The organism is Ruegeria sp. CE8 (assembly GCF_056537465.1).
In genome coordinates this window covers 1-56,595 of sequence record NZ_JBQFRP010000020.1, presented here as the reverse complement: position 1 = coordinate 56,595, position 56,595 = coordinate 1, and the positions used below count along the sequence as shown (strand labels likewise).

Here is a 56,595-nt window from a genome sequence, read left to right as displayed (position 1 = left end):
TCAAGGATTGGCGCCGCGTGGCAACCCGGTACGACAGGTACCCGAAGGTCTTCCTCTCAGCAATCGCCCTCGCAGCTCTCGTCATCTATTGGCTATGAGTCCTGACCCTAGTCTATTTTTCCAATCAAGGAATGCGGATCCAGTAAAGCGATTTACCGCTTCAAACCAAACAAAATGCAACAAGCCAGTTGCGCTCAACTTGGTCCAGGTCATTTCTTTGCCATTGCTTTTCATTTCAGCAGTGCCCTACGGCCAAATATAAACACCAGCACCAAGATTATAGGAACCAAGACGGCACCCATCAGTAAAACATGATGCAGGGCATCGGGTAGTAGCGAGACGCGATTTCCGAACTGGTATGCAATAGTCGTCCAGAACACCACCCACAACACCGAGCCCGCAACATTTGCCAAAAAGAACTTTACCCACGGCATATTCGCTGACCCGGCGGCCAAACCGTTTAACTGCCGCAGCAATACAAAAAAGCGCGCGCACACCACTAAAGAGGCACCATATTTGTTTGTCGCGCGCTCCACGGTCTCGTACTTCGTCTCGGTAATGCCAAAACGCGATCCATACGCCAGGATGATAGCGCGGCCGTACCTGCGCCCAATCAGGTAAGCAACATTGTCGCCAGCTATGGCCGCAAGACTGGCAACCGCTGCAACCGCAAAAATGTTCAGAGTTCCTTTTGCTGCAAGCACCGATGCAGCCACTAAGGCGCTTTCTCCCGGAAGAGGCAGCCCAAAGGTCTCAAAGAAGATCGTGGGGAAAAGTACGAATAGCCCGTAGTTCTCAATAAGACTTTCAAAGTTGTCTGCGATGTTATGCATCTGAAAACCCGGCCCTACCGAAACGATCCCAAAGCGGTGTGTTCGATGTACTTTTCTTAATGATTTGGAAGAGAACTACCAACTTAAAGGCACCAGTTAAAAGTCTTGGATTCACTGCAGACCGCGTGAGGAACGACAATGGCTTTTACAGACAAAGAAAGTCGCAAAAACTTTTGGGGCGCCCTTTTCGCCTTGCCAGAAAAAAGGTTCGCGAGACGTAAAAGAAAAGAACTGGCGCGCAAAAAGCAAAGAGAGACCGATGCTCAGGTCGCAAAAGACCTTCGAGAAACCGGCCAAAACACTGACTACATGCAAGACCCCTTTTTCTACCGCCACTACTACTTTTGACATATGGGCCTGGTACGGACGCTCGCTAAGCCGTGAAACGCGCTTAATGTTCTTTGGGCGCTTATTCCGTAGCAGTTGTTGCTTCCGTTGCTGAGGGTGGGGCGGTTTCTTCACTTCCCACGCCCTCCTCAACTGATGTCATCATTGTAAGGCCCAAGAGTAAAACAACCAGAACCGCAACGATTACTATGAAGTTTCTATTCATTTCCGTTCTCCCAACGCGGTAAGCAGCCTCCGGGGAGGCGTAACGCCGAAGAGTCAAATATTTGTCAGGCTCTCAGGCGCTACATTTGATAGCTGCTCGTATTGATCGACCGCCGACAGGTATTCTTCCAATTTCCGACCCTCTTCCGTGTTCGGCTCTGATCCCCATAGGTACTCAATCTCACGGAGCGCAGCACGGTACTCGGTCAGGGTACGGACAATGGTCATGGCAATACCTCAAAAGAAATCAATATGAGACTTCATACCTGAAAACCTGCGATTCTGGTAGTCGGTTCCGAGCAGGCACGCCCTTAGCTTCTCGGTCTTTAGAAGTTCTGTTAGGTATAGTTCATGCCCGAGTTTCGCCCTTTCTCCCAAGATACCCTCCGGCCCCTGGCTGGACTAAGGGTGCGCGACAGCCAAACCACGTTCGTTGCTTCAAACCTAATGACCATGGCACAGTCCATTTTTGAACCCGGGTCGGAAATCTATGGTGTTTGGGAGCAAACTACTCCGGTCGGGCTGCTGGCGGTTATCGATATGTCCCACCCGGATGCGGATCTTGACGAAGGCGATGACCCGGACGGGATTTATATCTGGCGCTTAATGGTTGACCAGGCCCATCAGGGTCGGGGACATGGTAGAGCAGCTTTGGATTTCGCGAAGTCGTTAGCGCGCGAAAGGGGACGTTCTAACCTAATAATCAGCGTTGTTGATGAGCCGGGTGGCGCTATGCCGTTCTACAAGGAGTTTGGCTTTCACCCAACGGGTAGAATCGTTGATGGGGAAGTGGAACTGGCCTTGCGGTTGGTCTGAGCCACAGAATATTAGCGAGAAACATCAGCTCTCTCGATTACATCATATGACCGATATCAGCGCGCTTGCCGCTTCCGCAAACCCGGCTACGGCCACAGCGCCTGCCAGAACTATGCAAAAGATTTCCAATACACTCAGTTTCATTTTGACCCCCATCAAAACGTTGTGCGGGGCTTAGTGTAATTTTGTAACCTCGTATAGTGAGTGGAAGTTTACGTCGCGGAAACCCGCTGCGTAGGTGGCGTGTATTTGCTCAGGCTCACCGCAAAGGTGGTACGATAGGCCTTTGTGAAAGCACTCGAAGCTTGACTTGTAGCTGTTTCGCATCGCCCAACGCGCTATTTCCGCGTGCAGACTCAGTAAGAAGCGATCGATACGCGCCTTTGCTAGTAGGTGCATCTCAACTTGGCATACCGCTGGTTCTGTCGGCTTGGGTTGGATGACAATGTTCCCGACCACTCATCGTTCTCGCGTTACCGCCATGGCAAGTTCCGTGAAAGCGACATGCTGCGGCGCATCTTCGAGACGACCGTCGTACGTTGTCTGAAGGAGGGTCTTGTATCTGGCGAAGGCTTCGCCGTTGACGCCAGTCTAATACCGGCAGACGCCAATAAAGTCCGTTCCGGCAGCCCAGTGGACCCGAGCTGAGGAAAGTCGTCCCTATTTTGCTTACGCCACGAGCTACCTGATCGGCACCAAAGGCTCAGTCATCACGGTCGTTGAGGCGACGCGGGCGATCCGACAGGCCGAGGCGGGCGCTTCGCAAACAACGCTGGATCGCACTGAAAAGCGCTTCGGTATCAGGCCGGATTGGCTTGTCGCAGACACGGCCTATGGCTCCAGCGACAACTTGGGCTGGCTGGTCAAGAAGCGTGGGTTCTTCCCGTTCATCCCAGTGATCAATCACTCGAACCGCAAAGACGGTGCATGGACAAGGTTCGAGTTTGAATATGATGAGGCCAACGATCTGTACACTTGCCCGGAAGGCTTCGCGCTGAAGCAATTCCGTCGAAACTACTCCGATCCCAACCGCGGCAAGAACATCAGTGGCAGCCGAAAGTACCGCGCACTGAAATCTGACTGTCAGAGTTGTCCATCGAAAGAGAAATGCTGCCCCAACGAAATCTGTAGATCAATCCGTCGGGAAGCACATGAGCACGCTCGGGATTTCGCGCGATCCAGCAGGAATACGCAAGCCTATAAGGTCAGCCGTGACAAACGGAAGAAAGTTGAAATGCTGTTTGCGCATCTGAACCGCATTTTGAATCTGACCAGGTTGAGATTGTGCGGACCCAATGGGGCTAAGGATGAGTTCCTGCTGGTCGTTATCGCACAGAACCTTAGAAAGGTCGCCAAGCTAAGGCCCAAGACCGTCCAACCGGAGGCGATGGCATGATCTTAGGCGTCAAGTCAGCCCACTTGCGCGTCGATTGGATCCGCGTCCAAGGCAATCACCTCGTGCCAAACCTTCGGTGACAATGTCGCCATCACTTGCCCCGAGTTTTTCAACAGAATCAGCCCTAACCCAGGCATTCGCCGCATTGCAAAGAACAGCTACTGGAAGTTTGTTACTGTGTTTTTTTAGGAAAGGCTTTTTTGCCTATAGGTACTTTTCGAATAGTTGAGTTTCTTTCGATCAATTTTGCCTCCAGCTTTTCAGCCTTCGGTCTCTCCTGAATGGAAATCCACCGCGCCAATGCAGCGGCTGCCCTTTCGCCCATGCGGGAAACCGGAAGGTGTACTGTTGTTAATGACGGCACCGCAACGGCAGAGCTTGGTAGATCATCCAAGCCCATTAATGATATTTCTTCTGGGACACTTAGCCTTTTCGACTGCAGGCCGAACAAGACCCCTAACGCCACAACGTCGGATAGACACAGTATGGCGTCAGGCTTGGCTGCGTCGCCTACGATGCGCGCAGCTGCTTCCGCTCCGCCGCGAAGACTGATGTCAGTCTCTACAGTCGTAAGTTGACCCTCCCAATGCAGTGAGCGCAGCCCGGAAAGCCGAGCCAGAGTCCGGTCATTATTGTCAACTGGTCCGTGTACGACAGTGATTTGCCGATGCCCAAGTTCAATGAGGTGCTGCAACGCCAATTGCGCCGCGGCTTTATTGTCGTACCCAATCGTTGGCAAAGGGTTAGAGCCGTCAAAGTAGGATGTGATGATCGTGGGGATCATCGTACGTTCGATAAGTTCGTGGAACTCATCGGAATGTGTTGCACCGGTAATGATCAAGCCCTCTGCCCCGATATCGACAAGCCCTTTCGCCTTTTTGGCTTCAATCTCCAGGTCAGACTCAGTTGTGGCCACAATCAATGAAAGCCCATCTTCGGAAAGCTTCCGTTCCAGCGCCGCAAGAAACCGAGCGAAAATGGCGTTGTCCAAGGTCGGAACCAGCGCGCCTACGAAACGCGTGCGGCCCGAGTTGATAGCTCGGGCAGCTGCACTGGGGACGAATCGAAGGTCCGCAATTGCTTTCTGAACTTTCTCCAGAGTGTCCTTTTTCACGACACCGGGCTCGTTCAGGACACGGGACACCGTAGCGACTGACACGCCTGCAGCTTTTGCGACATCTCTGAGATTTGCGCGCTTTTTCAACGCCGGGTCTTTTTGTGTCACGTGATTTTGCATCCATTTTACCGGCTTTCAACGAAAGTGTTGACATATGTAACTAGTTTCATCAACCTCTGTAACTAGTTTCATAGCTGAGAATCCAACAGCGATATGCAAGGTTCGGCCGTATTACACGAGTTCACGAATTCCGGGTTCGATAGCCCGGGACGCAGATTTCCGGGGTTTCCGAAAGCTTCGGGTGTTCGAAAATATGTCTTGGGATCGCGCGAAGCGATCCGCGTGGAGATGGGCGCAGGTGACCTGCTGTCTTTGGAAGCAACATCACAGTCTCATCCGCTGGATGTTGTTGAATTTCTCGACGGAAAGCCGACGCTTGCTCATCTAGGCCTAGAGGCAAACGGTACGGTTGATTGCAACGAGTTCAACAGCGAACCAATCACCGGTTGGATTGGAGCGAATGGTGGGAATCCAGCACAGGAAATTCCTCGCTCCAGGTTAATCACTTCAACAGAGCCGCTGGTCTTGAGCACCGACAAGCGGATTACAGTTTGGCTGATCCGCCCAACTTCTATTCTTGGATTGATTGAAGGAACCGGAGCTGGCTGTGTCGCGGTTTCTCATAAGATTGCAGCTTCGAATGAACCTTTGCTGCCGCCGCTTTTGGGCGACACGCGGGACGAATTCACTGTGCCGCGCGGTACGGGGATCGCATACGAGCTGAAAGCCGGTGAATTCGTTCAAATCATCGACGTAGAAGGGCAGCAGTGCTCTGACTTCATGGCGCTTCGTTCCGATGGGTTGTTCCGCGGTGCCGAGTGGTTGATCGACTCCACAGCCACCCGGTCGATGGTGCGTCGCGCATTTCCTGGTCCGGGTTTGCTGGACAAGTTTTACGATCGAGAGATGCGGCCACTTCTCAATGTGGTGCAGGATACCTGTGGGCGGCATGACACGTTCGGTCTGGCCTGCACCGCCCGAGGTTATGAAGAGCGTGGCTTTCCAGGGCACGTGAACTGTTCCGACAACATGTCGAATGCGCTGGCCCCGTACGGCGTTGCGCGTCGGGCGGCTTGGCCGGCGATCAATTTCTTCTGGAACACGTGGATCGATCCTGGGACGCATCACATCCTGACCGAAGAGTCGTATTCGCGCCCCGGCGACTATGTCGCGATGCGCGCGATGGAGGATTTGGTGTGCGTCTCGACCGCGTGCCCGGACGATATTGACCCAATCAATGGCTGGAATCCGACGGATGTGCATGTCCGCATCTACCGCCCGGAAACGCCGATCCGGCGAGCGGTCGCCTATCGTGAAAAGGAAGATGCCCCGATGTCGATCAGTCAGGAATCCGCATTTCATGACCGGCTTGCCCCTTTGACTCAACAATTCGCGCCTGCACGTGATCTGTGGGCACCGGTTAGCTTTCCCGCGCACGGCACGTTGGGTGAGTACTGGGCATGTCGCGAAGCCTTGACGGTGCAGGACATGAGCGGGCTGCGCAAATTCGATATTGTTGGCCCAGACGCCGAGAAACTGCTGCAGCAGGCAACAACGCGAAACGTCGCCAAATTGCCGGTCTGGCGCGGATCTTACACATTGATGTGCGATGAAAGCGGGTCGGTCATTGATGACGGCACGCTTTTCCGGCTTGCCCCCGAGATTTTCCGCTGGTGCTGCGGCTTCGAGGAAAGCGGTCGCATGCTGCAAGCATTGGCAACGGATCTGGACCTGCAGGTTCGGGTCCACGCAATGCAGAACGCTATGCCGAACCTAGCCATTCAGGGGCCAAAATCGCGCGATCTGCTACGCAAGATCGCCTTTACTCAACCACACGTACCTTCGCTGGATGACCTGAAGTGGTTCGGGGTGACGATTGCGCGGCTTAATGATCGAGATGGCGCACCGTTCATGCTCTCGCGCTCCGGTTACACCGGAGAATTAGGCTACGAAATCTTCTGTTCGAAGTCTGACGCGATCGCGATTTGGGATGCGGTTATGGAAGCGGGTCAAGAATTTGGAGTTACACCCATGGGCTCGGCTGCGCTGGAAATCATCCGGATCGAAGCCGGGTTGGCTGCGGCAAATGCCGAATTTGCTCCGGGCGTCGACGCGTTCGAGGCCGGGCTGGGCTTTGCGGTCGATCTGAAAAAAACCAGTTTCTCGGGCAAAGCCGCACTTGAAAGAAACGCGCGAGAGCCGCGTCGCGTGCTTAAAGGCTTGTTGATCGGCTGTGATGATGTGCCTGCCCACGGCGCCCCTGTTTTTGCAGGCGAACGGCAGGTGGGCGTGGTCACTTCGGCCACCCGATCACCGATGTTGGAACACGCGATCGCCATGGCGCGGTTGTCGGTCGAACAAGCCGAGAACGGGACCCGACTGGAAATTGGCCAACTCGACGGGCGGATGAAACGCCTGGGGGCAACGGTATCGGACATTCCATTCATAGACCCGCAACGCAAGCGGGCACGCGCCTGATGGCGCAAACGACACAATGCAACGGGAGAATATGACATGAAAAGACTGACAACACTGACGGCAACACTGGCGCTCACCCTGGGGGCCACTTCAGCGTTGGCACAAGACAAGGTCATGGTGGGCGAACCCAGCTGGCCCGGTGCCAAAATCATGAGCCGCGTCATCGGGCAGGTCATCGAAACGCGTTTGGGTGGAGAAGTCGGTTACGCGCCGGGCGCCAACGCGGTGATTTTTGCCGCCATGGACGGCGGGCGAGGTGACATCGATGTACACCCCGATGTCTGGTTACCGAACCAGTCGTCGTTCACTGACGAATATGTCGATCAGAAAGGCACCGTGGCGCTGTCTTCCGGCAACTACGAGGGCCGCGCAGGGATCTGTGTTCCGAACTACATGGTCGAAGATCACAGCATTAAATCGATCTACGACCTGGCCACGCCAATGGCGCAGGAGTTGTTCGACTCGGACGGCGACGGCATGGGCGAAGTATGGGTCGGCGCGTCGGGTTGGGCCTCGACCAACACCTTCAAGGTTCGCGTGCGCGACTATGGTATCGAAACTTTCCTGACGCCCACCACCGAGGATGAGACCGTATTCTATTCGCGTCTCAAGGATCAGATTGACCAGAAGAAGGGCGCTGCTTTCTACTGCTACGCACCGCATTACGTGCACGCGCTGTACGACGTGACGATCCTTGAAGAACCTGAGCACGATGCGGCCACATACAAAATGGTTCAGCCAGATCAGGACGCGGATTGGTACAACAAATCGCATGTCAGCACGGGCGAGCCCGTGAAAACCGTGACTGTTGCCCATTCGAAGTCGCTGGAAGAGCGCAATCCGGCTGCGGCGTCTTTCCTGAGCAACATCAACATGGATGCTGATCAACTCAGCGGCCTGACCTACGAGGTCGTGGTCAAGGGGCGCGACACGGATGAGGTCGTCGCCGAATGGATAGCCGCGAATGGTGACACGGTCGACGGCTGGCTTGGCCTGAAAACCAACTGATACGAAATGGCCCTCGGCCCGTTCGCCGAGGGCACAATCTGCAAGCTAGACCAAAGTGGGGCCAGTATGACGGCAGATATTGCAATCGATGCACGTGGCGTTTGGAAGGTGTTTGGAGCACGAGCGCAGGACGCGCTGAAAGCCATTCACAGTGAAGGACTGAGCAAGGCCGAAGTGCTGGAACAGTTCAACTGCGTTGTCGGAGTTGCTGACGCCAGCTTCGAGATCGAACGCGGTGAGTTGTTTTGCGTCATGGGCCTGTCAGGGTCGGGCAAATCGACCCTGGTGCGCCACGTAAACCGCCTGCTGGAACCCACGGACGGCCATATCTACCTGGACGGCGATGATGTGATGGGCCTGAACGACGATGGGCTTCGCGACCTGCGCAACCGCCGCGTTGCCATGGTGTTCCAGAATTTTGGCCTGATGCCCCACCGGACGGTGCGCGATAACGTAGCGATGCCTCTGGAAATTCGCGGCACCGGCAAGGCGCGTCGCTGGGAAGAGGCGGACCGCGTTCTGGAACTGGTGGAGCTCAACGGTTGGGAAGACAAATACGCGCATGAGCTGTCCGGCGGTATGCAGCAGCGTGTCGGACTTGCCCGCGCCATCGCTGCGGACCCGGAAATCCTGCTTATGGACGAGCCGTTTTCGGCCCTCGACCCACTGATCCGCAAGCAGTTGCAGGACCAGTTCATGGAACTGAGCCACAAGCTCAACAAAACCACGATGTTCATCACCCATGATCTCGATGAGGCGATCCGCATTGGCCACCGCATTGCGATCATGAAGGACGGGCGCATTGTTCAGATCGGCACGCCGGAAGAGATCATCCTGAACCCGGCCGATGATTATGTCGCCGATTTCGTCGCCGGGATCTCCAAGCTCAACATGATCTTCGCCCATTCGGTGATGAAGCCCGTCGACGAATTCGAGGCACGGCATGGCGAGGTTCCTGACGACGCCAAAGAGGCGCATCCGGATATGGATTTATCCGACCTGATGAACCTTTGCGTTGAAGGACACGGTGTGGTGGCCGTCACGCAAGATGGCGAAACCGTAGGTGTGATCAACCGTGCGGGGCTCATTCGCGCCATCCAAGACAGTCAGGCTTAAGGGGAAGACGATGAAACACGTTGACGCACAGCAGGTCAAACCCGAAACCGCCGACCGTTTGGAAGGTTTGATCGGCGATTTTGTCGGACAGAGCCAAGCCTACTATCAGAAGACCTTTGCCTACATGATGCAGGCGCCGGGCTATCGGTTCACCCTGAACAAAGCTGCGGCCATTCTCGGCCCGATCTGGTTCGGGGCGCGTGGCCTCTGGTCGTGGTTCCTGGGCTTTCTGGTGCTTGAAACGCTCGCCTACATTCAAATCGGCTTGGGCTTGTTCGGCGATCTCGGGCGGGAGTTCCGCGAACGCGCTGATCAGATCGAGCAAACATTAGCGCTGCGTAGGCAGCAGATCGAGGCGGCGGAGCAATCCGGTGCTGCTTCCTTAGACTCCCTCAAACGCGCAGCAGAGTCGCTGGAGGGTGCCTTGGCCGGCGCGCAGGAAGCTGCCCAGAGCGCAGACTCCACTGGTATCACTTATCTCGCGGTTGGGATTGTCCTGCTGTTGGCGGTCAAGTTTCTTGCGGCATCGTTGGCCAACTGGACGCTGGAAGGTCAGTTCGCGCGTTGGCGGTCGGATACCAGCGTGGCGCATGGATGGTCGGTGACCCGGATGGTCGTTGCGTCCGCACTGACTCTGGTAGTTGTCGTATTGTCAGCCATCAAATTCGCCCAACCAGATGCGCTGGCTGTTCTGAAAACCTTCCCGACAAACCGCGATTGGCGGCTGAATGTCGGCGACGGCGTGCAAGCCGTGTTTGAATGGACCAAGACTGCAGGCCGCGGCTTTTTTGACGGGCTGACCTATGGAATGCGTACGCTGCTGGACTGGATTGAGGTGGTTCTGGTCGATACGCCGTGGCCGGTGGTGGCGCTGGTGATCATCATGCTGGCCTACCTTTCCGCCGGACCGCGCGTCGCGATCTTCACCGGTGCCGCGCTGGCCTATCTCGGGCTGCTGGATTTCTGGGAAAAGGCGATGACAACCATAGCGCTGCTCGGAGCGGCTGCGTTGATCTCGATTACACTGGGCATACCACTCGGCATCTATTGTGCACGCCGTCCACGTGCTTTTGCGATCGTGCGACCAATTCTGGACTTCATGCAATCGATGCCTTCATTTGTCTACCTTATCCCGGTTGTTGCCTTCATTGGGTCTGGCAAACCGGCTGGTGTTGTGGCGACCATGATTTTTGGCAGCCCACCGGTGATCCGCTTTACCGTCCTCGGTTTGCAACAAGTACCCGAAACAGTGCGCGAGGCTGCACTCGCCTTTGGTGCCACGCCACGTTACCTGCTGTGGCGGGTTGATCTGCCCTTGGCGCACAAAACGATCATGGCTGGTGTTAACCAGACCATCCTTATGTCGCTGGCAATGGTTGTTGTGGCGTCTCTGATCGGCGCGAAAGGTTTGGGTGAAGATGTGTTGGAAGCGCTGCAATACGCTGCGGCTGGCCAAGGCATACTGGCAGGTCTGGCAATCCTGTTCTGCGCACTCATCCTTGACCGTATTGTGGCGGGAAAGAAATGAACTCTGACCTGTGGACTAAACACTTGCAAAAGTTGACTGGTTTCGACGTTCAATGAAGGGATATTCGAGCCGTGCCAATAGCGTTTCTCACGTCTTTTAAGCGGTGGCGGCCCGAGTTCATTCGCTGACCTCTCTTCTTCCATCGAAGGATGATGGAACGGCACAAATGCCAATACAGGTCTCAGGAACGAAGTATGCCTATGGTGAGCGGAGAAGTATTCAGGGCAACCCTTGGCTAGCCGCTTTTCTCCGTTGTCGAGAAAATGGGGCGCCTAAAGTCGAAGCAGTTTTTGCAGTAAAAGTTGTCCACTTAGACTATTCCCCTCTTAGATCAGATTTCTGGCCGTCCTCGGTTTGCTATAAATAAGGAAGACATAGGTACGTGTTAAACCTGAAAATCAACCCAACGATCTTTGTGCTCCGCCACGGCGAGACCGAGTGGAATTCACAAAAGCGGCGGCAAGGCCGTCGGAACTCGCCTTTGACCAAGCGAGGGGTGGCTCAGGCAGCGGCGTACGCAAAAAGGCTGCGTCACCGCATTTCCGGCCGTCCAGCACGATCCTGATCTTCTCTTCTGCGGAATACTGTTTGCGGGTCGCACGGCGAATGTCCTTTACGACCTACTCACCGTGGCTCTGCTTGGTTCCGGGTTTCTTTTTCATCTCCACTCCTTGGCGGTTACGATGAGCCAGAAACCCTCTCTTATCAAATCGACCTAAACTGTCCCATTGGTGCTGACGTCAGACAGCAGAGAAGAAAATCATATCGTCTCATTCCGGTTTAACCCGCTCTAAGCCAGAAGCGTTATGAATGGCATTGCCTTTGTTCATGGTAACAATTCGCGGATCGATTTGTTCTTTCTTGGATTGTTTTTTAGGTCGAGGAGCAAATCTTCCAAATCTGGCTGCTTGAGTGCTTTCGCAGCACCCTTGGGCGAGAACCAATGCCTTCTTCTTTGGTGCCTTTCCCTCCAACGGCGCTTTACCTTATCGACGTAGAGTGGATAGACGGTGGCTTTCACATTGACACAGGTACCGTCATTAAAAAACTTGGCGTATTCGAACTCACCGATGGGTTTGCGAGAAATTGTGCCTTCCACCCCGGCCTCCTCCAGCGCTTCGATTTCTGCTGCACGCCAGTCTTTCTTGCCATCCATCGGCCAACCTTTCGGCATTATCCAACGCCCCGTGTCACGCGACGTGATTAGGAGGACCTTAAGGCGGTCACCGAACAATTGCAGGGGCAGTGCTGCAACTTGTTTGCTCCGCTGGACCACTATTCTTTTCGCCTAGCTGGCCAGATTAAAGTGGTAATGTGATTTATCCTTCTCGATTGTGACTGGAAGAAATAAAAAAGCGTCAGGTTCTTGCAACTCAGAACTCACTGGTTTCTGACACGCCACCTCATGCCCAAATCCGATAAATGCCTTTGAATCCGACCGGGGTAGTCAGATACGATTGCATCCACGCGCAGGTCGATCATCTTGCCTATTTCTTCGTGCTCATTGACCGTCCAAACGGCAACACATAGGCCCAGATCTTTTGCGCGCGCCACATTTTCAGCCGTTACATCCGCGTAGTACGGGCACCAAAGCGATCCGCCAGCCTCCTTGACCAACTTCGGAATTTCATCACGCCGACCACAAAAATCAGGGCAAACCGCTTTCGAGGAATCCTCGCCAACGTCATCCGCGTTATCCGGAAGCTGCGTCAGGTAAGAAGACGGCATGTCAGGAGCTTGTCGCTGACATTCCTCCAGAAGGTTCCAATCAAAACTGTGTAATACCGCGCGCGACGAAAGACCTTTGGCGCGGACTTCCTGTAGAACTCGCCCGACAAAGTTCTCCCTATGAAGCGGATCATGCGCCACGTCAGGATCCGACTTCAGTTCGAGCATCAGATAGGCATCGCCGTTTTTTGGTTCACTTACCAAATCTAGCAAGTCCATCAGCCTTGGGACTCGAACGCCATCCAATTGGGCTTGGTCTGGAAAGCGTTGGCCATAGGCAGATTGCCCATCTAACCGTCCAATATCGAATTGCTGAATCTGCTCGAAAGTCAATGAGGACACCTTCGGTTCCTCGCCGGTCAGAAACTGGCCATCTACGCCGCGAAAGCTCGGGGCGTGCAGACGATGATTATGAGTTATGACCGGCACGTCATCCGCCGTCAGGACAACATCAAATTCAAGAAGCGGGACACCGATAGACAGCGAGAAGTCAAAACCAATCATGCTGTTTTCGGGCAATACGCCTCGCGCCCCTCGATGGCCCACGACCCGGATCAGGTTTTCTCCACCACGGAAGGCTTCGACTTGAGGAAACGCCATTAGCCGCCCAGCCTTTCACCGGTTGATTGGTCAAACAGATGCATGTGCTCTGGGGCGACCGAGAACCGCATGTTCGGATGCCGGCCTTCGATCGGGTGGACGCCCGGTAGGCTTATCGTGATCGCTCCGCCGATACCCGCAAGTTGACCGTGCAACAGAGTGTTTGCCCCAAGCGGCTCTGCCATCTGAATCGTCGCTTCTAGCGGACCATTATCAGCCAACAGCAGATGCTCTGGGCGTATCCCCAGCTTTAACGCGGTATCAGGACCTGCAGATCGGCCGACCGCAATTTCACCGATCTTGATCGTTTCGTTTTCACGCTGGGCGTCAAACACATTCATCGCGGGGCTGCCAATGAACTGTGCCGCGAACAAAGTTCTGGGCGTTTCGTAAACTTCCAACGGCGTTCCAATCTGCTCGGCAATGCCACCATTCATCACGATCATCCTGTCGGCCATCGTCATGGCCTCGACCTGATCGTGGGTCACATAGAGCGCCGTGATCCCCAGCTTTTCCTGGAGTTCGCGAATTTCCAGACGCATCTGAACCCGCAGCTTGGCATCGAGGTTCGAAAGTGGCTCATCAAACAGAAAAACCGCTGGCTCGCGGACAATAGCCCGACCCATCGCCACCCTCTGACGCTGGCCGCCTGATAGTTGTCTGGGTCTGCGATCCAGCAAGGGTTCCAGCTGCAATAGCTTGGCGGCCTCAGTCACTTTCTGGTCAATCTGGGCCTTCGGCAATCCGGCGATTTTCAGGCCATATCCCATGTTCTGGCGTACGGACATATGTGGGTAGAGCGCATAGTTCTGGAACACCATCGCGATATCGCGATCCATCGGCTCTTTGTCGTTGGCCCGTTCCTCTCCGATCCGGATTTCGCCTGCAGTCACCGTTTCCAGACCCGCAACCATCCGCAGTAGCGTGGATTTCCCGCAGCCCGAGGGGCCAACGATTACGATGAACTCACCATCCGCGATGTCGATATCGATGCCATGGATGACGTCCGTCGGGCCAAAGCTCTTTTTGACGTTCTCAAGGGTTACTGTTGCCATTTCTTACTTCTCGCTATCGACAAGGCCGCGGACAAAGAGCTTTTGCATCGACACCACCACGATGACCGGCGGGATCATCGCCAGAATGGACGTCGCCATGATGACCGGCCACTCGGCCACGTCGTCGCCTGACGGAAACATTTGTTTGATACCCATCACGATGGTGTTCATTTCGGGATCGGTGGTGATCAAAAGCGGCCAAAGGTATTGGTTCCATCCATAGATGAACAGGATCACGAACAACGCCGCGATGTTGGTCCGGCTCATGGGCACCACGATATCAATGAAGAACCGCATCGGGCGGGCGCCATCGACGCGTGCCGCTTCGGCCAGTTCATCCGGGATTGTCAGAAAAAACTGCCGGAACAGGAACGTTGCCGTAGCCGAGGCGATCAAAGGGAAGATCAAACCATAATAGCTGTTGAGCATACCGAACCCGGCGACAACTTCGAACGTTGGAACGATACGGACCTCGACCGGAAGCATAAGGGTCAGGAAGATCAGCCAAAAAAACGTCGTCCGGCCGGGAAAGCGGAAATAGACAATCGCAAAGGCCGAGAGCAGCGAGATAACGATCTTGCCCACCGCAATCCCAATGGCCATCACGAGGCTGTTGAACAGCATCGTGGCAACTGGGACATTCACGCCGGAAAACAGCGCGGCTTTGTAGTTTTCCCAGAACTGGTCACCCGGCACTAACGGCATAGGCGGTGACACGATTTCCGGCTGTGTCACGGTCGAGGCGACAAATGCCAGCCAAATCGGAAAGAAGATGATCAGAACGCCAAGGATCATCAGCGCATGGGTCAGCCAGATCCCCATCCCGCGATTTTCGACCATTCCGTGTTGCTGGGCGGCCATCAGTAATGCACCCTCTTTTCCACGTATTTGAACTGGATGACGGTCAGCAGGCCAACGACGATCAACAGGATGACTGACTGCGCCGAGGACGAACCTAGGTCCTGCCCAACGAACCCATCTGAGAAGACTTTGTAGACCAGAATGGTCGTCGCCTGCTGCGGCCCGCCTCCGGTAATGGTGTGGATTACGCCGAAGGTTTCAAAGAAGGCGTAGACCACGTTTACCACCAGCAGGAAGAACGCTGTCGGAGATAACAGCGGCAGGACGATTGTGAAGAACCGACGCCAGAAGCGCGCACCGTCGATCGCGGCAGCTTCGATTACCGACCTTGGGACCGATTGTAGGGCCGCAAAGAAGAACAAGAAGTTGTAGCTGATGCGCCCCCAGGCCGAGGCGACGACCACCAACCCCATGGCCTCGGTGCCGTTCAGAACGTGATTCCAGTCATAGCCAAGCTGGCCGAGATACCACGACACGACACCAACGCGCGTGTTGAACATGAACAGCCACAGGACACCGGCCACGGCGGGGGCAACGGCGTAGGGCCAGATCAGCAACGTTCGGTAGACACCCGAACCCTTAATAAGGCGGTCTGCGATAACCGCCAGAAACAGGGCTGGGATCATCGAGCACAGCGTGACGAGTGTCGAAAACACCGCCGTTGTCACGAAAGAAGCGCGATAGAACTTGTCGCTCAGCAAAAATTCGAAGTTACCCAATCCGACAAATTTGGACGACAGCCCAAAGGGGTCAGGAATGAATAGGGACTGCCACACCGCCTGACCGGCGGGATAGAAGAAGAAAACAGCGGAGATGATGACCTGAGGGGCGATAAGTGCCAATGGCAAAAGCCAGCCGCGGAAGGTAACGCGTTTTTCCATCCTGTTAGTCCACCAGAAATGCGAATGCGGGCCCAAAAAAGGCCCGCATCGAATTAAGAGTTATTGATTGGCGGACTCGAACCGGCGCAGCAGCGCGTCACCGCGCTCTTTCGCGCTGTCCATCGCTTCCTGAGCGGTTTTCTCGCCGGACCAGACGGCCTCAAGCTCTTCGTCGATGATGCCTCGGATCTGGTCGAACGAGCCCAGACGCAGACCTTTCGAATTTGCAGTGGGCTCTTTCGCAGTCATCTGGATCACCGCGATGTCGGTACCCGGGTTTGCGTCATAGAAACCTGCGGCACGAGTAGCTTCACCTGCTTCGGCCGTGATTGGAAGATAACCGGTGTTCTGGTGCCAGGCCGCCTGAACGTCAGAGGAAGAAAGGAAGCTTAGGAACTCACCAACGCCTTTGTATTCCTCGGGATCATGGCCTTCCATTACCCAAAGAGATGCACCGCCGATAATCGTGTTCTGCGGCTCGCTGGTGACAGCCTCCCAATAGGGCAGCGGGCGCACGTCGAAGGCGAACTCCGCTTCGGAGCTGATACCTGCGTAACCGGCCGAGCTTTCCGTAAACAACGCGCATTCGCCAGCCCGGAAATTTGCACCACCTTCGTTTCTGCGCCCGGTGTAGATGAACTTGCCATCCTTGGCCCAGTCACCCATTGCCGTCAGGTGTGCGACCTGCGCCGGACCGTTCAGCATCAACTCAGTATCCAAACCGGCAAAACCGTTGTCCTGCGATGCGAACGGAACGTCGTGATAGGCCGACAGGTTCTCGAGGTGAATCCAGCTCTGCCATGCGGTCACCAGCGGGCAGTCTTCGCCGCCAGCCTTCAGTTGCTCAAGCACGTCGCCAACCTTTTCCCAGGTCGACAGATCCGTGTCCGGATCAACGCCCGCCGCTTCGAAGGCATCGCGGTTGACCCACAGAACAGGCGTGGACGAGTTGAAAGGCAGCGACAGCATCTCACCGTCCGTAGTCGTATAGTAACCTTTGACAGCCCCTATATATGCATCCGGATCAAAGGATGCTCCGCTTTCAGCCATCACTTCATAGACCGGTTTGATCGCACCTTCAGCCGACATCATCGTTGCCGTGCCCACTTCGAACACCATCAGGATGTGGGGCTGCTCACCGGCACGGAAAGCCGCAATACCTGCGTTCAGAGTTTCCGAGTAGTTACCCTTGTGGCTTTCGACCACGACGAACTCATCCTGGCTTGCGTTGAACTCTTCAACCTGCGCTTTAACAAGCTCACCCAGTCGGCCGGTGAAGGCGTGCCAGAATTGAACTTCAGTTTGCGCCAACGCCGCCACGGGGGACAACGCAGTAGTTACGGCGAGAGCGCCGAGAAATTGCTTATTCATGATTCCTCCCATGCATCAGGTTCGATGCTTCGTTGAATACCGACCGCAATGCGTAATCGGCATACATGACGGTTTCACGACGTTAACGTTACAGATTTATAATTCAAGCATTTAGTTTTGGAAAAAAATATAACACAACATTATATTAATTCCAGACAGCAACATAACTGGTCCCAAAATGAGTCAAACTTTAAGGATCCGACAATTGGAAGCCCTTATGGCAGTTTCCACAAATGGGTCGGTTACAGCGGCAGCAGCGGATCTTGGGGTAAGCCAGCCTGCGGTCAGCCGACTGTTATCCGATCTTGAAAAATCGCTTGGGTTTCAACTTTTTGATCGCCGCGAAGGTCGGTTGGTGCCAACACAGGAGGTGCGTTACCTACAACCCAGCGTAGAACGGGTTCTTGAGCTGATGAAGCAGATCTCGGATGTCAGTCAGGACATAACCCAACGCAAAGCAGGGCACATCCGCGTCGCATGTTTACCCGGGTTCGCCACCAGTCACCTTCCCAACGTCGTCGCCAGGTTTTTGGAAGATAGGCCAGGTGTAACCATGACGATCGAGCCTGACAGACCGGAACGCATTCTCGAATGGATGATCGGTGAGCAATATGATTTTGGAATCACCGACAGCTTTAATGGTCATCCAGCTGTCGAAAGCAGAAACATCGATGTCCGCACAGTTTGCGTGTTTCCAACTGGACATGAATTGGAAAACTTCTCTGAGGTGACACCCGCGGATCTTGCAAAGGCCAAGATAATTCACACACGACGCGACAGCGACTTTTTTGGGCGACTCTCAAAGGCGTTTCAGAACGCCAATGTGAAACTGAATTCCCACATTGAAGTCAGGCAATTCACAGCAGCTTGTGAATTAGCGGTAAAAGGTGTCGGCGTTTCTGTGGTAAGCGAGTTGGACGCCGTCCAATACGCCGCGAGCGGATTGAGCTATCGACCGTTCAAACCATTCTTGTCACATACACTCTCCCTTGTACGCCCGATTTTGAAGCAACCGTCACTGGTGACACTTGAATTCATCGAACAGTTTCAAGAAAGCTTGAAACCTTTCCAGGCCGAGTGACCCCGTCGATGACCACATGAAATCGTCGAGGATATACGCATCTGGGGTGGTGTCGACTTCGGCTTCGGCCATACCGCTCCGATGGACATGCCGCCGCCGGTCACTGCATCCAACCAAGTCGCATTTTTGAAACCGTCCGCGGATTTCTTTGGTCACACAAACCTGTTCACGTAATTCTCCAGAATTTCCTGGCGTCCAGATCGTGGTTCTGGGTTTATGCCATCATGCAAAACCCTGGCAGAAATTTCTTCCAAACTACTACCCAACATGGACTTCGCTTGTGGAGACTTCCAACCGGAGTACCGTTCCGACATCGCGTCTTCCAAACCGCCATCGTCAATCATGGCGGCAGCAGCTTTCAGACCACGTGCACAGATGTCCATCCCTCCGACATGCGCCGCCACCAGATCTGTGGCATCAATTGACTGCCGGCGAATTTTGGCGTCAAAATTCGTGCCCCCGGTGGTAAAGCCACCAGCCTTCAGGATGTAATAGTAAGCTAGGGCAACTTCCGGTGTATTGTTGGGGAATTGGTCCGTATCCCACCCGGATTGGTAGTCATTGCGGTTCATATCAATCGACCCCAGCATCCCTTCGGCGGCGGCAACCGCAATTTCATGCTCGAAACTGTGCCCGGCAAGGATCGCATGCCCCTGTTCGAGGTTCAGTTTCACCTCGTTCTCCAGCCCATACTTCCTGAGAAACCCGATACAAGTGGCGGCGTCATAGTCGTATTGGTGCTTGGACGGCTCCTGAGGTTTGGGTTCCACAAGAATGGTGCCCTTGAACCCAATCTTGTGTTTGTACTCCACGACCATGTTCAAGAACCGGCCCATGTGGTCTAGTTCGGTTGTCAGATCCGTGTTCAGCAGGGTTTCGTACCCTTCACGCCCACCCCACAGAACATAGTTTTCGCCACCGAGTTTGTGGGTCGCATCCATGCAGGATTTTACCGTCGCTGCGGCAAATGCAAAAACGTCGGGATCAGGGTTGGTACTGGCGCCAGACATCCAGCGGCGATGGCTGAACATATTGGCGGTGCCCCAAAGCAGCTTGGTACCAGGCACCTGCATCTTTTCCCCGATGTAATCTGTGATTTCCTCCAGAGTTCTCAGGTTATCGGCAAAATTGCCCTGCTCCGGCCGGATGTCAGCGTCGTGCCAGCAGAAGAATGGCTGGCCCAGAAGCTCAAACAGTTCGAAGGCAATGTCCGCCTTTAGGCGAGCCCGGCCCATGTCGTCCTGTGGATGCCAAGGGCGTTCGAACGTCGGCCCGCCGAAGGGGTCTCCGCCTTCCCACGCGAATGAGTGCCACCAAGCGACCGCAAATCGCAGATGGTCTTCCATACGTTTACCCAGGACAATCTCGTCCGGGTTGTAATGCCGGAAGGCCAGCGGGTTCGTGCTTTCCACACCTTCAAACCGGATCTGTTCGATCCCTTCAAAAAATCCACTTGGCATTTCTGCCCCCTACTCTGCTTTTTGTGCTGGCTGCTTGCCAAGAATGATCATCGACAAAAGATCGTCATCAGTGACGTCTGCGATATTGACCGTCCCAACCAGCTTCCCGTTCTTCATGACCGAGGCGCGGTCACACAGTTCCATTACGGCATGCACGTCGTGATCGATCAGGAAGATCCCGATGCCCTGCGCCTTAAGCTGGTGGATCAAATCCGCCACCATCTGCGTTTCATGCGGACCCAGCGCCGCTGTCGGCTCGTCCATAATCAGAATACGGGCGTTGAAGTAGACGGCCCGAGCAATCGCCACAGACTGTCTTTGCCCACCCGACAAGGCGGAGACCGGATCATTGAACTTCTGAAAGTTCGGGTTGAGCTGGGCCATGATCTTTCGGCACTCAGCCTCCATGGCCGCGTCGTTGACCAAACCAAAAGGCGTCGTCATCTCGCGCCCCAGGAACAGGTTCGATGTCGCGTCCAGATTGTCGGCCAAGGCGAGCGTCTGGTAGATGGTTTCGATATTGTTCGCCCGGGCGTCGCGGGGATTGCCGATCTCGACCGGCTTGCCATCGATAAGTATCTCGCCGTGATCCATCTGATAGGCCCCCGACAGCACCTTGATCAGAGTGGACTTCCCGGCCCCATTGTGGCCAAGCAGGCCAACGACTTCACCCGGATAGAGATCGACCGAGACATGGTCGACGGCCTTGATCCCGCCAAAGGAAATCGAGATGTCGCGCATCTCGACCAATGGCGGCGCGCCCGATCCGCGACCGGAGTTGGTGGGGGTTTTCTGAGTATCCTGAGCTTGCATCACTTGGCCCCCAATCGCTTGCGGTAGACGATGTCGATGTAGACAGCCAGCACAAGAACGCTGCCGACAACGATGTTCTGAAACGGCGCGTCCACGCCAACCATTGCCATACCCGATTGAAGCGCCTGCATGATCAATGCGCCAAGGATCGCGCCGTAAATGGTGCCGATGCCACCCGACAGCGCAGTTCCTCCGATAACTGCAGCGGCAATAACCCTCAGTTCATCCAGCGTGCCAATATCGTTCGAATGGTTCGCCAGACGCGCCGAGGCAACCACGGCGGACACGGCGCACAGGAACCCCATCAGTGCAAATATCTTCACGGTAAGCAGCCGTGTATTGATACCCGAAAGCTCTGCCGCATCCGGGTTACCGCCGGTGGCAAAGATGTATCGGCCGAACCGGGTTTTCCGCGCAACTATCGTCAGGGTAACCGCCACGATGATCAAAATGAGAACGGAAATCGGTATGCCGTATCCGACGACCAGCCCCTCGGGCATCGTCTCACCGCGCGCTTCGAACAAGCGTTGTAGCCGGCGCGTTGGAATGGCGTAGCTGTTTACGATGTAAACGTATCCAAGGATGGCGATTGCAATTATTCCGGCCAGAGTGGCCTCGGCCCAAACAGGTTTTACCGGAAAACCGTGTGACGCTTTTGCGCGGCGGCCACTCCACAAAGCCCAGATGGCGATCGCAGACGCGAACAGCCCAAAAAGCCAGCTTGTCGTTGTTCCCAAAGTTCCGTTGGTCCCGCCAAACATCAGGAACGTACTATCCAGAGGCCCAATCGTCTGGCCGCTGGTCAAATACCACGCCACGTTTCGCCAAACCAGAAACCCGCCAAGCGTGACGATGAAAGCCGGTATCGTCAGATAACCAACCATCCAGCCATGAAACGCACCAATCAGCGTGCCGACAAACAGCCCGACGACAATGGTGATCGCCCAGGTTGCAGGATTGTTCAAACCCATCCCAAGGACTTGCGGCAAAAGCTCGGTTTGCGTCATTGCCATCACGGCCGAGGTTGTTGCAAGCAGCGCTCCAACCGACAGGTCGATGTGTCGCGTGACAATGATGAACACCATCCCGCACGCCATGATGGCGACCGAAACCGTCTGGATGGACAGGTTGAACAGGTTCCGAGGCGTCAGGAAACGCCCGTCAGTAAAGATGTTGAACCCGATGCAAAGGATGACAAACGCGCCGATCATTCCCAAAAGCCGCATATCCAGTTCCAGTTGCTGGAACAGGTTGGGTTTCGCTTTTTCAGGTACCGGCTGAGACGAAGTTTCGGTCATTTCCGATCTTTCATATTCAGCAATGGTCCCCGGCCCAGACAGGGCCAGGGACTTTGAAGTTTAGTTGCAGGGAGCAGGTCCGTTTTCAACGCCCTGGCACAGATCTTCCAATGGGATCCACCCAGCGTCCACGACAACGGACAGGTTGTCCTTGGTGATCGGAACGGGCGCGAGGAAGACCGAGTTCATCTCGGTGCCACCGGGCGATGTCCAGCTAACTGCGCCTTCGACATCAGCGGGGCTTGTCCCACCGCTCAGCGCGACGGCGATTTCGCCAGCGGCCTTTCCGAGTTCACGAGCGTCCTTCCAAACCGAAACGGTCTGCGTGCCCAGCGCGACGCGGTTCAACGCTGCGTGATCGCCGTCCTGGCCGGACACGGGAATGCCTTCCATGCCCTGCGCGGTCAGAGCTGCAACAACACCACCTGCAGTACCGTCATTCGATGCAACGACCGCATCGACGTTATTTTCATTTGCAGTCAGGATTTGCTCCATGTTCCGCTGCGCGTTCGCGGGCAGCCAACCATCCGTATAGGCTTCGCCAACGATTACGATGTCACCGCTGTCGACGGCTGCCCCGATAATCTCTTGCTGTCCACCGCGGAGGAAGTCCGCGTTCGGGTCAGTCGGAGAGCCCTTGATCATCACATAATTGCCCTTGGGCATGGCCTCAAAAACAGCGCGCGCCTGCATTCTACCGACTTCCACGTTGTCAAAGGTCAGATAAAATGCGCGATCGTCCTCAATCAGGCGATCATAAGCAATGACCGGAATACCTTCGTCTGCCGCAGCCTGAACAGCCGGCCCGATGGCCTGCGCGTCCTGCGCCAGGATGATAAGCGCGTCCACGCCTTGGGCGATCAGACTTTCAATGTCCGATAGCTGCTTTGCTGAGGACGATTGCGCGTCTGCCGAAATGTACTCGGCACCGCCTGCTTCAAGCGCCGATTTGATTGCCGCCTCATCCGTTTTCCAACGCTCTTCCTGAAAGTTCGACCAGCTTACGCCGACCACTGGCTCTGCGAATGCGGTCGAAGCCAACAAAGTGGCCGCAGCCGAAATGCTGAGAATTCTTTTCATGATTTCCTCCCATTTGCCGAGCCATCGCATTTCGATTCGCGGCTCTCACAAATTTGAATACCATATTTATTTCAGTCGGTAAAATATTTACTCTACAAGAGGCACTCAAATTCAAATAGATTGGGCCAACAGCAAGATTCGCGAGGACAAGATGCTGAAAAGCAAAGCCTCTCCGGTTTCTTTGGAACAAAGAAATACGACCCGCCTGCGGGTACTGGAGCACATCAGAGCAAAGGGATCCGTCTCGCGGATCGATATTGCTTCCGCCTTGCAAACCAGCCCTGCGACCGTCACCGCAGCCACGGCTGATCTCATCTCAGCCGGGCTGGTGAAGGAGACTGAAAGCCAGGCACAGTCCAAGTCGGGGAAAAGAGGCAGACCCAGAGTATTGCTGCAATTGGACGGCCAGATGCACCTTGTGGCCGGTCTAAAAGTGGCTCGGCAAGTGATCTCAGTTATCTTGGTCGACTTTGAAGGTAACGAAGTCGCATCCCATAAATATGCTCTGGATCACGCCAGAATGTCGCCGCAAGAATTTGTATCGGCGATCCGCGAAGCACTTGAAGAAACCTGCAATCAGATCGACCAATCCGTCGCTCATTTGGCAGGTGTATCCATCGGGGTGGCTGGACTGGTCGATGCAAACAGGAATTTTGTCCACTGGTCTTCTTCGATTACTGAGAGAAATATTGATTTCAGCCACTTGCTTTCAAATGAGCTGCCCTGCCCTGCATTCGTTGACAACGACGCCAATCTTGTCGCCAAGGCCGAACAGCTTTTTGGCTTGGGCAAGGGTTTAAAGAACTTCCTCGTCGTTACGATCGAACACGGTGTTGGCCTCGGTATCGTTCTGGATGGCAAACTTTACCGTGGAGAGCGAGGCTGCGGCGCTGAATTCGGGCACACCAAAGTTCGACTTGACGGGGCCCTTTGCCAATGCGGCCAACGCGGGTGTCTAGAAGCCTACGTAGGCGATTATGCCCTGATCCGTGAGATGACAGTCACAGGTCATACCAACGGCATGGACTCTGTTTCCGACATACATGACCGCGCCAACTCGGGTGATGACCGAGCATCGTCGGTGCTTGCCCGCGCAGGTCAGATGTTTGGCCTCGGGATTTCCAACCTGATCAATTTGTATGACCCAGAGTGCATTATCGTCTCGGGGGCACAAATGAGCTTTGAGCATTTGTGTTCCAGCGAAGTAATGACCCGCATTCGAAACGGCGTTGTGAATGTCGACGCACCTTTGCCCCAGATTAAAGTTCATCACTGGGGTGACATGATGTGGGCCAAGGGGGCTGCAGCCTATGGAATTGAACAAATCTCGATTCTTAAGGTCAAGGAGCTGACGGCAAATGCGTCCTGAGCTTGCGATACTTGTGGCATTTGCCAATGTCGCGAATGCGGACACTGTTATTCCCCAGTTTACAAATGTGGATGTGCCAAAACATGTCTATGATGGCGGTTGGGAGCATTTTGTCGGCGGCGGAGTGGCAGTTTTCGATTGCAATGGGGACACCTTTCCAGAGCTGTTTTTGGCTGGCGGATCCAACCGATCTCAACTGTTCATAAACACCTCGAGAGATCAGATATCTTTTCGGATAGAAACGCCTGAGGATCTTTCGCTGACCGGTGTGACCGGCGCGTACCCACTTGACGTTGATAGTGATGGCATAATGGATCTGGCGATTTTGCGTGTTGGCCCAGACCTGCTTCTTCAGGGCCATCCCGGCTGCCAATTCAGCCCTTTCGATCAACTCGGTTTTCGATCAGGGGATCACTGGACCACAGGTTTCTCAGCAACATGGGAAAACGGGCAAACTTTACCAACGTTGGCGTTTGGCACCTATGTTGATCGCTTTGATCCCGAAGGCCCTTTTGAATCCTGCGGACCAACCCTTTTGTACCGCCCGGAAGATGGCTCGTACCATGAGCCGCTGCGCCTTGAACCCGGCTATTGCTCGCTTTCGATTTTGTTTTCGGACTGGGCTAGAACTGGCCGAGCTGATCTACGTGTCAGCAACGACCGGCACTACTATGTGCGCGGCGGCCACGAGCAGTTATGGGCTATGGAGCCTGAGCCGCGACAATACTCGGAAGACGAAGGCTGGCTGCCTTTTTCGATCTGGGGAATGGGGATCGCCTCTCGGGACCTTACAGGGGACGGATTTCCCGAAGTTTATCTGACCTCGATGGGTGATCAGAAACTCCAGATTTTTGATCCAGTACCGAACGGCCCAACATGGCGTGATGCAACTTACGAAAAGGGAACGACCGCTCATAGACCACATATCGGCGAAGACGGAAGGCCATCCACCGGGTGGCACGCACAATTTGGCGACGTCAATAACGACGGCAGGGACGACATATTCGCGGCCAAAGGCAATGTAGAGCAAATGCCCGATGCCGCTCTGAACGATCCCAACAACCTGCTATTGCAGAACTTCGATGGTCAGTTCCTTGAAGCTGCGGCAGATGCTGGCGTTGCGTCGATGGCGAAATCTCGCGGTGCGGCGCTCGCAGACCTAAACAACGACGGTCGGCTGGATCTTGTGGTCGTCAACCGAGGTTCAGATCTCGAAGTCAGCCAGAACACTTCGCTGAGTGGCAATTGGCTGCTGCTGGATATCAATCAAGGTCAAGCTAACCGTGCAGCCGTCGGTGGATTTGTTGAAATCAAAACCTCGCATGGTGTTCAGACACGAGAACTGACAATTGGCGGTGGACATGCCGGTGGGATCGCTGGCTTTCATCATTTTGGTCTTGGTAGCGATAACCAGGTTCAGGTTCGCGTGATCTGGCCGGATGGATCGGCCAGCGAGTGGCAGAAACACCTCTCTAAACAAATTGTTCGAATCCAACGCTGACTATTGATCCACCGGCAGTCCGCTAGGGACTTGATCCGGCACACCTAGCCGCTCTGCCGGGTCTTCAAGGCTTGCCAAAAAGCTGAGAAGAGTTTCGATTTCCTGATCCGTCAGGTTTACTTTCGACAAGCTGTTGCTTTGGGCAATTGCGTTTAAGTGCTGGCCGTCTGACATTGCCTTATGATCTTCGGAGCCCGGGAAGGCTGGCAATGCAGCCATCTCAATCGAGTAATTTCGCAAAGACATTACCGGGTCCAAATGATGCCGCACGATGTCCTCAAGTTCGGCATAAGCTCCGTTGTGTCCGTACGGGGCTGTCAGCGTCACGTTGCGCAAAGATGGCGTGCGGAAAGCAAACGCACCTTCGTCGTAACCGGTCACGCGAAGACGCCCGTCGTCCCTGACATGGATTTCAAACCGCGCCGCCTTTCCCGGACCAATTTGCGGCAGTGCGATCGAATGAAACTTGTGATCAGTCTGGAACCAGCCCGAGTGGCAGTTGCTGCAACCGGCCTTTCCATAGAACAAGCCCATACCTATCTCGGCCTCTTGCGACAACTTGGCCTCACCTCGCATTGCGCGATCGAACGGGCTGTTGTCCGCACGCCACTCGAATGCGATAAAGTCCGCGATTACGTTAGCAATTGCCGTGAACGTAATCTCATCATCCGGCGCTATATCCTCAAACCGCTGCTCGTACTCCGGAATGGCCGCAACACGTTCTGCAATCAGATCCCACGCACCGCCTTGCTGCGTTAAAAATCCAAGACGGACCGCCTTGCTCACGTCATTCTCGGAGTAATGACCCGCCATTTCGTCCGCCGACAAAACCGGGAACATGGCTTGTGCGGCCAGCGCGGACTTGAAGCCGGACCGCATATGAGTACCCAAGGGGGTTCTGATTCCGTCAGGTTGCGTTGAGTCTGATTCGAGCCGTCCATCATGGAAAAAAGTCGTGAACTCAGTGGCTCCGAGGTTCCAAAGCCCAGGCGAGTTTCGAGGAATACGTTGCTCCGGAGTGTTCTCTGGGTCCAGCGTTCGCTCTGGACCCAGCCCAACCCCCCCTTCCCCTATGCCAAGGGAAAGACCGTCTGACGTACCAAGCTTGGGATGATGGCAGGTGGCGCAGCTGATATTTCTGTTGCCAGACAAAATCGGGTCATAGAACAGCAACCGCCCCAGCTCGACACTTGCCAAGTCGGGTTCGATGAACTCCGGCAAAGGGCCAAGCGATTGGGCACGCGCACCACCCACCGCTGAGATTGTTAAGCCGAAAACCAAGAATAGCGAACCTGCTCTCATGTCATTCCTCAGACACCTCTAAGGTAAGTTCCTGCCGATACGGGTTCTCCGGAGTAAAAATTATAGAGGGAAACGACGAGATATTCGGTGCGTTTGGATAACCCGATGGCTCAATGCACACACCACGCGAAGCGCAAAGCGGTTCCGTCCCCTTGTAGCCCGAATACACCTGCGCTCCGGGTTGGTCAGAGTAGACTGTCAACGCAAGCCCAGAAGGTGAAGTGAGTTCCGCCACCGGAACTTTTGGGCTGCGATCATGATCAAAGCAAAAATAGTGATCGATTCCTTCGGGAACACTTCCAATCGTTTTGGGCGTTGAAAAATCCAACCCGTTTTCGTCGGTCGCAAGCACCCTGCCCGACGGGATACCCTGATCGTCGATTTCCAGATACCGATTTGAAGCGAGTTTCAGATTGTGCCGGTCCACGCCATCGGCAGCACCCAAAGTGTAATAGTTATGTTGCGCAATGCTTATTGGCGTCGGCCGGCCGGGCTGTGCAGCCATTGAATAGACCAAGCGCGGACCCTGTATGCAGATCCTGACCTCGAACCTGATTTCCTCTGGAAAGCCGCTCTCCCCGTCGCGAGAAACGTAGCTCAACAAGACCTCATTCCGTGCAATCTGTTCGAGGTCCCAGAACTGGCTAGACAGGCCATCGTCGCCGCCATGTAATGTGTTTTTGCCCTCGTTGGCGGTCAGTTCAAAACTAACACCTTCCAAGCCAAACGTTGCGCCGCTGATCCGGTTGGCAACGCGCCCGACGATTGCGCCCAGGTAACGCGTATCGGTGAGATACTCACTTGGGTCCTTGAACCCAAGGATGAGCGGCACGTCCTTGTACCACCAACCCTGCGTGATCGCCCCATAGTTCAAAACCGAAACACGCATATCCCCATCGGTGAGAATAGCGGTTTCAATTCCAGAGGCTTTATCCTTTTCTGGATTCATCTTACTGCCAACGGCGCAAGCGCCTGATAGAATTGCTTGTATCTCCGGTATTCGTTTTCGTAGGCGTCAATCAGATCGCCGCGTGGTTCGATGCGTTCCTGAATTTCCGGCGGTGTCATGACTTGCGCTGGTTCAGCGCCGTTTGCAGCACATATCGCGAGTCGCGCAGCGCCCAAAGCGGCACCGAATTCGCTGCCTTTTGGCAAATCCAGTGGAACTTGCAAAACAGTAGCCAGGGTTTCCAGCCAGAACCGAGATCGTGCACCTCCCCCTACCGCCATAAGGCTATTTGGCTGGGTTCCTGTGCTCTTCAGTGCTTCCAGGCAATCTCTCATTCCAAAAGAAACACCCTCCATTACAGACTGGGTCAGCTCAGCTGGTTCCGACGAAACATCCACACCCAAAAACGCACCTCGGATATGGCTATCGTTATGCGGTGTCCGTTCTCCTGACAGATATGGCAGGAACGTGATCACAGAAGGTCCATTCAGTTTTTCGGGCATAGCTGAGGCGAGATTTTCCACGGGTTCACCCAGATTGCGAGCAAGCCAGTTCATGCTGTTCGTTGCTGAAAGCATGACGCCCATTTGTATCCACCGATCGGGGACTGCGTGGCAAAAACAGTGTACGGCAGTTTCCGGATCAGGAGCATAGGCTTCCCGCGCAACAAGCAACACGCCGGATGTTCCGAGTGAGACAAAACCGGTGCCGTCGTTGATGCTCCCGATCCCGCAAGCTGCGGCAGCATTGTCGCCAGCACCGCCAGCCACAACAACCGGATTCGACAGCCCCCACTCCCGCCTCAAACGGGCCTTCAACGCTCCACCCGGCTCACTGCCTTCGACCAAGCGCGGCATCTGGTCGACACGCATGTGACCCATGGCGAGCGCCTTTTCTGACCACTGCCGCGCATCAACGCCAAGCCAGGATGTACCTGCGCTGTCTGACATGTCTGAGACATAATCACCAGTCAGCCAAAACCGCAAATAGTCTTTCGGCAGCAACACCTTGTCTACCTTTGAAAACACATCCAGCTCATGCGTACGCACCCACTCCAGTTTCGGCGCAGTAAACCCCGGGAATACAATATTTCCCGATATGGTGCGCATCTCTGGTGTTTGATCCAGTCTCCTCGCCTCATCGGCTGACCGCGTATCGTTCCAAAGAATACAGGGCCTCAGCACTTCGCCACCGCGATCCAGAAGCGTCGCGCCGTGCATGTGTCCGCTTAGGCCAATGCCACGCAATCTTGAGACCGCTTGCGCGTTAATTTCGCGGAGCTTGCTGACAACCTCTTCGCAAGCGTTGATCCAATCCAAGGGGTTCTGCTCGGACCAACCGGGTTTGGGCGACGAGGTCGCAATGTTGACTTCGGCATCACCGACAACAAGACCGGCGTCATCCACCAGAATTCCTCTGAGACCCGACGTCCCCAAATCCAACCCAAGATACATTCGGCACGATCCCACGATTTATTTTAGCAGATAAAATTTATAGAAACAGAGATCTTGTCAAGGTGCTGTCAAAGGAATCCTCTCCCACCGCACTTTGGCCGCGAGGCTGATTTTCTCGCCTGCACTCCAAGTTTCCCGCAAGTCATGAGCGGTTTGCGATACTGTGTTAAACCGAGCTTGAAGCTCATTCAGCTCCATATCCGTATATATCATGTAGTTTATTGCCATAATAACCTTCCAACGTTGCTTTCGGACGCGCAATTATGGTGATTTTCATCCCATCGACGGGCCAATCCTCGAACTGCCTGCTAAGTGCTTCTTCATCGACATCTCTGTCTTGCAGGCCGATGGCGACATTGTTTGCCCAGCTTCGACTTTTTCTTTGCCGCATCCCAAATGTTTCGAACCCATTCGGTTTACGGCGCATAGTGATCATAGATTACATCATTGCTTAGGTTGCCTGGGTTCTTTTGGCCTGCGGTTGATGGGTTTTGAAAACGTCAAAACCAGTTTGGCGCAAAACTTCTGCGGGCTCATCGGATGGGCTCAAGTTAGAAACGCGCTATCGCAGCAAGAACACTCATTGGAAGCCGTTTGTGAAAGTCGGACCTTAAAACAGGAAATCCATTTTTTCACAGCTGCAACCTAGGGCATCCCAAAAGCCATGTTCTTGGTTCAGCTGACGTTTCCCTTAACTAGCAACACATTTTAATAAAATGTCTGTCCAACCTCACTTTGGTGCTTCGCCAAAGTAGCCTCCAAAAAAACCGATCATCGCCAACAACACACCAACCAGTATCGCAATCACTAGAAGAGCTCCGCTACCTCTGGCGAAAAATCCCAACGAGATTAGGCCAACGACGAAGATGCCAACTAAAAAGTACAGTATTGTATTGTCCATCTTATCCCCCGAAATAACCCGCCAGGCTACAGAACGTCCTGCTTCACAAATGCAACAATCGATCCAAGGGCCGTTTGAAAGGCGACGTCAAACGACCGCCGGTGATTGTCGAATGCCATGCACCGTGGCGAACAGGACCGGAACCAGTATCATTGTGAGCATCGTGCCCGCGGTCAATCCACCCATGATCGTGACGGCAAGACCCACCCAGAATACGTCTGGCAGCAGCGGTATTACGCCCAGAACAGTAGTTGCCGCTGCCAGCACGACGGGACGAAGCCTGGAAGCGCCGGCATTCAATACCGCGTCGTAACCCGGTTGACCTTCGGCCAGGTTGTCGTTGATCTGATCAATCAGAACGATCGCATTTTTGATCATCATACCCGTCAGGCTCATGCCTCCGAGCAATGCGACGAAGCCAAACGGGGTATTCGTGAGAAGCAGGCTTGGAACAATACCTATCAGCACAAACGCTACAGTTAGGAAAATGACCAACGGTCTGCGGTATGAGTTAAATAGTCCGACCACGATAAGTGCCATGATCGAAAACGCGGGTATCATCCCCGGAATCAAGGACGCTTGCGCAGACACAGTGTCCTCGTACTCTCCACCCCTTTCATGCTGTAGCCCGGCGGCAAGTCAGCCTCCAAAGCATCGAAATCAGCGAGAACTGCGACGCGATAGCTTGGCAGAGTTACACTATCGATTGGATTGGCTTGGACGGTCAGAACCCGGCGCCGGTCGCGGCGATTGATCGTGGGGTCTTCTGGCCGGACATTCACGCCGCGAACAACCCGTGCCAATGGGACAGGCTCAACAGAAAATGGTGACTGCAGTTGCAGCAGTTCAAAGTTGTCCACGGCAGCTACATCATCTGCTCCGGGCCGGACTATGATCAGCAGAAACTCGTCGCCTTCGCGGTAGAGGCCAACCGAACGCCCGTCGAAGGCACGCTTGGTAGTATTCCCAAGATCTTCGTAGGTAATACCCGTCCACCGCGCTCGGTCCTGATCATAGTCAGGAACGGTTACCAGGAGTCGGTTGCGCCAATCGGTACGCGCCACCTTCGTCCATTGATGTTGATCCAGTATCGCAACTGCTCTGTCGCCAATTTCGCGCAAAGTTTCGGGATCGGCATCCGCGGGGCCGATAATACGATTTTCAAAAGCCCAAGTATTGCTGGGGCCCACACCGAATTGACGCGTGAAGGATGTTGCTTCGGGCATATTCGCCGATATCCAAAGCGAGATCTCTTTGGTCATCTCAGGAATGTCGCGGTAATCCTCGACGTTCACAATGACTTGCGCGTAGGACGGGTTTGTTCCTTCGGGGTCGACAGGCAAGTAAAAACGCGGTGGTCCAGCCCCGATGAAGCTGGCGATACCCGTCACGCGATCATCCATCTCCACCCGCTCTTCGATCCGGGTGATCGTCTCGGATACGGCTTCGATCCGGGTTTCCTCAGGCGCGTAATAGTCGATCATGTACTTGGTCATCGACGAGGTCGGGAAGAACAACTGTGTGACGGAACCAAAGCCAACCTCGGCAATGACCAGAGCACCAGTGGCCACTCCGGTAGTCAGATAGCTAGCGCGGATCGCGGCGGCCAGAAAACGGCGGTAAACGGCAAAAAAACCGGTGTCGAATGTCTCACTGGCCCCGCCCTTTGGCTCCGGCAGCATGGCAACGCACTGCAATGGCGTGACCGTCATCGACAGCAGCCAACTGACCAGCAGTGCAATTCCGACAACTGAAAAGAGCGTCCGACAATATTCTCCTGCGCTCTCTACCGATGCAAAAATGGGGTAAAAGGCCATAATCGCGACGAATGTTGCCCCTAGCAGAGACATAGCAGGGCGCGTGGCGGCATCGATTGCGGCTTTCGCGCGATCCATTCCCTGCGACATCCGCACCATCGCGCCATCTGAGACAATGATCGAATTGTCGACCATCATGCCTAGCGCAATGATCAACGCGCCCAAAGACATCCGCTGAAGATCAATGCCCAGTGCCGCCAAAGGTATGAAAGTAGTTAGGATCGTCAGGATCAATCCGCTGCCGATGATGATCCCCATGCGAACACCCATCGCCAGAGTCAGAACGACCAGCACAATCGCTACAGCCTGTCCGAGGCTGATCAAGAAACTGCTGACGGCCAGATTCACGTCGTCAGATTGCCAATGGACCCGTTCAACCTCGATGCCCACGGGCAGGCCTGCAATCAGTTCATTTACTCTCGCGTCTACGGCTTCCCCAACGCTGAAAACGTTGACACCAGACTGGAAAGATATCGCCAACCCAATAGACGGGGGTCCGTTATAGCGCATCATGGTCGTTGGTGGATCGGCATAGCCCTCCTTGACCTCAACGATTTCTCCTAATCGCAGAAGCTCGGGCCCCCGAAGTTGCCCACTTTGAGCCTGATCTAGGCTACTAGGACGAACGACCAAATCTGCGATATCAGACGGGCTAGTAAATGTACCGCTTGGCGCAATGCGCATGCGGTCGTCACCGATATTCACTCGCCCCGCATCCACAATTGCATTCTGCGTCTGCAGGGTATTGAGGACGGTTTGAGCCGAAACACCCAATGCAGACAAGGTTTCTTCCCGTGTTTCCATATGGATGACCCTGTCGCGTGTGCCCCAAAGATCGACGCGGCCGACGCCATCGATCAACGAGAGCTCTCGTTTGAAGTCTTCTGCGAAATCATCGAGCTCCCGCGCCGAGAACCCATCAGACGTAATAGCCAGCAGCAGACCAAAGACATCTCCGAAATCATCGTTGATCGCGGGACGAACTGCACCTGGGGGCAGGTCGGTTTCCACGTCTCTGATTTTGGGACGGAGCGTGTCGCAGATTTGTGGCAGTTGGTCCGACCAATAGTTTGGGCGAATTTCGACTTTAATGGTCGACACACCCGCCCTGCTATCGCTCGAGATGTAGTCGATCTCCTTAATCTCCTGGAGTTTCAGCTCGATCCGTTCCGTGACCTCCTGCTCAACTTCCTCAGGGCTGGCACCAGGATATAGGGTGGTCACGACTGCAATCTTGATGGTGAACTCGGGGGCTTCCGGCTGCCCAAGGCTGAAGAACGCAGAAACTCCGCCCAATGTGAGCATGATAACCGTGAACCAAACGAATTTGGCATTGCGGATGGAGAATGCCGCTAGACCTATTACCCCGTACCCTCAGGAAGTAGCGAAACCTTCTGACCCTCTCGCAAAGAGTTCGCTCCTGCGGTGACGATCACTTCGCCAAATTTCAGACCATCGCTGACGGCCACCCCTTGGGACCGGGGTGTGCCAAGCGAAACTTTCCGCGCGGTTATGGTTTCTGTGCCGGTATCAAACACCCAGACATGAGGATCGGCTTCCCCTTCCGGCACGAAAACCGCGCTGGCAGGAACCGTGATCGCATCAAATGGCTCGTGTCCTTACTTTGGCTGGCCGCGGGCGCGTCCTGCCATACCCGGAAGAACAAGTGCGTCTTCCGGTTGTTCCATAATCAACGTGACAGGGAAGGTCCGGGTTGTTGCCGAAGCCTCTGATCCAATCTCACTGATTTCCGCCGATAGAACCACATCCCCCAAAGCGTCAAAAGTAACGGTTATATCCTCAATATGCGGGACCAGGGCGATGTATCGTTCGGGAATATCAATCACCACTTCGATATGCACGGCATCCAGAATGCGCAGCACCGGAGTCTGTGCTGCGACTTCTTCGAAATCTTCAATGTACTTCGCGACCACTCGGCCATCGAACGGTGCCGCCAAGCTTGTATAGGTCAAATCCAGAGTGGCCCGGTCCAGATCATCTTGGACAGAATTGATTGCCGCCTGAGCTGATGTTTCACCCGCGACAAATCGGTCGAGTGTCGCCTGAGCAGCAACATCTTTTCCAACCAAGGATCGCTGCCGATCTGTTTGCAATTTGGCGTTTTCGAACGTCGTCTGCGCGCTCTCAAGCTCGGCAATAAGCCGATCGACTTCAGCCTGGTACAGGGCCGGTTCCAGGGCCGCGATAACTGCACCTTTCGTTACAAGGTCACCAACCTGAACGTCCACACCAACAACATTGCCCGGCACGCGAAAGGCCAACGAAACTTCGCGCGGCTCTGGCAGTCCCGACAAAGTAACGGTCATACAAACTGGATAGGTCAGAAATCTCGGTCGCTCTGACGGGCCGAATAATAGTCTCGGTCGCTTCTTCTTCCTTCTCCCAGCAGCCCGTAAGCAACACGAAGGCCAAAATCTAAACAGATAATCTTATCATTTCCCCCTCCCGTGCGGCCCGCGATCATCTCGTCGTCTCTGTGAAGGTGGCCTGAATAGCAAATTTGACGCTAAAAGCTGTTTGAATTGTATGCGTTTATAAAACAAAGTCAGAAAACGGAATTTGTTATGGGGGCGCAGGTGAAAAGAGCCCTGACCTCACCTTGTCAAATCTCCATTGTTTTAGATTTACTAGACAACTTCGCAGGATGAGGGAACCTCGGGACCAGTGTTTTTTGGCAGGAATGCGCGCCGTCGTTTGAATTGGTGTTGCGGCGGCGGACTAGAAGCCCGCAGAACAGACTTGAGCTTAAGCGCAACTAAGGTCGTATTCCCGCCCGTTGCGCGAACCGGACATCTCTGGTTCCCTAGTGGGGCGTGTAGGTCAAGCTCGTTTTCCCTTATTGCAGGGGATCATTGTCGCTCATCCGGATCATGCTCTCTTCGCGGTCTGGGTGATACCGGATCGGCGATCGCTGCACGCATGCCCGGATTTGTTGTGGAAAACCTCGCAGTGAGATGCGCTTGGCGGCGCAGCGGGCACTTTCGGCTGCATTTACCGAACTTGCTGTCATCCGCCCATTTGCGGTGTAGCAAAACGGCCAGTTTGCGTGCAATGGCAGTGACCTCGCGGAGCTGGCCCTTGGTGCGCATCAACCGCGTCCCCAATGATATAGTCTGCGATCTGGCCATGGTTTTCATCACCAAAGCTTTGGCAGTAGCATAGTTTGTCGCCCTCACGTCTCGACCCTCGGTTTTAGACAGCCATAGCCCTTGAGCATTCTGTTGATAGCCGTAATACGAAGAGATGTTGGCTTCACTTTTTTCGATCACAACCTTTCTCGGCAGTCCATTTGCCTCCAACCATCTATTTTCCGTAGGCTTGTATCGACGCAGTGAAATTAAGGTTTAAGGGTCTCGCCGTATTTGGCGACGGCTCGATAACAGTAAACACTCAACATCTGGATCGGCTGGCAGCGCGGGGCACCTTGGTTGAGGGCAGTCTTATGGTGCATTTGACCAAGCGTCAGGGTTGATCATATGGATTGGTGCGCCCTCTGCATAAGCATTCACTTGATCAAAGATATCGGCGAATTGCAGGTCGAACTCGTCCTCGGTCACAAAACCAATGTGCGGGGTGGCGATCAGGTTCGGATGTGACAGCAACGGATCGTTCGGATCGGTCAGCGGCTCGGTGTCGAACACGTCAATCGCCGCCTTTCCGGGATAACCATTTTTGAGCGCATCGAGCAATGCCCCCGGCACGATAAGCCCTGCACGGGATGTGTTCACAAACAGTGCACCCGGCTGCATTCGTGCGAAATCAGACGCCGTGATGATTCCACGCGTGCCCGGCTTCAAACGCACATGAATCGAGACGACATCACTTTCGGCGAAGAACGCCTCGCGGCTGGGCGCAATCCGTTCGCCATCCGCGAGTGCTCGCTTCCGCCCCTCATCCGAGGCCCACCAAACCACATTCACCCCGAAAGCCTTGGCATAGTCTGCAACGGCGCGCGCGATGCGGCCGTAGCCATAAAGCCCCAGTTGACGACCTCGCAGAGTCTTGCCGACTCCAGCCTGCCACCGTCCTGCCTTGACCGATGCCATTTGCGACGGCAAATCGCGCATTCCGGCCATGATCAGTGCCCAAGTCAGCTCGGCTGCGGCATACGAGGGAGTTCCCCCGTGCATGTTCGAGCAGAGCAAAACGTTTTGATCCGTACAAGCCTGTACGTCGACGTGAGGATAAACGCTACGTTGGCTGATCAGTTTAAGATTGGGCAACTTCTCGAGCAACTCACGCGTTACTTTGGTGCGCTCACGAAACAGGACAACTGCCTTGGCATCCCGTAATCTCGAAGCCAACTCTTCGGTGTCTTCAATATGATCTGTCCAGACCGTCACGTCGTGTTCAGCAAGCTTGGCAAAGCAAGGTAAACCGCGCAGCGTGTCGAACCAATCATCCAGGATGTGAACCTTCATCTGCTTTCAATACTCCGCCCGGCGGTGAGATTTCTTGGCGTTGGAATAAAACTTGGAGCTTCAAGTGCCGCCAACGCGTTGCGAACACGTTCGCTTTGATCAAGCAAGTGGTTGAACTGCTCGTCGCACCCAGCAATCGGTGTCGGGTATTCCCCCATATCTCGCCGCAGTGCCGCTTGCGCCAGCTTGAGTTCCTGTAGGGCAATGTCGAGGCATTCCGTGTAGTCATCCATGGCGAAAACTCCATTCAGTATACCATAGTATACCAATTTGAGTGCGCCCGATCAACTCCCATCCCACACGCTTTGGGGCACGAAAATATGGCCATCGGCCAGTTTGCGAGCCGTACGTACCAACCCAGCGGCGCCAAGTGAAAACCCATCTTCGTTCGAAAAATCAACCAATACACCGATTTTTCCTGAGGCGTGTTCGAGTATGACCTCTGCAGGACTGGCAGTCGCGCGCTCAAGCAGTCCGTCTGCCACAGTTCCCGGCGTCAGCGCGCACGACGCCATGCACTGCGCCCCCGTAACTGCCATCGTTGGATGCGTCTTCCACGGCATGAAGTACCGGACGGCAATGGTGCCACCATCTTTGGACGGGGCAAATAACCCAAATTTCGGCGTTACTGACTGCGATACATCCCCCATTCCCATCAATTGGCCGGCTTCGATCCGAATAGACTCCATCCGATCAAAGAACTTTCGATTTGCATCCAACTCTTCAGCAGTTTCATACCCCGTCAGGCCAAAATCTGTGGCGCGGGCAATGGCCATGGGCATTGCGACGTCCATGCAGGTCAACTCAATCCCCTGAACTGTGGTGCGCAGACTTCCCGTGGGCAGAAAGGCACCGGTAGAGGAGCCGACGACCCCCATGAAACTCAATTGCACCGGTGCTGAGTGTCCCGGAACACCGGCAATTTCAGCGTCACCGTCATAGGTCAGTTCACCGCCCGGGGTTTGCACTTTGGCGACCACTTGTGCCCCGGTGTTAACGGCACGAATACGGATCACGGTCTGATCATCTTTCGGCTTAATCATACCCATTTCGATTGCCGCAGGGCCGACGCCAGACAGGATGTTCCCGCAGGTCGGCTTGAAATCCACCAGCTTTTCCTCAACCGAGACCTGGGCAAAGAAATAGTCGATGTCTGCCCATTCATCGTCGCTGACCGACAGCATTGCCACCTTGGTTGTGACCGCCGCGCCGCCACCAATCCCGTCGATATTCAGCGCGTGACCGGCACCTACAGCAGCGATCAAGACCTCGGCCAGCGTATCCAGATCCTCAGGAAGGTCCGATCTTCGGAAATAGGGTCCACGCGAGGTGCCACCTCGCATAAAAAAATATGGGATTGCGGTTTGGCTCATCTCGCAGTCTCCTCGACAAGTTTTGTGAGAACTTCGGTGAACTCGCTGGTGCCCAGCGCACCGTGAAGATCGCGCGTTCGCGTTTCGGGCAATGCCAATGCTGTGCACACGGATGCGCGGATCAGATCGGCTGCAGCGATTTCCCCGAGATGTCGCAGCAGCATTTCAGTGGACAAAATCAGCGAGACCGGATTAGCCATGTCTTTCCCGGCGATGTCCGGGGCAGAGCCGTGCTGTGCTTGTGCCACTGCGTGGCGGACACCGAAATTCAAGGACCCGGCAAGCCCCAGACCCCCAGCCAGTTCCGAGGCGAGATCACTCAAAATATCGCCGAACATGTTGGTTGTGATCAGGACGTCGAACCGGGAAGGGTCGCGAACCAGATGAGCCGCCGCAGCATCTACGAGCATTTCGTCGTAGGTGACATCGGCGAATTCGTCGGCCATGACCCTGGTGCAATCGAGGAACAAGCCATCCGTCATGCGCATGACGTTCGCCTTGTGAATGACAGTCACATGCTTGGAGGGGCGCGACGCGGCCAGTTCAAACCCAGCTCGTGCGATATCCATGCTGGCCGAGCGCGTGACCTTCCTGAAAGCCAGCGCCACATCGGGTTCCGGCATGAACTCACCGCCACCGGCGAACATGTTGCGGTCGGCGTAGAACCCTTCGAGGTTTTCGCGCATCACGATCAAATCGAAGGCTTTGCGGGACGGTGCATCCAACCCCGGCCACGTTCTGGCCGGGCGATGATTGGCAAAAAGCTCCAGCTCCTTACGCAGAACGCCCGAGGGATTGCGCCCGCCCTGATCAACCGGCGGATAGCTGTTGTGGGAAACCGGCCCCAATATGACCCCGTCAACGGCCTTAGCGGCTTCGACGACAGCCTGCGGAATTGTCGACCCTTCGGCCTCCAACGCTGCAAAGCCAATCATCTTCCGCTCGATCCTGACCTCTCGATTCAGAGCTGGACTGGCGGCTTGCAGAACCGCCAGCGTTGCGGTCATGATTTCCGGCCCGATGCCATCCCCATCGAGGCACAGTAGGGTCAATGTATCGCTCATTTCAGCGGCCACGGCAGGCTGACCATGTCCTGAAGCAGACCCGGTGGGAAATCCCGGTTTAGAGCACCCGCCATGACGCACATGAAGCCGATACCGCAGGCTGTTAGGATCAGGGTCATCTGCCAGCTTGACCCGGCCCGAATGCGGAAGAAGGCGATCAGGAATCCGATCAGGGCGAGAATGAAGCCCACAACCCATGTGGCCGCGATCAAACCCGCAAACCACGCCAGCGTCGACCAAAGCCCATGCGGAGCGCTCGCATCTTCACCGGCAATTTCCTTGTCGGCAAAAATCGCATCCCCCTCAGGGCGTCGCATCATCTGGATCAACAGGATTACGCAGCAGAACAAAGACACACTGCCGATCACCAATGGGATGATCTTGTCGGTCATGTTGTAGTCGGGGATCATGTTGGCGTTGACCAATGCCACGATCAGGTAGGCCATGATCACCAGCAGGAAGACCAACGGCGCACGCTTGCTGCCGGATTGGACCTCACCCTCAGCCATGATCATCTTGGCCTGCCGAATGCCCAGAATGACCGAAACTACGGTGACCACGATCAGGACGATCACGATGGGGCTGAAGACATACTCCATCCCTTCGCCAAAGCTCTTGCGGAAACGGAAAGAGGCGATCTGAAACGCCTGGTTGGTAAACTTTTCAACCGGGTTGGACAGAACGAACCCAATCAGGAAGGCAGGGCGCGACCAGTCGAAACGGCGCAGGAAGATGCCAATCAGGCCAATGACGAACAGGGCCAGAAGGTCTTCGAAATTCTGACCAGACTGGAAGGCCGCAAAGCTGATCAGCATGAACAGGAACGGCGCCAGATAGGTGAAGCGGATCGTGGTCAGCTTGGCGATGCCGCCCGAGGCCGCGATACACAGGATGGTCCCCACGACGTTGGCAAGCGCCAGCAGCCAGACAATAGAATAAGTGATGTCGAGGTTGTCTTTGAGCATGCTTGGCCCGACCTCAATGTCGCCAGACCCCAACAGAGCCACAGCACCGATGAAAATCGCCATCGAGCCAGAGCCGGGGATGCCGAACAGCAGCGTTGGCACTAGTCCCCCACCCTCTTTGGCGTTGTTCGAGCTTTCCGGTCCGATAACCCCGCGCACTTCGCCCTTGCCAAAGTTGCTTTTGTCCTTGGTGGATTGAACCGAATGACCGTAGGCGATCCAGTCGACCACCGACCCTCCGAGACCAGGAATGACGCCAACAACCACGCCAATGATCGAACAACGGACCGACAGCCAGATATTAGCGAACCAGTCTTTGACTCCGTCCAGCCACCCGGCACCCAGCGAGGCGCCCTTGGCAATCGACCGGTCCTGCCGCAGCAGCGAGACGATTTCGGGCACCGCAAAGATGCCCAAGCCAACGATAACCAGCTTCAGGCCGTCCGTCAGATAGGGAATGTCATAGGTCGCCATACGCAGCGACCCGCCAGCGTCCGCCTCGCCAATCGTACCGACCATCAGGCCCAGCCCAGCGGCTGCAACGCCCTTCAGCGGGATGCGTCCGGCGAGGATGGCAACCATCGAAAGACCGAGGATGGTGATCATCAACATCTCGGGCAGGCCAAAGGCCAGAACGATCGGTCGCGCGGCAAGAATGAACATTGTCAGAAAGGTTGCTCCGACCAAACCGCCAAACAGGGATGACGCAAAGGCGGCCGACAACGCCCGCGCGGCTTCACCCTTTTTCGCCATCGGGAAGCCATCCAGCACGGTCGCCTGCGAGGCAGAGCTACCGGGGATCCCCATCAGCACCGAGGCGAAGGTGTCAGAGGTCGGAACAACGGCGACCATCCCGATCATCAGCGCCAGTCCAAGGATGGGGTCCATGCCAAACATGAAAGGCAGCAGAAGGGACAGCCCGGCGATGCCGCCAAGTCCCGGAAAGACACCAACGGCCAAACCCATGACGACGCCGAGAATAAGATATCCCAGAACGATGGGTTGCAGGATCAGACCCCACGCGTCACTGAGCGCAGGAACAGCTGTGGCGAAAACCTCCATAGCGGCCGCCTTTCATAAATTGTCTTGTGTGCAGAAAAGCGCGCGCCCTTCGTTGGGCGCGCGACAACGTGTCGGCTTAGTTCAGCTCGACGCCATAGGCTTCTTTCAGCCAGTTCAGGACATATTGTTTGGCATTGTCATCTACATTGGTCGCTGTTTGCAGCGCAGCTTTTGAGCCGTCGCCGACGAACACCGGATACTTGCCTACTCGTTTGGAAGAAATGTCTGCAAAGTCACCACGCTCTGTTACAGCTTGGAACGCTGCGGTGTAGGCATCGACGACCTCTTGTGGCGTGTCACCGGGCAGGAAGGCCAGCTTCTGAACCGGGAAACCTGCGACAAAGAACGCTTTCCAAGCATCCCAAGCCTCACCGCTGGTTTCACAACCGTCGGTGGCCTCACAGACCTCTTTGAAGGTTGGGATATCGGGGAAAGTTGGATCGCGCACGATGTTGCCATCTGCATCCAGAGCACCCCATGTCATCATCGGCACGGCCTGACCGGCCTCTACCAGCGGGGCCGACCCGCCCAAGTAACCCGAGGAGGTCTGATAATCGATGTTGGCCTCACCGCGCTCGAACATCAAACGACCGTCGCCACGACCTTTGATGCCAAAAACCGGCTCGACGTTCATGCCCAGCATCTGCCACGCCAGCAGCGGTACAAGGTCAAGACGCGTTGCACCCTGCGACCCGTAGATGAAGTTGGTGTCTTTCAGTGCATTTGCCGACCCATCAAACTTTGCTCCGTCCTCGGCGTTCAAATAGGCGACACCACCGGTTCCCGACGCCATGACCGGGATCCAGTCATTGTATTCATAGCGAACACGCGGATCGCTCAGCAGATACGGGAACTGGGTCGAACCTGATGTGCCGAACAGCAGCGTGCCATCATCATGGCTTTGCTCCTGGAACCAGTTGGCGCCTTTGGTCGAACCTGCGCCCGGCATGAATTTCACGACCACGGTCGGCTGACCCGGCAGTGCTTCGGACAGGAGTGGCGCAAAGAAATTGGCCCATTTGGCTGAGCCACCCGTTTCTGAGAACGGGATAACCCATTCGATGGTCTTGCCCGAGAAATCGACCTCAGCTGCGGCAGGTGCGGCGATACCGGCGGCGGCGATCAGCCCCACGACGGCGCGACGGGTGAAGTTGGAAATGGCCATTGGTTCCTCCCTGTTGACCAGACAACCACGTCAGCGCGTCTCACGCCACAGTGATTGCAAATAGAACTGTGGGGTTGATTCCCCCTCCCATCTGGCAATCATGGAGCGTCAACCTTGCGTGAAACTTGCAGGAGATCAGATGCGGATCGTCATCGTCGAGGATAATGAGCCCCTTGCCAACGCTATTGCCTATCGGCTGCGCGATCGGGGCCATGCCGCAGATGTGCTGACAGATGGCGACGCCGCCGATCTGTATCTTGAGCAGGAAGGCGCGGACCTGATCGTTCTGGATATCAACCTGCCTGGCCGATCAGGGCTCGAGATTTTGCGGTCGCTGCGCAACAGGGGGGACAGCGCACCCGTCATCCTGCTGACCGCGCGCAGTGAAACCAGTGATCGCGTGTCGGGTCTGGACATGGGTGCCGACGACTATCTGGTGAAGCCCTTCGAGATGGACGAGCTAGAGGCCCGCATCCGTGCCCTGTCGCGCCGCAAGCAACTGGATTATGGATCGCGCGAAACCATCGGCGACTTGGAGTTTGACCGTACCGCCCGGCAAGTCAGCGCAAATGGACAGGTGCTTGACGTCCCGCGACGGGAGTTGGCGGTGCTGGAATGCCTGCTGGAACGGCGCGGCAGGATCGTCCCCAAAAGTCAGCTGACCGACTACGTCTACGGCGTGGGAGCCGATGTCGAGGATTCAGCCGTCGAACCTCATGTGTCACGACTGCGCAAGAGACTTCAGGATTTGGGCATCAGGATCAAAACAGCCCGGGGCCTTGGATATCTCCTTGAGGTGGACACGTGATCCACCTTAGTTCGCTTCGGCTCAGGCTGTTTGTTCTGATCCTGACGCCACTCGTTTTTCTTGCGGTGCTACTTGGGCTGTGGCGTTTCACGGTAGCCCAGAAGACAGCGCAGGAGCTTTTTGACGACAGCCTGTTGTCTGCGGGTCTCGCGATTTCCCGCGATGTCGCCATCTCGGGCGGTGATGCATTGTTACCGTCGACGCGAAACATGATCCGTGAGGCATCTGGGGGCGAAATCTTCTATCATGTCACCGGCCCTGGTGGCATTTATGTGACCGGATATGCCTATCCCCCAGCTCTGGCAGGCCTGGACCAACAAGACCCGTTTACGCCGCACTTCTTCCAAGCTGTTTATCGCAACGAGCAGGTTCGCGTGCTCAAGATGACGGAACGGGTGATCATCGAAAACCTTGAAGGGGACGCAACCGTCACAGTTTGGCAGCGCATGGCCGACCGTAATGCATTTGCTAACCAACTATCGATCCGCGCTGCCATCCTAATGGGCATCTTGCTGGCCACACTCGCAGTTGTCGTCTGGTTCGGGGTGGAACGCGGTCTGAGGCCGCTGCTGGATTTGCAGGATGCGATCGATCTCCGCTCTCCCGACGATCTGAGCGAAATCAGGCGGCCTGTACCTTCAGAGGCGCAAGGAATTGTCAAAACCCTTAATCGGCTATTCCGGCAAGTGGAACGCAGCATAAACGCGCACCAGACGTTTATATCCGAAGCTGCACATCAACTCCGCAATCCGGCTGCCGCCGTACAGTCTATGGCCGAAGCCCTTCGGGATGCAAAATCTGACGGTGACAGGGACAAACGCATTGCTGAATTGGTGATCGCGGCAAAGGGTTCTGCGGCCGTGGCGGAACAATTGCTCTCGCTTGAACGTCTACGCCATCCAACGCATCTGGACCAGATTGAAGAGTTCGACTTTCGTGAAGTCGTCGAGGAAGCCTGCACTGAAATTGGCGTTCACTTCCTTGCAAATGGTATCGAGTTTGAGGTCACGATGCCGAATGCGAAAGTTCCCGTTTCCGGGGACAAGCGTTTCCTAAGCGAGGCAATCAAAAACCTTCTCGACAATTCGCTGAAGCATGGTGGAAAAGAACTGAGCTGTGTTTCGGTTACAGTTTTGCCAAAGGATGCCAGCGTCACTTTGACGGTGACGGATGACGGTAAGGGGCTTTCCCCAGAGCACAGCGAAACAGCGTTCGGACGATTTTCTCAACTGGAACCGTCCGAAGGAAGTGGGTTGGGGTTGTCAATCGTCTCCGCTGTTGCACAACGCCACGGAGGTCACGTCTCAATCAACCAAGTCGAAAAAGGTGCGAGTCTTACGCTTGAGCTGCCAGTGATTCAGTAGGTCATGATTGCCCTGCGCAATACAGAATAACGACTTTGCCCTCAGAGCTTCTATGCAAGTGCAGCTAACGCACGCTTTCTACCTAAAGAAAAGTTGCTCTGGAGATACCAATTGTGGCGACCTCCGCCCCGGGCGCCCGTGATCAAAACTGCTTGGCAGTTTGTGGCCACCGTTTCAGCTGGTTGATTTGTGAAGTTCAGCTCATTTAACCTATTCTGGGAATTCAATGCCGTAAGGTATGTTGTTTCGAAACCAAACCGCGAACGTCACTGTGAAATCAAAGCTCGCTACCACGATAATAGCAGATATCTCGGATAGCACTCCATTCTATGCGGCAATGGGGGATGATCAGGCGCAAAAGCTCATACAGTTCGAGATTAACCGTCTCAGAAAAGCTGCAATTTCCCTTGGAGGTATTCCTGTAGGGCAAAAAGGCGACGACGTCTTATGCTATTTTCTTGATCAGGACTCTGCAGTTAAGGCGGCATTGGAGATGATAAACAAGCCGCACGGCACTTTGTTGTCCGTTCATGCAGGAGTGCATCATGGTCCAATCGTTTTCGCGGAGAACGGGATTTTCGGTGAAACTGTTAATCTGACTGCCAGACTGGCTGCGGCTGCAAATCCAAGCGAGGCTTGCGTCAGTGAGTGCGTCGCCCGTGACTTAAACCCAGACCTAAAGCAGCTGCTCACTCCGATTGGTCCGCTTCACCTGAAAGGTGTGAGCGATCCTGTAAAAGTTTACTCAATGCGACCACCCACGGACGGACTCAGTACAGTTGTGCATACACCGACACTGATTGATCGCAGTCTCAGTCAAGGAACCCAGAGCGGCAGCTTTGCACTTGTCCTCTATCATGACGACAGGTCATGGCGTTGCAGAGAAGGTGATGAAATTAGGATCGGAAGATCAAAACGATGCGACGTAGTTATGCCTCAGCCATGGGTTTCGCGGTTGCACGCAGTGCTGAACATGAAAAACGGCAAACTCATGCTGACAGATCGAAGCTCATCTGGGACATACGTAAAGTTTGAAAACGAAAGAGAAATTCAGCTAAAACGAGAAGCGGTCATGCTTGCAGGCGGGGGTTTGATATCGCTGTCTCTCCCTACTCAACACGCTGATGCCCGGCCTCTCGAATTTGAAGTCGTGCGTCGATAGCTGTTTCCAAAGTCAGACTTCTGAGTTCTGTGGCGAAAGTCTCAGAAAGATATTTGCATTTCGTGCTAGGATTATCCTGCAGTGCTGAATTCAAAAAGCTCAGGAGGGAAGCATGCAGTTTATTTATTTGAACCAATTGTGTCGCGCTGGTTTGATCCTTGGAGCAACCGCATTTCTGTTCGGTGTGGAAGCGATGGCACAATCAGATATGCCAAACGCCTGCCCGGTGGATGGATGCGAAGTCCGCATCGTGTCGGTCGAAAAAAATGGTGACGAACTTACGATCACCTACGAAGCGAACTTTGAACCAGACGTCTCCAAGAACCACCTGCACGCTTGGTGGGGGGAGAGCTACGCCGTAGAGCAAGTCGGCAGGAACGCTCAGAGTGAGTTTAATGTCGAGCAAGGCCGATGGCACCGACACGACGATTACCCCACCTATGAGACCAAGGAAGCTGCCTCAACCTCCGCACGAGAGGGGGCCACAACAATGTGCGTTACCGCGGCGGACAGAGATCACAATATTCTGGACGCGACCAAGTATCATTGCGTGGACGTGCAAGAGCATCTCTGAGGTAAGGGATGGGCCATGAGTTTCCCCGCTTTTATAGGCCGTTATGCCGTAGAAAGGGAAATTGCTAGCGGCGGCTTTGCGGCCGTCGTCTTGGCCAGGGATGAAGAACTGGAAGTCCCTGTTACGCTAAAAATTCTGCACGCAAATCTGGCCACCAATGACAAGGTCATTACCCACTTCCTGGAAGAAGCGCGTTTGCTGAGGCGTATTCGATCTCCGCGTGTCGTGTCCGTTCACGATGTAGGACGGCTGGAGGATGGGCGGCCCTACTTTGTCATGGACTATGCGGATCGGGGTACTTTGGCGGAACGTCTGAAGCGTTTGGAGCCAGCGCTGTTAGCTCAGCGTGATGGTGTGGGCATCCTGATAGACGCGCTTGCCGATGGATTGACGGCGGTTCATGAAGCAAACGTCGTGCATCGTGACGTCAAGCCGGCAAACGTGCTTTTGCAACGCATCAAGCGCCCGAAAGACAATGAAAACGCAAGCACTTTCACTGCGTTGGTCGAGCCGGATGAAAGAGTGTTTTTGGCCGACTTGGGAATCGCAAAAGACATGGCGATTGGCGTGACAGGCGCGACTATGATGGCCGGAACACCGCTGTATCAAGCGCCGGAACAGGTTGAAAACGGAGAACCTGTGTCTCCAATGACCGACATTTACTCAGCAACGGCCCTTATGTGGCACGTATTGACAGGCCGGGCCCCACCACCTTTTCACCGCATATCTGAGAACCTGACTGGGTTGCCAGAGATGTGGCGCGATTGCATCGAGCATGGAATGGCGCTGGACCCTGAGGCACGGTTTCAGGAAATGCTATCCTGGCGCAATGCGATGAATGATGCTCTGGACCGGGATCGACGAGAAGCCGCGTCCGAAGCTGTAACGCAAATTTCAGAGGGTCAGGTGGAATGTCCCTACAAAGGGTTGGCGGCTTTTCAGTCAGAAGACGCCAGTTATTTTTTTGGCAGGGAAGATCTGGTCGAAGAACTTGTAAACAGGCTTCAACAAAGCCGAATGCTGGTTTTGGGGGGCTCTTCCGGCAGCGGCAAGTCATCAGTCCTTCGCGCTGGTTTACTCCCATCAGTGGCTGCAAACGCAATACCGGGTAGCGAAAACTGGCGTGTTTGTGTTTTTACCCCCGGTCGGGATCCGATGACGGATTTGTATTTCCAACTCATCGGGGACAACTCACATCTTACTGCTCAGGTCTCACTGAATGATTTCATCGCATATCCCAGCGCAGCGCGCCGACTTGCGACAGCTAATGAAGGCGAACTGCTTATCTGCATAGACCAGTTCGAAGAACTTTTTACGCTGGTCACGCAAGAGCGCAGAAACAAGTTCATCGAAGCATTATCTGCAATGACCGACCCTGCAGATAGCCGAGTTCGAATTGTAATCACAATTCGTGCCGATTTTTACGCCTCCTGCGCGGAAATTCCCTGGCTTGCGGACAGGATATCTGAAAACCAATTGATGGTTGGGCCGATGACCCGCGCGGAACTTCGCCGCGCGATAAGTGAGCCGGCGCGCGCGGCCGGGCTGCATATGGACCGGTCTCTGATAGATGCAATTGTTGATGAGGCGGGCAAAGAGGCTGGCTCGTTACCTCTCGTGGCGCATTCGCTTTACGAAACCTATATCCGACGTAAGGGTGCAACCATGTCCCTGGACGGCTACCGAGAGGCAGGCGGTGTAACGGGTGCAATAAGCCAAACAGCAGAGACGCTTTTTTCCAACACTTTTGACGATGATCAGAAAAATGCCACGCAGAGATTGTTTTTGCGATTGGTAACCCCCGGAGAGGGAACGCCAGATACACGCAGGTTGCTTCCGATAGATGAGGTCGAACAAGATTCCGAACCAGAAACAACGCGGAAAGTTGTTGAAGCTCTGACAGACGCTCGCCTTTTGTCGGTGGATGAGAACACCGTGCAAATCGCGCATGAAGCCCTGTTGCGTACGTGGCCAAGATTGAACTCTTGGATCGAGGATAGCCGGGACGACCTGCGAATGCGTCAACGTATTCAGCATGATGCCGCCGAGTGGGAAAACGATGGTCGCGAACCTGACTTGTTATATCGGGGAACAAGGCTATTGGCCGCGGAGGAGTGGTCGCTTGAAAATGAAAATGAGTTAGGAAAGCTTGAACGAGAGTTCCTCGGGCAGGCGCGCGAAGCGCGCGAGGCAGCTCTGGCGGCATCTAATCGGCGCAAACGACTGCGACGCCTCTACTTTCAAATCGCTGCTGCTGCGCTGGCGGTTCTGACCATTGGGGCGACGGGTGCTTCCATAATGGCTATTCGTGCCTCTAACCTTGCTGAAAGCAACCGTAAAATTGCAGTGGAGGCCACTGCGGAAGCCAACGAGCGGTTTGCGCGTGCGTTAGGAGCGGCCGCAAATGGCCTATCTCATTCGGACCCGTTGCTTGCCCTTTCCCTCAGCACAGAGGCCATCGCACGCGCCAATTCAGCCGCCTCCACTTCGGAAGCACGTTCCGCAATGCTTATGGCGCGCCAGAAATTGAATGAACCAGGCCTCATTCCGCTGGGAAGTCCTCTGTCGGTCGGGGACGCCCAAACCATGGATCTTGATGCCGCAGGGCAACGCGTGGCCGTCGGATTGCGAGATGGCCGCATTGTGATCCACAGTACCAATTCGGATCAAGGTGTTTTGGCTGAGTTGGAAGGACACTCGGGGGGTATTCGAGACCTGGCATTCTCACCGAACGGAAACCTCCTTTTGTCGGCTGCAACTGACGGGGATGTCCGTTTGTGGGATGTTGGTCCTTCTCGAATTGGTCTGGTCACAACACTGTTCTCCGGTGACGACGTCGCGTTCGGCGTGGCGTTCGATTCAGTTAGCAGGCGTGCCGCTTCTGCCACCGGAGACGGCACTGTACGTCTTTGGGACGTTTCTAACGGGATGCAAATAGGTCCACCTCTGGCGGAACGGCAACTCGGCTTTAAACGGGTCGCTTTTTCCCCGGTTCTGGAAGGTTTGGTGGCTGGAAATGTCGACGGATCCATATACGGATGGGTAGACATTGATGCGCGTCCTGCCTTTCCCCCAATACCGGGTGGTCCGCTTGGTCCGGATCCTGACCACCTTTCTTTCAGCAGCGATGGCAGTCTCTTTGCAGTCTCCCATACGAATGGAAAGGTCACGACGATCGGATTTCCGTCAGGTGGCCCAGTCGTTGATCGCTTTACCCATGCTGAAGCTGTTGTAGCCGCAGCGTTTTCCGGTCCCAAAAACGTACTTGTAGGGGCCACGGCGAACGGAACGCTGATAATGGAAGATTCAAACATGTTTCCGATCGGCGACGAAGTTCAAGCGCATAGCCAGAGCATCGTGGACATCGAAACTGCCACGCACGCTCCCATCCTGGCGACACTTGGTCGGGACCAGCAAGTTCGTATTTGGCAGATCGTTTATGAAACAAGCCGCGACAGTACATTGATCTTTGAAGATGGAAATAAGGCTCTTGGCATTGCGTATAGCCCAGATGGAAACAAGATCGCGGTAGGCGATAGCGAAGGCAATGTGTGGATTTGGGATGTGGGATCGACAATGAAACCCATGTTGTTAAGGGGGCATCGAAATCAGGTTTGGGCGGTGGCGTTCTCGCAAGATGGTCGGCACCTTGTCACTGGTGATCGGGACGGCAACATCCGGATTTGGGACCCAATTTCCTTGCAGCTAACAGAAGAGTTCAATTTGGGGCAGACGCCGGTCTGGAACATTTCTCCAACCGCCACATCGTTGTTTTTTGCGGCCACAGGGAACGGGGTTCATAGAATTGATGCAGCAGACACAAGTGTCGCAAAAACAATTGGATTGCCCGAAACGGCCATAAACCGAGTAACCATATCTCCGGACGAGTCCAGACTTGCCGCAGCTTCCTCCACGGGAAAGATCTATATTTGGAGTATCCTGCAAAATGAGTTGGAAAAAGTGATAAACGCTGACGACAACACGCTGTGGAGTGTTGCGTTTTCAACTGACAATTCAAAAGTTGCGTCAGCGTCAAGCGACGAGGTGGTAAAAGTCTGGGATCTGGAAAGCGGCGAAGAACTGGCGGCATACGGCGGGCACAAGGGCGGTGCGACGGATATTGCCTTTTTGGCGGATGAAGCGACATTGGTCGCAGTCGACAGATCAGGAGAGTTGCATTGGTGGGACGTGGCAGTCAACCGAAGGCTCATGCCTGTTCAGAAAGTGCACACAGCCCCAAGTTGGAGAATTGCACTATCACCCGATGGTCAATCCTTTGCCACCACAAGCGAAGAGGGCGTGACCCGAGTGTGGGACAGATTGAGTTTGGAGATCGCTTGCTCTTTGGGCAAGCCGACTTTCGACAGAGAGAGACGAATACAATACTTGGGTAGTCAAAAGCCGGCGACCAGTTGTGATACCGTCCATGAGTAGTCAGGATTGGCTAGTGCAGCAGCTTTTGAGCTGCGAAAACTGTATCGGGTCTTGTTTCCTTATTTGTGCGGAAGAAAACTGAGTTCTGCGACTACATTCCTTACTTCGACAAGCTGGTACATAGTCACTAAGAAGATCTTTATTCACTCCGCTTGTTATTCAAGTTGGCGTTAGAGGCTATGCCGGTCTGGGTATAATTGACTGTTTGCGCAACAAGAGGTGATCCCGCTGGGCCAAGTCTGGGGACGACTTAAATGCCCAATAGAGCTTCAGCGCATGGTATATTTGCGAATTCTGTTATCGCGCGCGCTCGTGTTTTTGAAGAGTGCTGTTTTCCACAGATATCACTATGATGGAAACATTGTCGGGTGCTCCCTGCGCCAGTGTAGCGTCGAGCAGTCGTCCAACGGCGATTTCGTTCGATTGAGACATAGCCCGCTCGATGTATGGAAGCGGAACTACGTCCGTCAGGCCGTCACTGCATATTAAGTATTTCGAGCCGATCTTCGCTTGCTCGATATCTGTATGGGGATCGATGTCATGGAAATTGGGTGTCCCGCCAAGGGATTGAGACAACGCAGGTTTCATCAGACCCGATAGGGATGTCTCTGAGACAAGGTCATCAACACTCAACTGGTGCAAAAAACCATTGCGAAAACGAAAGACTTTACTATCCCCCACATTGAACCAAATCAGCTTTTGAGAAAGGCAAACAACGCCAGCAACGGTCGTACCCATCCCCTCCAATAGTGAGTTTCCCACTGACACGTCGTACAAGGTTCGATTTGCACTTCTTAAGAATTCTGCAAGTTCGATTGAACTCTTTGGCGCCGATTTCATTGAAAGAAATGTATTTGCAACCGTTTCACTCGCATACTCTCCAGCACGATGGCCTCCCAAACCATCAGCAACCAAGACCGGTTGACCGGTAAGCTCAGAAAAATCAAACCGGTAGGGCACGGTCATTGATCGCTGCTCTTTCCAGGATCCCGCCAGGATGCAATCCTGATTTGAAAGGCGAGCGCTTCCGGTATTTGTAATGGCCGATCCTGAAATCTTCATACTTGTCTCAACCGAATTCAAATTACAGTTATGCGGCTTTTGAGAAATAGGACCATAATTAGAGGGCGATGGTAAACCCGATTGTATATTAGGGTCAGGACTCATAGCCAATAAATGACGAGAGCTGCGAGGGCGATTGCTGCGAGGAAGACCTTCGGGCACCTGTCGTACCGGGTTGCCACACGGCGCCAATCCTTGAGCCTGCCAAACATGATCTCGATCCGGTTGCGGCTTTTGTATCGGCGCTTGTCGTACTTCACCGTTGTCTTGCGCTGCTTCCGGCCGGGGATACAAGCGCGTATCCCTTTGTCTTGTAACGCTTCTCGGAACCAATCTGCATCGTATCCGCGATCTCCGAGTAGCCAATCGACATCGGTATGCCGCTGAACAGAGCCCGAGCACCGATGTAGTCGGCGGTTATAAACAGGTTCAGCGTGCGTCCCTGACTGTCGCAGATGGCGTGCAGTTTGGTGTTCATGCCGCCCTTGGTTCGGCCAATCAGGCGTCCACGCCCCCCTTTTTGACGCCCATGCTGGTCGCTGTCCGGTGAGCCTTCAGACAGGTCGCGTCGATCATCACAGTCTTCTGTTCGCCGTGCCCGACGGCCAGGCCAGCCATCATTCGCGCGAAGATGCCCTTGTCGCTCCACCGTTTCCATCGATGGTACAGCGTCTTGTGCGGTCCATGGGCAGCAGGGGCATCCCGCCACCGCAAACCATTGCGATTAATGAAGATAATCCCGCTCACCACACGCCTGTCATCGACGCGCGGCTTGCCGTGGGGCTTCGGGAAGAAGGGCTCCAGACGCGCCATTTGCGCATCCGCAAGCCAGAAGAGATCAGACATGTTCACCGCTCGTTTTTGAACCGTGAATCACGCCGCAAAACGGAAACCAATGGGTCACGACGCTAATAAGGAATAATGGTAAGTAAAAGAAAGTGCTGCAATATTGGGCGAGCAAATCCAATATTTCTTTCTATTTAGGTTTTATAAAGCCATTTTTCGATTTACCTATCATGATTTTAGCTTTGATTAACGGCGGTCTCAGCTCTCTCCTTTGCCTGCCGAGAGCAGATGATTATTTAATAATCAATGGTTTTAAAGCCACCATTTGCATACTTTAACCGAAAATTAATTCATTATTATTTTCGGTAAAAAATAACCACCCCAAATAACCGGAGAGCTGCCACATTTTGACCATTTTTGAACCACACGCTTTTTGGTGAAGGTTGCAACTCGCCGCTGGCCTTTTTTACGGGTCAGAAAGTTGCCGAAATTTGTTACGGTTAAGAGGTTCCGAAATCGCACTTCCTGCGTTTGTAGGTGTTTATTCCCTAAGAACATTCCTGTGGCCGGTTCCCTCGGCCAAGAGAGGATAACTCATGCCCATGGATTTCAAGAGATCAGTAAGCACTTGCGCTTCCCCTTCAATTCCTGCGCAGAAAGATGCTCGACATTTTGCCCGTGACGAGAGTGGTGCTCTTACCATTTTCGGCCTCTTTATGTTTTTGTGCATCGTCGCCTTTGTGGGCATCGGCATAGATTACATGCGCTTTGAAAAGGAACGTTCGGACTTGCAGTACACGTTGGACCGGGCTGTTCTGGCTGCGGCAGACCTTGATCAAAAGGCAGAACCCAAATCCATCGTTCGTTCGTACTTGGAAAAGGCGGGCCTTCTGGAACATGTGACCCGCATCGATGTGGTCAACAGCGCTGGTTATCGTGAGGTGTCGGCGACAGCCATTTCCGAATTCCCGACCCAATTCATGCATCTTTCCGGCGTTGATACACTGAGCGCCCCTGCGGCAAGCACTGCCGAAGAAAGCGTCGGCTTGGCCGAAATCTCAATTGTCACGGACGTCTCGACCTCGATTGACCTGCCAGCACTGCAAGCTGCTACGAAAAGCATCATTACAAAGATTGGAACAAAAAACGGGACTTGGAGCAACGAGGTTTCATTCTCACTGATCCCTTATTCCAGCCAGGTGAACGCTGGTGCGGATTTGCTGAAATACTACAATCTCGACCGCTTTCACCACCACTCACACTGTGTCAACTTTATCGACAACGAATTTAGCCAGCCTGAGCTTTCTCTGACCAGAGTGCTGGAACAAACGGCTCATTTCGACCCTTACACCGAGACAAAAGAGCCGATTCAGCATCCTGTCTGCCCAATCCGCCCCGGATCGGCGATCCTGCCGTTCCAAAACAATGAAACAGTGCTTCATAACTACGTCGACGGCCTCACTAAGCTCGCCAATCCGATTGTTGACGAGGACTCGGGCCTGGACAATGGCGCGAATTGGGGCCTTATCCTGCTGGATCCCGGTACACAGCCGGTCATCGAGAAACTTGCCACCCCCGTAGCCAAAGGTGGTGACGGTATCGTACCGGAAACATTCGACGACCGCCCTCTACCTTACAACAGCAACGTCCTAAAGGTTCTGATTCTCGTTTCCGACGGAGACAATACTGACCAGCACATGCTCAATCCGTCGATGCGCACCACCATGTCGGATATATGGTACAACGAGGACGCGGATCGCTTCTCGGTCTTTCAGTCGAATGGCTCCCCTATGTTCTGGTGGCCGCACGATAATAGCTGGCAAGATCACGCCTACGGCGAAGGAAATTCTCAGTGCACAACCAAAGGCAGTAAAACAGAATGCGTGAATGAAGACGAACCCGGCACAGCAGTACAATTGTCCTACGTTGAACTGCTGAACCTTGTGTCGTTGGAACACATTGAAAACAACATCTTCACCCAGTCACCAAGTGCCTATGGCCAATGGGAAGCCAGTGCGTTCAGCAAGAAAAACGCGGTCGCTAAGGACCAGCGCACCAAACACGTATGCAAGGCCGCCAAGGATCAGGGGGTGATTGTATTTAGTGTCAGCGTCAACGCTCCGGCGAATGGCCAAAAGGTACTGGAAAATTGTGCAAGTTCCGCCAGTCACTATTATGATGCGTCGGCCCCTGACCTCACAGATGCCTTCACATCGATCGCGTCCTCTGTCCGTATGTTGAGGTTGACACAATGATGCGTAGAATGATTTCCGCTCTGGATAAGCTCCGCCGCCAAGAAGACGGAAATGTGACCGTCGAGTTCGCTATCGTATTCCCCGCCATCTTTTTTTTGGTTCTTTCGGGGTTAGAGCTTGGTTTAGTAACACTGCAACACGCGCAGCTAGAGCGTGCCGTCGACCTGACAGTACGCGACATACGACTGAACACCGGCATCGATCCACAACACGACGACATCAAGGCTCTCATTTGCAGCCGCGCCAGTTTTATCAGCAATTGCGAAACCAGCGTGCAGTTGGAAATGATCCGCCAGGATCCTTTTGACGCCATAACGGTGCCAACTGTCCCTGACTGCACTGATCTCTCCGAAGTGGTACGCCCGGTGCGGGCCTTCCACAACGGCCTTGAGAACGAGTTGATGGTTCTGCGGGCCTGCGCCAAGATCAACCCCCTTTTTCCAACGTCCGCAATGGCGAAAGCACTGGTCAACGAAGAGGGCCAGTACGCCCTTACCGCTACAACTGTCTTCGTGCAGGAGCCAAGTTAGTATCATGATCAAGCGACTTCTAACACGCCGCCCGAAACACTTCCGAGCAGGGGAAGACGGCTCAGTATCCCTTGAGGCCGTCCTCATTACTCCAATGCTTTTTTGGACGATCATGGCGGGATATACGTATTTCGAGGCCTACAGGCAGAGTGCCTCGAACATCAAAGCAGCGCACACAATTGGTGACGTGATTTCTCGCGAAGTCCGGGTAATTAACGACGCCTATATCGACTCGATGGAAGAAATGTTCAGATTGATGGTGGTCAATCAGGCCGATCTGAAAATCCGAGTTTCGCTAGTTAAATACCATGAAGACACCAACAGCCACTCGGTGGAATGGTCTGCAAATCGCGGTGGATTTACCGAAAAACTGACCCTCGCTGATGTTGCACTAATTAAAGATGCTTTGCCCCCGATGTCGGATCAAAACACGCTCATCTTGGTCGAGACGTCCAACACGTTTGTCCCCCTCTTTCGCGTAGGCTTGGGCAATATCGAACTTGAAAACTTCATTTTTACCCGACCGCGCTTTGCAAACAATATCAAAGGGAACGTCTAGCAACCGTATTTCTCAGGCGGTCTGAGTCGACCAGTTTTGCTGAGATTTGAGGAGTGCGTTCACGATTGTGACGAGCTTTCTAGCGACTGCTGTGACGATGACCTTGTGTGGCTTTCCTGCGTCCCGCAAACTATCTGCGAAGATCTTGAGTACCGGATTTTGGTGGCTTGCGACGAGAGCGGCTTGGAACACGACGTGTCTAATCTGTCGCCGTCCGCCACCAATGGCTCGCTTGCCACGCATCGCACCGCTGGGCAAGTAAGCGACTAGATCGGCGCTCGGGCGTTTCTCAGCAGCTTGCTAAAGGCTGACTGGCTGCTTGGGGATCGTGGCCATGACGCCGACTGGTTCCGAGATGCCATGAAAGACAAAGCGATACGCGCCAGCATCCCCGGCCGTAAGCAACGCAAGACCCCGGTCAAGTACGATAAGCGTAGGTACAAACGCCGCAACCGTATCGAGATTATGTTCGGCAGACTCAAGGACTGGAGACGCGTCGCAACCCGCTATGACCGCTGTCCCAAAGTATTCCTTTCTGCCATCGCGCTCGCAGCAACCGTCATCT

At 54.5% G+C, this 56,595-nt stretch carries 45 protein-coding genes and 6 pseudogenes; 22 read left to right on the top strand and 29 right to left on the bottom strand.

Annotated elements, in window-relative coordinates:
- Positions 1-98 (top strand): annotated as a pseudogene (locus ACR0AA_RS22530) (IS5/IS1182 family transposase); the annotation flags it as partial.
- A 132-nt stretch (positions 99-230) separates the two neighbouring features.
- Here the strand turns inward: ACR0AA_RS22530 and ACR0AA_RS22525 are convergent.
- Positions 231-833, bottom strand: a complete 603-nt coding sequence (locus ACR0AA_RS22525) for a DedA family protein (protein WP_480666125.1) — start codon at positions 831-833, stop codon at positions 231-233.
- Between the two features lie 138 nt (positions 834-971).
- Here ACR0AA_RS22525 and ACR0AA_RS22520 point away from each other — a divergent pair, with 138 nt between their 5' ends.
- Positions 972-1,181, top strand: a complete 210-nt coding sequence (locus ACR0AA_RS22520; protein ID WP_480666124.1) for a hypothetical protein — start codon at positions 972-974, stop codon at positions 1,179-1,181.
- Between the two features lie 258 nt (positions 1,182-1,439).
- On the opposite strand, the gene ACR0AA_RS22515 is transcribed toward ACR0AA_RS22520, so the two are convergent.
- The gene (locus tag ACR0AA_RS22515; protein WP_480666123.1) at positions 1,440-1,613 is read right to left on the bottom strand and encodes a hypothetical protein; all 174 of its coding nucleotides are present in this window, start codon (positions 1,611-1,613) and stop codon (positions 1,440-1,442) included.
- 123 nt (positions 1,614-1,736) lie between these two features.
- On the opposite strand from ACR0AA_RS22515, the gene ACR0AA_RS22510 reads away from it, so the two are divergent.
- Positions 1,737-2,201, top strand: coding sequence for a GNAT family N-acetyltransferase (locus tag ACR0AA_RS22510; RefSeq protein WP_480666122.1), 465 nt, complete (start codon positions 1,737-1,739; stop codon positions 2,199-2,201).
- 393 nt (positions 2,202-2,594) lie between these two features.
- Positions 2,595-3,597: pseudogene (locus ACR0AA_RS22505) on the top strand (transposase); the annotation flags it as partial.
- A 172-nt stretch (positions 3,598-3,769) separates the two neighbouring features.
- Here the strand turns inward: ACR0AA_RS22505 and ACR0AA_RS22500 are convergent.
- The gene (locus ACR0AA_RS22500) at positions 3,770-4,834 is read right to left on the bottom strand and encodes a LacI family DNA-binding transcriptional regulator (RefSeq protein WP_480666121.1); all 1,065 of its coding nucleotides are present in this window, start codon (positions 4,832-4,834) and stop codon (positions 3,770-3,772) included.
- Positions 4,835-5,032: 198 nt separating this feature from the next.
- On the opposite strand from ACR0AA_RS22500, the gene ACR0AA_RS22495 reads away from it, so the two are divergent.
- From ACR0AA_RS22495 to ACR0AA_RS22475, 5 genes are all read left to right on the top strand, one after another.
- Positions 5,033-7,252, top strand: coding sequence for a DUF1989 domain-containing protein (locus tag ACR0AA_RS22495; protein WP_480757566.1), 2,220 nt, complete (start codon positions 5,033-5,035; stop codon positions 7,250-7,252).
- 36 nt (positions 7,253-7,288) lie between these two features.
- Positions 7,289-8,260 (top strand): ABC transporter substrate-binding protein, encoded by a 972-nt coding sequence (locus tag ACR0AA_RS22490; RefSeq protein WP_480757563.1) that lies wholly within the window; start codon positions 7,289-7,291, stop codon positions 8,258-8,260.
- A 66-nt stretch (positions 8,261-8,326) separates the two neighbouring features.
- Positions 8,327-9,376 carry a quaternary amine ABC transporter ATP-binding protein gene (locus ACR0AA_RS22485; protein ID WP_480666118.1) on the top strand — a complete coding sequence of 350 codons (1,050 nt, stop codon included), beginning with the start codon at positions 8,327-8,329 and terminating at the stop codon, positions 9,374-9,376.
- A gap of 10 nt (positions 9,377-9,386) precedes the next feature.
- Positions 9,387-10,904 carry an ABC transporter permease gene (locus ACR0AA_RS22480; RefSeq protein WP_480666117.1) on the top strand — a complete coding sequence of 506 codons (1,518 nt, stop codon included), beginning with the start codon at positions 9,387-9,389 and terminating at the stop codon, positions 10,902-10,904.
- Positions 10,905-11,286: 382 nt separating this feature from the next.
- On the top strand, positions 11,287-11,469 hold the full coding sequence (locus ACR0AA_RS22475) for a histidine phosphatase family protein (protein ID WP_480757557.1): 183 nt from the start codon (positions 11,287-11,289) through the stop codon (positions 11,467-11,469).
- 261 nt (positions 11,470-11,730) lie between these two features.
- On the opposite strand, the gene ACR0AA_RS22470 is transcribed toward ACR0AA_RS22475, so the two are convergent.
- The 6 genes from ACR0AA_RS22470 to ugpB form a co-directional block, all read right to left on the bottom strand.
- Positions 11,731-12,180, bottom strand: coding sequence for an NUDIX domain-containing protein (locus tag ACR0AA_RS22470; protein WP_480666116.1), 450 nt, complete (start codon positions 12,178-12,180; stop codon positions 11,731-11,733).
- 104 nt (positions 12,181-12,284) lie between these two features.
- Entirely contained in the window at positions 12,285-13,232 is a 948-nt protein-coding gene (locus ACR0AA_RS22465) for a glycerophosphodiester phosphodiesterase family protein (protein WP_480666115.1), read from the bottom strand.
- Positions 13,232-14,287, bottom strand: a complete 1,056-nt coding sequence (ugpC, locus tag ACR0AA_RS22460; RefSeq protein ID WP_480757554.1) for a sn-glycerol-3-phosphate ABC transporter ATP-binding protein UgpC — start codon at positions 14,285-14,287, stop codon at positions 13,232-13,234. The genes ACR0AA_RS22465 and ugpC overlap by 1 nt, the downstream gene beginning before the upstream one ends.
- A 3-nt stretch (positions 14,288-14,290) precedes the next feature.
- Entirely contained in the window at positions 14,291-15,127 is an 837-nt protein-coding gene (gene ugpE / locus ACR0AA_RS22455) for a sn-glycerol-3-phosphate ABC transporter permease UgpE (protein ID WP_480666128.1), read from the bottom strand.
- Positions 15,128-15,147: 20 nt separating this feature from the next.
- Entirely contained in the window at positions 15,148-16,029 is an 882-nt protein-coding gene (gene ugpA / locus ACR0AA_RS22450) for a sn-glycerol-3-phosphate ABC transporter permease UgpA (RefSeq protein ID WP_480757551.1), read from the bottom strand.
- Positions 16,030-16,089: 60 nt separating this feature from the next.
- Entirely contained in the window at positions 16,090-17,400 is a 1,311-nt protein-coding gene (gene ugpB, locus ACR0AA_RS22445; RefSeq protein WP_480666113.1) for a sn-glycerol-3-phosphate ABC transporter substrate-binding protein UgpB, read from the bottom strand.
- 178 nt (positions 17,401-17,578) lie between these two features.
- Between ugpB and ACR0AA_RS22440 the strand changes: the two genes are divergently transcribed.
- Positions 17,579-18,481: a LysR substrate-binding domain-containing protein gene (locus ACR0AA_RS22440; protein WP_480666112.1), complete on the top strand. Its 903-nt coding sequence runs from the start codon at positions 17,579-17,581 to the stop codon at positions 18,479-18,481.
- A gap of 152 nt (positions 18,482-18,633) precedes the next feature.
- On the opposite strand, the gene xylA is transcribed toward ACR0AA_RS22440, so the two are convergent.
- From xylA to xylF, 4 genes are read right to left on the bottom strand one after another with little or no spacing between them, the layout of a single operon-like run.
- The gene (gene xylA, locus ACR0AA_RS22435; protein WP_480666111.1) at positions 18,634-19,941 is read right to left on the bottom strand and encodes a xylose isomerase; all 1,308 of its coding nucleotides are present in this window, start codon (positions 19,939-19,941) and stop codon (positions 18,634-18,636) included.
- Between the two features lie 9 nt (positions 19,942-19,950).
- Entirely contained in the window at positions 19,951-20,754 is an 804-nt protein-coding gene (locus ACR0AA_RS22430) for an ATP-binding cassette domain-containing protein (protein WP_480666110.1), read from the bottom strand.
- Entirely contained in the window at positions 20,754-22,052 is a 1,299-nt protein-coding gene (locus ACR0AA_RS22425) for a sugar ABC transporter permease (RefSeq protein WP_480757541.1), read from the bottom strand. Before ACR0AA_RS22425 ends, ACR0AA_RS22430 begins: the two co-directional genes overlap by 1 nt.
- A gap of 60 nt (positions 22,053-22,112) precedes the next feature.
- Entirely contained in the window at positions 22,113-23,132 is a 1,020-nt protein-coding gene (gene xylF, locus ACR0AA_RS22420; protein WP_480666108.1) for a D-xylose ABC transporter substrate-binding protein, read from the bottom strand.
- 151 nt (positions 23,133-23,283) lie between these two features.
- On the opposite strand from xylF, the gene ACR0AA_RS22415 reads away from it, so the two are divergent.
- Both ACR0AA_RS22415 and ACR0AA_RS22410 read left to right on the top strand, forming a co-directional pair.
- Positions 23,284-24,501: an ROK family protein gene (locus ACR0AA_RS22415; protein WP_480757538.1), complete on the top strand. Its 1,218-nt coding sequence runs from the start codon at positions 23,284-23,286 to the stop codon at positions 24,499-24,501.
- A complete protein-coding gene (locus ACR0AA_RS22410) occupies positions 24,491-26,002 on the top strand; it encodes a CRTAC1 family protein (protein ID WP_480757535.1) in 1,512 nt (503 codons plus the stop codon). Before ACR0AA_RS22415 ends, ACR0AA_RS22410 begins: the two co-directional genes overlap by 11 nt.
- On the opposite strand, the gene ACR0AA_RS22405 is transcribed toward ACR0AA_RS22410, so the two are convergent.
- The 14 genes and pseudogenes from ACR0AA_RS22405 to ACR0AA_RS22340 form a co-directional block, all read right to left on the bottom strand.
- Positions 26,003-27,304, bottom strand: a complete 1,302-nt coding sequence (locus tag ACR0AA_RS22405; protein WP_480757533.1) for a cytochrome-c peroxidase — start codon at positions 27,302-27,304, stop codon at positions 26,003-26,005.
- Between the two features lies 1 nt (position 27,305).
- The gene (locus tag ACR0AA_RS22400) at positions 27,306-28,253 is read right to left on the bottom strand and encodes an aldose epimerase family protein (RefSeq protein WP_480666104.1); all 948 of its coding nucleotides are present in this window, start codon (positions 28,251-28,253) and stop codon (positions 27,306-27,308) included.
- Complete coding sequence (xylB, locus tag ACR0AA_RS22395) at positions 28,250-29,707, bottom strand: xylulokinase (RefSeq protein WP_480757530.1); 1,458 nt, start codon at positions 29,705-29,707, stop codon at positions 28,250-28,252. Before xylB ends, ACR0AA_RS22400 begins: the two co-directional genes overlap by 4 nt.
- Before the next feature lie 184 nt (positions 29,708-29,891).
- Positions 29,892-30,143 (bottom strand): hypothetical protein, encoded by a 252-nt coding sequence (locus ACR0AA_RS22390; RefSeq protein WP_480666102.1) that lies wholly within the window; start codon positions 30,141-30,143, stop codon positions 29,892-29,894.
- Between the two features lie 552 nt (positions 30,144-30,695).
- Positions 30,696-33,730: pseudogene (locus ACR0AA_RS22385) on the bottom strand (efflux RND transporter permease subunit).
- Positions 33,731-33,786: 56 nt separating this feature from the next.
- Complete coding sequence (locus tag ACR0AA_RS22380) at positions 33,787-34,023, bottom strand: hypothetical protein (RefSeq protein WP_480666127.1); 237 nt, start codon at positions 34,021-34,023, stop codon at positions 33,787-33,789.
- A 21-nt stretch (positions 34,024-34,044) separates the two neighbouring features.
- Positions 34,045-34,752 carry an efflux RND transporter periplasmic adaptor subunit gene (locus tag ACR0AA_RS22375; protein ID WP_480666101.1) on the bottom strand — a complete coding sequence of 236 codons (708 nt, stop codon included), beginning with the start codon at positions 34,750-34,752 and terminating at the stop codon, positions 34,045-34,047.
- Positions 34,753-35,295: 543 nt separating this feature from the next.
- Positions 35,296-35,715 carry a hypothetical protein gene (locus ACR0AA_RS22370; RefSeq protein ID WP_480666100.1) on the bottom strand — a complete coding sequence of 140 codons (420 nt, stop codon included), beginning with the start codon at positions 35,713-35,715 and terminating at the stop codon, positions 35,296-35,298.
- Between the two features lie 171 nt (positions 35,716-35,886).
- A complete protein-coding gene (locus tag ACR0AA_RS22365) occupies positions 35,887-36,867 on the bottom strand; it encodes a D-2-hydroxyacid dehydrogenase family protein (RefSeq protein WP_480666099.1) in 981 nt (326 codons plus the stop codon).
- A complete protein-coding gene (locus ACR0AA_RS22360) occupies positions 36,864-37,100 on the bottom strand; it encodes a hypothetical protein (RefSeq protein ID WP_480666098.1) in 237 nt (78 codons plus the stop codon). Before ACR0AA_RS22360 ends, ACR0AA_RS22365 begins: the two co-directional genes overlap by 4 nt.
- A 51-nt stretch (positions 37,101-37,151) precedes the next feature.
- The gene (locus ACR0AA_RS22355) at positions 37,152-38,240 is read right to left on the bottom strand and encodes a 4-oxalomesaconate tautomerase (RefSeq protein WP_480666097.1); all 1,089 of its coding nucleotides are present in this window, start codon (positions 38,238-38,240) and stop codon (positions 37,152-37,154) included.
- Positions 38,237-39,304, bottom strand: a complete 1,068-nt coding sequence (locus tag ACR0AA_RS22350; RefSeq protein ID WP_480757524.1) for an isocitrate/isopropylmalate dehydrogenase family protein — start codon at positions 39,302-39,304, stop codon at positions 38,237-38,239. The genes ACR0AA_RS22355 and ACR0AA_RS22350 overlap by 4 nt, the downstream gene beginning before the upstream one ends.
- Entirely contained in the window at positions 39,301-41,331 is a 2,031-nt protein-coding gene (locus tag ACR0AA_RS22345; protein ID WP_480757522.1) for a tripartite tricarboxylate transporter permease, read from the bottom strand. The genes ACR0AA_RS22350 and ACR0AA_RS22345 overlap by 4 nt, the downstream gene beginning before the upstream one ends.
- 76 nt (positions 41,332-41,407) lie before the next feature.
- On the bottom strand, positions 41,408-42,496 hold the full coding sequence (locus ACR0AA_RS22340; RefSeq protein WP_480666094.1) for a tricarboxylate transporter: 1,089 nt from the start codon (positions 42,494-42,496) through the stop codon (positions 41,408-41,410).
- 139 nt (positions 42,497-42,635) lie between these two features.
- Between ACR0AA_RS22340 and ACR0AA_RS22335 the strand changes: the two genes are divergently transcribed.
- The 6 genes and pseudogenes from ACR0AA_RS22335 (at position 42,636) to ACR0AA_RS22310 (ending at position 50,838) form a co-directional block, all read left to right on the top strand.
- Positions 42,636-43,304, top strand: a complete 669-nt coding sequence (locus ACR0AA_RS22335; protein ID WP_480666093.1) for a response regulator transcription factor — start codon at positions 42,636-42,638, stop codon at positions 43,302-43,304.
- Complete coding sequence (locus ACR0AA_RS22330; RefSeq protein WP_480757516.1) at positions 43,301-44,668, top strand: sensor histidine kinase; 1,368 nt, start codon at positions 43,301-43,303, stop codon at positions 44,666-44,668. Before ACR0AA_RS22335 ends, ACR0AA_RS22330 begins: the two co-directional genes overlap by 4 nt.
- Before the next feature lie 271 nt (positions 44,669-44,939).
- Complete coding sequence (locus tag ACR0AA_RS22325; protein ID WP_480666091.1) at positions 44,940-45,830, top strand: FHA domain-containing protein; 891 nt, start codon at positions 44,940-44,942, stop codon at positions 45,828-45,830.
- 112 nt (positions 45,831-45,942) lie between these two features.
- On the top strand, positions 45,943-46,404 hold the full coding sequence (locus tag ACR0AA_RS22320) for a hypothetical protein (protein WP_480666090.1): 462 nt from the start codon (positions 45,943-45,945) through the stop codon (positions 46,402-46,404).
- Between the two features lie 15 nt (positions 46,405-46,419).
- A pseudogene (locus tag ACR0AA_RS22315) lies at positions 46,420-47,106 on the top strand (serine/threonine-protein kinase); the annotation flags it as partial.
- Between the two features lie 225 nt (positions 47,107-47,331).
- Positions 47,332-50,838: a WD40 repeat domain-containing protein gene (locus ACR0AA_RS22310; RefSeq protein WP_480757572.1), complete on the top strand. Its 3,507-nt coding sequence runs from the start codon at positions 47,332-47,334 to the stop codon at positions 50,836-50,838.
- Positions 50,839-51,135: 297 nt separating this feature from the next.
- On the opposite strand, the gene ACR0AA_RS22305 is transcribed toward ACR0AA_RS22310, so the two are convergent.
- Together ACR0AA_RS22305 and ACR0AA_RS22300 are read right to left on the bottom strand one after the other, a co-directional pair.
- Entirely contained in the window at positions 51,136-51,900 is a 765-nt protein-coding gene (locus ACR0AA_RS22305) for a PP2C family protein-serine/threonine phosphatase (protein ID WP_480757513.1), read from the bottom strand.
- Between the two features lie 101 nt (positions 51,901-52,001).
- Positions 52,002-52,746, bottom strand: a pseudogene (locus ACR0AA_RS22300) (IS5 family transposase).
- A gap of 536 nt (positions 52,747-53,282) precedes the next feature.
- Between ACR0AA_RS22300 and ACR0AA_RS22295 the strand changes: the two are divergent.
- The 4 genes and pseudogenes from ACR0AA_RS22295 to ACR0AA_RS22280 form a co-directional block, all read left to right on the top strand.
- Positions 53,283-54,941 carry a TadE/TadG family type IV pilus assembly protein gene (locus tag ACR0AA_RS22295; protein ID WP_480757509.1) on the top strand — a complete coding sequence of 553 codons (1,659 nt, stop codon included), beginning with the start codon at positions 53,283-53,285 and terminating at the stop codon, positions 54,939-54,941.
- Positions 54,942-54,949: 8 nt separating this feature from the next.
- Entirely contained in the window at positions 54,950-55,471 is a 522-nt protein-coding gene (locus ACR0AA_RS22290) for a TadE/TadG family type IV pilus assembly protein (RefSeq protein ID WP_480757506.1), read from the top strand.
- A 4-nt stretch (positions 55,472-55,475) separates the two neighbouring features.
- The gene (locus tag ACR0AA_RS22285) at positions 55,476-56,030 is read left to right on the top strand and encodes a TadE/TadG family type IV pilus assembly protein (RefSeq protein WP_480666401.1); all 555 of its coding nucleotides are present in this window, start codon (positions 55,476-55,478) and stop codon (positions 56,028-56,030) included.
- 246 nt (positions 56,031-56,276) lie between these two features.
- A pseudogene (locus tag ACR0AA_RS22280) lies at positions 56,277-56,595 on the top strand (transposase); the annotation flags it as partial.

Excerpts from the sequence above, each read along its gene's own strand:
- ACR0AA_RS22525 (WP_480666125.1), bottom strand. The coding sequence starts at position 833 with ATGCATAACATCGCAGACAACTTTGAAAGTCTTATTGAGAACTACGGG.
- ACR0AA_RS22520 (WP_480666124.1), top strand. The coding sequence starts at position 972 with ATGGCTTTTACAGACAAAGAAAGTCGCAAAAACTTTTGGGGCGCCCTT.
- ACR0AA_RS22515 (WP_480666123.1), bottom strand. The coding sequence starts at position 1,613 with ATGACCATTGTCCGTACCCTGACCGAGTACCGTGCTGCGCTCCGTGAG.
- ACR0AA_RS22510 (WP_480666122.1), top strand. The coding sequence starts at position 1,737 with ATGCCCGAGTTTCGCCCTTTCTCCCAAGATACCCTCCGGCCCCTGGCT.
- ACR0AA_RS22500 (WP_480666121.1), bottom strand. The coding sequence starts at position 4,834 with ATGCAAAATCACGTGACACAAAAAGACCCGGCGTTGAAAAAGCGCGCA.
- ACR0AA_RS22490 (WP_480757563.1), top strand. The coding sequence starts at position 7,289 with ATGAAAAGACTGACAACACTGACGGCAACACTGGCGCTCACCCTGGGG.
- ACR0AA_RS22485 (WP_480666118.1), top strand. The coding sequence starts at position 8,327 with ATGACGGCAGATATTGCAATCGATGCACGTGGCGTTTGGAAGGTGTTT.
- ACR0AA_RS22480 (WP_480666117.1), top strand. The coding sequence starts at position 9,387 with ATGAAACACGTTGACGCACAGCAGGTCAAACCCGAAACCGCCGACCGT.
- ACR0AA_RS22465 (WP_480666115.1), bottom strand. The coding sequence starts at position 13,232 with ATGGCGTTTCCTCAAGTCGAAGCCTTCCGTGGTGGAGAAAACCTGATC.
- ugpC (WP_480757554.1), bottom strand. The coding sequence starts at position 14,287 with ATGGCAACAGTAACCCTTGAGAACGTCAAAAAGAGCTTTGGCCCGACG.
- ugpE (WP_480666128.1), bottom strand. The coding sequence starts at position 15,127 with ATGGTCGAAAATCGCGGGATGGGGATCTGGCTGACCCATGCGCTGATG.
- ugpA (WP_480757551.1), bottom strand. The coding sequence starts at position 16,029 with ATGGAAAAACGCGTTACCTTCCGCGGCTGGCTTTTGCCATTGGCACTT.
- ugpB (WP_480666113.1), bottom strand. The coding sequence starts at position 17,400 with ATGAATAAGCAATTTCTCGGCGCTCTCGCCGTAACTACTGCGTTGTCC.
- ACR0AA_RS22440 (WP_480666112.1), top strand. The coding sequence starts at position 17,579 with ATGAGTCAAACTTTAAGGATCCGACAATTGGAAGCCCTTATGGCAGTT.
- xylA (WP_480666111.1), bottom strand. The coding sequence starts at position 19,941 with ATGCCAAGTGGATTTTTTGAAGGGATCGAACAGATCCGGTTTGAAGGT.
- ACR0AA_RS22430 (WP_480666110.1), bottom strand. The coding sequence starts at position 20,754 with ATGCAAGCTCAGGATACTCAGAAAACCCCCACCAACTCCGGTCGCGGA.
- ACR0AA_RS22425 (WP_480757541.1), bottom strand. The coding sequence starts at position 22,052 with ATGACCGAAACTTCGTCTCAGCCGGTACCTGAAAAAGCGAAACCCAAC.
- xylF (WP_480666108.1), bottom strand. The coding sequence starts at position 23,132 with ATGAAAAGAATTCTCAGCATTTCGGCTGCGGCCACTTTGTTGGCTTCG.
- ACR0AA_RS22415 (WP_480757538.1), top strand. The coding sequence starts at position 23,284 with ATGCTGAAAAGCAAAGCCTCTCCGGTTTCTTTGGAACAAAGAAATACG.
- ACR0AA_RS22410 (WP_480757535.1), top strand. The coding sequence starts at position 24,491 with ATGCGTCCTGAGCTTGCGATACTTGTGGCATTTGCCAATGTCGCGAAT.
- ACR0AA_RS22405 (WP_480757533.1), bottom strand. The coding sequence starts at position 27,304 with ATGAGAGCAGGTTCGCTATTCTTGGTTTTCGGCTTAACAATCTCAGCG.
- ACR0AA_RS22400 (WP_480666104.1), bottom strand. The coding sequence starts at position 28,253 with ATGAATCCAGAAAAGGATAAAGCCTCTGGAATTGAAACCGCTATTCTC.
- xylB (WP_480757530.1), bottom strand. The coding sequence starts at position 29,707 with ATGTATCTTGGGTTGGATTTGGGGACGTCGGGTCTCAGAGGAATTCTG.
- ACR0AA_RS22390 (WP_480666102.1), bottom strand. The coding sequence starts at position 30,143 with ATGATCACTATGCGCCGTAAACCGAATGGGTTCGAAACATTTGGGATG.
- ACR0AA_RS22375 (WP_480666101.1), bottom strand. The coding sequence starts at position 34,752 with ATGACCGTTACTTTGTCGGGACTGCCAGAGCCGCGCGAAGTTTCGTTG.
- ACR0AA_RS22365 (WP_480666099.1), bottom strand. The coding sequence starts at position 36,867 with ATGAAGGTTCACATCCTGGATGATTGGTTCGACACGCTGCGCGGTTTA.
- ACR0AA_RS22360 (WP_480666098.1), bottom strand. The coding sequence starts at position 37,100 with ATGGATGACTACACGGAATGCCTCGACATTGCCCTACAGGAACTCAAG.
- ACR0AA_RS22355 (WP_480666097.1), bottom strand. The coding sequence starts at position 38,240 with ATGAGCCAAACCGCAATCCCATATTTTTTTATGCGAGGTGGCACCTCG.
- ACR0AA_RS22350 (WP_480757524.1), bottom strand. The coding sequence starts at position 39,304 with ATGAGCGATACATTGACCCTACTGTGCCTCGATGGGGATGGCATCGGG.
- ACR0AA_RS22345 (WP_480757522.1), bottom strand. The coding sequence starts at position 41,331 with ATGGAGGTTTTCGCCACAGCTGTTCCTGCGCTCAGTGACGCGTGGGGT.
- ACR0AA_RS22340 (WP_480666094.1), bottom strand. The coding sequence starts at position 42,496 with ATGGCCATTTCCAACTTCACCCGTCGCGCCGTCGTGGGGCTGATCGCC.
- ACR0AA_RS22335 (WP_480666093.1), top strand. The coding sequence starts at position 42,636 with ATGCGGATCGTCATCGTCGAGGATAATGAGCCCCTTGCCAACGCTATT.
- ACR0AA_RS22320 (WP_480666090.1), top strand. The coding sequence starts at position 45,943 with ATGCAGTTTATTTATTTGAACCAATTGTGTCGCGCTGGTTTGATCCTT.
- ACR0AA_RS22305 (WP_480757513.1), bottom strand. The coding sequence starts at position 51,900 with ATGAAGATTTCAGGATCGGCCATTACAAATACCGGAAGCGCTCGCCTT.
- ACR0AA_RS22295 (WP_480757509.1), top strand. The coding sequence starts at position 53,283 with ATGCCCATGGATTTCAAGAGATCAGTAAGCACTTGCGCTTCCCCTTCA.
- ACR0AA_RS22290 (WP_480757506.1), top strand. The coding sequence starts at position 54,950 with ATGATTTCCGCTCTGGATAAGCTCCGCCGCCAAGAAGACGGAAATGTG.
- ACR0AA_RS22285 (WP_480666401.1), top strand. The coding sequence starts at position 55,476 with ATGATCAAGCGACTTCTAACACGCCGCCCGAAACACTTCCGAGCAGGG.